The organism is Brevibacillus sp. HD3.3A, from assembly GCF_013284375.2.
Taxonomy (GTDB): Bacteria; Bacillota; Bacilli; order Brevibacillales; family Brevibacillaceae; genus Brevibacillus; species Brevibacillus parabrevis.
Genome location: NZ_CP085874.1, coordinates 4642840 through 4700510, shown reverse-complemented (window position 1 = coordinate 4700510; position 57671 = coordinate 4642840). Strand labels below are relative to the sequence as shown.

The 57671-nt window shown below is 53.4% G+C and carries 48 protein-coding genes and 2 pseudogenes (2 of these 50 only partly in view); 46 read left to right on the top strand and 4 right to left on the bottom strand.

Features of this window, described 5'->3' with window-relative positions:
- From HP435_RS21830 to HP435_RS21775, 12 genes are all read left to right on the top strand, one after another.
- On the top strand, nucleotides 1–174 hold the end of the coding sequence (locus tag HP435_RS21830) for a LysR family transcriptional regulator (protein ID WP_122965968.1). 708 nt of this gene lie to the left of the window's left edge; the window shows 174 of its 882 coding nt (coding positions 709–882); its start codon lies beyond the left edge, outside the window; its stop codon occupies nucleotides 172–174.
- Between the two features lie 150 nt (nucleotides 175–324).
- The gene (locus tag HP435_RS21825; RefSeq protein WP_122965999.1) at nucleotides 325–1485 is read left to right on the top strand and encodes a cytochrome P450; all 1161 of its coding nucleotides are present in this window, start codon (nucleotides 325–327) and stop codon (nucleotides 1483–1485) included.
- Nucleotides 1486–1751: 266 nt separating this feature from the next.
- Entirely contained in the window at nucleotides 1752–2930 is a 1179-nt protein-coding gene (locus tag HP435_RS21820; protein WP_122965967.1) for an ROK family protein, read from the top strand.
- A gap of 22 nt (nucleotides 2931–2952) precedes the next feature.
- On the top strand, nucleotides 2953–4083 hold the full coding sequence (locus HP435_RS21815; RefSeq protein ID WP_122965966.1) for an extracellular solute-binding protein: 1131 nt from the start codon (nucleotides 2953–2955) through the stop codon (nucleotides 4081–4083).
- Between the two features lie 107 nt (nucleotides 4084–4190).
- Complete coding sequence (locus HP435_RS21810; RefSeq protein WP_122965965.1) at nucleotides 4191–5267, top strand: ABC transporter ATP-binding protein; 1077 nt, start codon at nucleotides 4191–4193, stop codon at nucleotides 5265–5267.
- Between the two features lie 14 nt (nucleotides 5268–5281).
- Nucleotides 5282–7009, top strand: a complete 1728-nt coding sequence (locus HP435_RS21805) for an ABC transporter permease (RefSeq protein ID WP_063227864.1) — start codon at nucleotides 5282–5284, stop codon at nucleotides 7007–7009.
- Nucleotides 7010–7100: 91 nt separating this feature from the next.
- Nucleotides 7101–9638 (top strand): NEW3 domain-containing protein, encoded by a 2538-nt coding sequence (locus HP435_RS21800; protein ID WP_173599581.1) that lies wholly within the window; start codon nucleotides 7101–7103, stop codon nucleotides 9636–9638.
- A 134-nt stretch (nucleotides 9639–9772) separates the two neighbouring features.
- Nucleotides 9773–12304, top strand: a complete 2532-nt coding sequence (locus HP435_RS21795; RefSeq protein ID WP_173599580.1) for an NEW3 domain-containing protein — start codon at nucleotides 9773–9775, stop codon at nucleotides 12302–12304.
- Between the two features lie 220 nt (nucleotides 12305–12524).
- The gene (gene argH / locus HP435_RS21790) at nucleotides 12525–14033 is read left to right on the top strand and encodes an argininosuccinate lyase (protein WP_122965962.1); all 1509 of its coding nucleotides are present in this window, start codon (nucleotides 12525–12527) and stop codon (nucleotides 14031–14033) included.
- Nucleotides 14033–15043, top strand: a complete 1011-nt coding sequence (locus HP435_RS21785; RefSeq protein ID WP_122965961.1) for an N-acetylglucosamine kinase — start codon at nucleotides 14033–14035, stop codon at nucleotides 15041–15043. Before argH ends, HP435_RS21785 begins: the two co-directional genes overlap by 1 nt.
- A gap of 10 nt (nucleotides 15044–15053) precedes the next feature.
- Nucleotides 15054–15791 carry a PIG-L deacetylase family protein gene (locus tag HP435_RS21780; protein WP_122965998.1) on the top strand — a complete coding sequence of 246 codons (738 nt, stop codon included), beginning with the start codon at nucleotides 15054–15056 and terminating at the stop codon, nucleotides 15789–15791.
- A 187-nt stretch (nucleotides 15792–15978) separates the two neighbouring features.
- Nucleotides 15979–16719, top strand: coding sequence for a GntR family transcriptional regulator (locus tag HP435_RS21775; RefSeq protein ID WP_122965960.1), 741 nt, complete (start codon nucleotides 15979–15981; stop codon nucleotides 16717–16719).
- Between the two features lie 126 nt (nucleotides 16720–16845).
- Here HP435_RS21775 and HP435_RS21770 read toward each other — a convergent pair whose 3' ends face one another.
- Nucleotides 16846–17784, bottom strand: coding sequence for an alpha/beta hydrolase (locus HP435_RS21770; protein ID WP_167470364.1), 939 nt, complete (start codon nucleotides 17782–17784; stop codon nucleotides 16846–16848).
- A 213-nt stretch (nucleotides 17785–17997) separates the two neighbouring features.
- Here HP435_RS21770 and HP435_RS21765 point away from each other — a divergent pair, with 213 nt between their 5' ends.
- The 3 genes from HP435_RS21765 (at nucleotide 17998) to HP435_RS21755 (ending at nucleotide 19638) form a co-directional block, all read left to right on the top strand.
- Nucleotides 17998–18255, top strand: coding sequence for a hypothetical protein (locus HP435_RS21765; RefSeq protein WP_122965958.1), 258 nt, complete (start codon nucleotides 17998–18000; stop codon nucleotides 18253–18255).
- Nucleotides 18256–18369: 114 nt separating this feature from the next.
- Complete coding sequence (locus HP435_RS21760) at nucleotides 18370–18927, top strand: nitroreductase family protein (protein WP_122965957.1); 558 nt, start codon at nucleotides 18370–18372, stop codon at nucleotides 18925–18927.
- 96 nt (nucleotides 18928–19023) lie between these two features.
- Nucleotides 19024–19638: a PH domain-containing protein gene (locus tag HP435_RS21755; RefSeq protein WP_173598153.1), complete on the top strand. Its 615-nt coding sequence runs from the start codon at nucleotides 19024–19026 to the stop codon at nucleotides 19636–19638.
- A 98-nt stretch (nucleotides 19639–19736) separates the two neighbouring features.
- Here HP435_RS21755 and HP435_RS21750 read toward each other — a convergent pair whose 3' ends face one another.
- Nucleotides 19737–20318 carry a TetR/AcrR family transcriptional regulator gene (locus tag HP435_RS21750; protein WP_173598154.1) on the bottom strand — a complete coding sequence of 194 codons (582 nt, stop codon included), beginning with the start codon at nucleotides 20316–20318 and terminating at the stop codon, nucleotides 19737–19739.
- Nucleotides 20319–20590: 272 nt separating this feature from the next.
- Here HP435_RS21750 and HP435_RS21745 point away from each other — a divergent pair, with 272 nt between their 5' ends.
- From HP435_RS21745 to HP435_RS21725, 6 genes and pseudogenes are all read left to right on the top strand, one after another.
- Nucleotides 20591–21994, top strand: a complete 1404-nt coding sequence (locus tag HP435_RS21745) for an MFS transporter (protein ID WP_229049737.1) — start codon at nucleotides 20591–20593, stop codon at nucleotides 21992–21994.
- Nucleotides 21995–22224: 230 nt separating this feature from the next.
- Nucleotides 22225–22842: a zinc metalloprotease gene (locus HP435_RS21740; RefSeq protein ID WP_173599579.1), complete on the top strand. Its 618-nt coding sequence runs from the start codon at nucleotides 22225–22227 to the stop codon at nucleotides 22840–22842.
- Nucleotides 22843–22889: 47 nt separating this feature from the next.
- Nucleotides 22890–23519, top strand: coding sequence for a hypothetical protein (locus HP435_RS21735; protein WP_063227872.1), 630 nt, complete (start codon nucleotides 22890–22892; stop codon nucleotides 23517–23519).
- 67 nt (nucleotides 23520–23586) lie between these two features.
- Nucleotides 23587–24192 (top strand): stalk domain-containing protein, encoded by a 606-nt coding sequence (locus HP435_RS21730; RefSeq protein ID WP_173599578.1) that lies wholly within the window; start codon nucleotides 23587–23589, stop codon nucleotides 24190–24192.
- 29 nt (nucleotides 24193–24221) lie between these two features.
- Nucleotides 24222–24335: pseudogene (locus tag HP435_RS29150) on the top strand (YvbH-like oligomerization domain-containing protein); the annotation flags it as partial.
- Between the two features lie 258 nt (nucleotides 24336–24593).
- Nucleotides 24594–24839 (top strand): annotated as a pseudogene (locus HP435_RS21725) (alpha/beta hydrolase fold domain-containing protein); the annotation flags it as partial.
- A gap of 103 nt (nucleotides 24840–24942) precedes the next feature.
- Here HP435_RS21725 and HP435_RS21720 read toward each other — a convergent pair.
- Nucleotides 24943–26637: a PucR family transcriptional regulator gene (locus HP435_RS21720; protein ID WP_122965953.1), complete on the bottom strand. Its 1695-nt coding sequence runs from the start codon at nucleotides 26635–26637 to the stop codon at nucleotides 24943–24945.
- Between the two features lie 191 nt (nucleotides 26638–26828).
- Between HP435_RS21720 and HP435_RS21715 the strand changes: the two genes are divergently transcribed.
- The 25 genes from HP435_RS21715 to nagA all read left to right on the top strand — a co-directional run bounded on the left by HP435_RS21715 (nucleotide 26829) and on the right by nagA (nucleotide 56654).
- Nucleotides 26829–27437, top strand: a complete 609-nt coding sequence (locus HP435_RS21715) for an ankyrin repeat domain-containing protein (protein WP_122965952.1) — start codon at nucleotides 26829–26831, stop codon at nucleotides 27435–27437.
- Between the two features lie 8 nt (nucleotides 27438–27445).
- Nucleotides 27446–28348, top strand: coding sequence for an oxamate carbamoyltransferase subunit AllH family protein (locus tag HP435_RS21710; RefSeq protein WP_173598212.1), 903 nt, complete (start codon nucleotides 27446–27448; stop codon nucleotides 28346–28348).
- Nucleotides 28330–29877, top strand: a complete 1548-nt coding sequence (fdrA, locus tag HP435_RS21705) for an acyl-CoA synthetase FdrA (protein WP_173599577.1) — start codon at nucleotides 28330–28332, stop codon at nucleotides 29875–29877. Before HP435_RS21710 ends, fdrA begins: the two co-directional genes overlap by 19 nt.
- A gap of 2 nt (nucleotides 29878–29879) precedes the next feature.
- Nucleotides 29880–31304: a YlbE family protein gene (locus HP435_RS21700; protein WP_122965949.1), complete on the top strand. Its 1425-nt coding sequence runs from the start codon at nucleotides 29880–29882 to the stop codon at nucleotides 31302–31304.
- Nucleotides 31305–31450: 146 nt separating this feature from the next.
- Complete coding sequence (locus HP435_RS21695) at nucleotides 31451–32887, top strand: cytosine permease (protein WP_122965948.1); 1437 nt, start codon at nucleotides 31451–31453, stop codon at nucleotides 32885–32887.
- Nucleotides 32888–32952: 65 nt separating this feature from the next.
- Nucleotides 32953–33906 carry a carbamate kinase gene (gene arcC / locus HP435_RS21690; RefSeq protein WP_173599576.1) on the top strand — a complete coding sequence of 318 codons (954 nt, stop codon included), beginning with the start codon at nucleotides 32953–32955 and terminating at the stop codon, nucleotides 33904–33906.
- A 25-nt stretch (nucleotides 33907–33931) separates the two neighbouring features.
- The gene (locus HP435_RS21685) at nucleotides 33932–34390 is read left to right on the top strand and encodes a nucleoside deaminase (protein WP_173599575.1); all 459 of its coding nucleotides are present in this window, start codon (nucleotides 33932–33934) and stop codon (nucleotides 34388–34390) included.
- 36 nt (nucleotides 34391–34426) lie between these two features.
- Nucleotides 34427–35980 carry a xanthine permease gene (locus HP435_RS21680; protein WP_173598210.1) on the top strand — a complete coding sequence of 518 codons (1554 nt, stop codon included), beginning with the start codon at nucleotides 34427–34429 and terminating at the stop codon, nucleotides 35978–35980.
- Between the two features lie 464 nt (nucleotides 35981–36444).
- A complete protein-coding gene (locus tag HP435_RS21675) occupies nucleotides 36445–37335 on the top strand; it encodes a sugar nucleotide-binding protein (protein ID WP_173599574.1) in 891 nt (296 codons plus the stop codon).
- Nucleotides 37336–37456: 121 nt separating this feature from the next.
- A complete protein-coding gene (locus tag HP435_RS21670) occupies nucleotides 37457–38161 on the top strand; it encodes an aspartate/glutamate racemase family protein (RefSeq protein WP_122965944.1) in 705 nt (234 codons plus the stop codon).
- 2 nt (nucleotides 38162–38163) lie between these two features.
- Nucleotides 38164–38487: an antibiotic biosynthesis monooxygenase family protein gene (locus HP435_RS21665; protein WP_122965943.1), complete on the top strand. Its 324-nt coding sequence runs from the start codon at nucleotides 38164–38166 to the stop codon at nucleotides 38485–38487.
- 400 nt (nucleotides 38488–38887) lie between these two features.
- Nucleotides 38888–39976 (top strand): putative 2-aminoethylphosphonate ABC transporter substrate-binding protein, encoded by a 1089-nt coding sequence (locus HP435_RS21660; RefSeq protein ID WP_122965942.1) that lies wholly within the window; start codon nucleotides 38888–38890, stop codon nucleotides 39974–39976.
- 17 nt (nucleotides 39977–39993) lie between these two features.
- Nucleotides 39994–41043, top strand: a complete 1050-nt coding sequence (locus tag HP435_RS21655; protein ID WP_173599573.1) for an ABC transporter ATP-binding protein — start codon at nucleotides 39994–39996, stop codon at nucleotides 41041–41043.
- 5 nt (nucleotides 41044–41048) lie between these two features.
- Nucleotides 41049–42758, top strand: coding sequence for a putative 2-aminoethylphosphonate ABC transporter permease subunit (locus tag HP435_RS21650; protein ID WP_173599572.1), 1710 nt, complete (start codon nucleotides 41049–41051; stop codon nucleotides 42756–42758).
- Nucleotides 42759–43553, top strand: coding sequence for a phosphonoacetaldehyde hydrolase (phnX, locus tag HP435_RS21645; protein ID WP_173599571.1), 795 nt, complete (start codon nucleotides 42759–42761; stop codon nucleotides 43551–43553).
- Between the two features lie 46 nt (nucleotides 43554–43599).
- The gene (gene phnW, locus HP435_RS21640; protein WP_173599570.1) at nucleotides 43600–44715 is read left to right on the top strand and encodes a 2-aminoethylphosphonate--pyruvate transaminase; all 1116 of its coding nucleotides are present in this window, start codon (nucleotides 43600–43602) and stop codon (nucleotides 44713–44715) included.
- 238 nt (nucleotides 44716–44953) lie between these two features.
- Nucleotides 44954–45745, top strand: a complete 792-nt coding sequence (locus tag HP435_RS21635; RefSeq protein ID WP_122965937.1) for a DeoR/GlpR family DNA-binding transcription regulator — start codon at nucleotides 44954–44956, stop codon at nucleotides 45743–45745.
- A gap of 272 nt (nucleotides 45746–46017) precedes the next feature.
- Nucleotides 46018–46995, top strand: coding sequence for an ABC transporter substrate-binding protein (locus HP435_RS21630; protein WP_229049736.1), 978 nt, complete (start codon nucleotides 46018–46020; stop codon nucleotides 46993–46995).
- A gap of 312 nt (nucleotides 46996–47307) precedes the next feature.
- Nucleotides 47308–48774, top strand: a complete 1467-nt coding sequence (locus tag HP435_RS21625) for an AraC family transcriptional regulator (protein WP_229049735.1) — start codon at nucleotides 47308–47310, stop codon at nucleotides 48772–48774.
- Between the two features lie 179 nt (nucleotides 48775–48953).
- Nucleotides 48954–50009 carry a FecCD family ABC transporter permease gene (locus HP435_RS21620; protein WP_122965934.1) on the top strand — a complete coding sequence of 352 codons (1056 nt, stop codon included), beginning with the start codon at nucleotides 48954–48956 and terminating at the stop codon, nucleotides 50007–50009.
- Nucleotides 50010–50012: 3 nt separating this feature from the next.
- Nucleotides 50013–51044: a FecCD family ABC transporter permease gene (locus HP435_RS21615; protein ID WP_122965933.1), complete on the top strand. Its 1032-nt coding sequence runs from the start codon at nucleotides 50013–50015 to the stop codon at nucleotides 51042–51044.
- Between the two features lie 48 nt (nucleotides 51045–51092).
- Nucleotides 51093–52808 carry an ABC transporter ATP-binding protein gene (locus HP435_RS21610; RefSeq protein ID WP_122965932.1) on the top strand — a complete coding sequence of 572 codons (1716 nt, stop codon included), beginning with the start codon at nucleotides 51093–51095 and terminating at the stop codon, nucleotides 52806–52808.
- Between the two features lie 319 nt (nucleotides 52809–53127).
- Nucleotides 53128–54291 carry a VOC family protein gene (locus HP435_RS21605; RefSeq protein ID WP_229049734.1) on the top strand — a complete coding sequence of 388 codons (1164 nt, stop codon included), beginning with the start codon at nucleotides 53128–53130 and terminating at the stop codon, nucleotides 54289–54291.
- Between the two features lie 53 nt (nucleotides 54292–54344).
- Nucleotides 54345–55421 carry an NAD(P)H-dependent flavin oxidoreductase gene (locus HP435_RS21600; RefSeq protein WP_173599569.1) on the top strand — a complete coding sequence of 359 codons (1077 nt, stop codon included), beginning with the start codon at nucleotides 54345–54347 and terminating at the stop codon, nucleotides 55419–55421.
- 63 nt (nucleotides 55422–55484) lie between these two features.
- The gene (gene nagA / locus HP435_RS21595; RefSeq protein ID WP_173599568.1) at nucleotides 55485–56654 is read left to right on the top strand and encodes an N-acetylglucosamine-6-phosphate deacetylase; all 1170 of its coding nucleotides are present in this window, start codon (nucleotides 55485–55487) and stop codon (nucleotides 56652–56654) included.
- Between the two features lie 125 nt (nucleotides 56655–56779).
- Here the strand turns inward: nagA and HP435_RS21590 are convergent, their stop codons facing one another.
- Nucleotides 56780–57671: the 3' end of an SgrR family transcriptional regulator gene (locus HP435_RS21590; protein ID WP_173599567.1), read on the bottom strand. It continues 965 nt past the right edge of the window; only the last 892 of its 1857 coding nucleotides appear in the window; the start codon falls outside the window, past its right edge — the gene reads right to left on this strand; it ends in the stop codon at nucleotides 56780–56782.

Genomic DNA, 57671 nt, shown 5'->3' with positions numbered 1-57671 from the left:
AGTACGGCGCTGGTGGAGGGGGAGCTGCGAACGGGCGAGCTTGTCGAGTTGTACCGTTTTTCCAAAAAGGCGGAAACTTCGCTCGTCTGTCTGGAGCGGCGGCGCGACGAACCAGCGATTCAAACGTTCATGGAGCTGGTAAAAGACGTGTGGCTTTCGGTGCGGGAAGAGTAGGCCGGATGAGTGGCGGACGCCTTTACATGTTTTGAATTGGCAACGGGCATAATTTCTGGGAGCTTGTGTTGCAGCAGAACCAGAAACAGCAAGGAGCTGATTGTTACGAACAAGGATCAAGCGCCTGTGCGCTATGCCAACAGCATTTACATGAAGGAGCTGGTGCGCGAAGAGGATCGGCTTCATCCGTTCCCGATTTTTCGCCGCCTGCGCGCAGAAACTCCTGTCCGCTACGATGAAAACCGCCAGACGTGGGATGTGTTTCGCTACGACGACATTCAGCGAATTTTGAAGGATCACACGACGTTTTCCTCCAAAAGGATCGCGGATGCGAAAAAAGAAACGGTGCTAACGATGGATCAGCCGAAGCATACCCAGATGCGCAATCTCGTGAACAAGGCGTTTACGCCCAAAGCGATTTCCGATTTGACCCCGCGCATTGACTCGATCGTCACGGAGCTTCTCGACATGGTCAAGGACAAGCGGGAAATGGATTTGGTGCGCGATTTTGCTTATCCGCTGCCTGTAATTGTCATTGCCGAGCTGCTCGGCGTTCCGCCAAAAGACCGCAGATTGTTCAAGGATTGGTCCGATACGATGGTCAAAGGAGCGGAAGCCGATACAGACGAGGCTCTTATCCAGATGCACAAGGACAAGGAAAAAGCGGAAGCAGAGCTGTTCCACTACTTTCGGGCGATATTGGCCGAGCGGCGGGCTGATCCAAAAGATGATCTCATCTCCGCCTTGCTCGCTGCCGAAATCGACGGAGAGCGGCTGAACGAAGAGGAAGTATTGCGCTTCTGTATTTTGCTGCTGGTCGCAGGCAACGAATCTACGACCAATCTGATCACGAACACGATTCGCGTCATGACCGAGCAGCCGGACATCCAGGAGCGAGTGCGCCAAGACAGGGAGCTGGTCAAATCGACGATCGAGGAGACGCTGCGCTACTATCCTCCGTTCGTTGTGGTCGGCCGCCGCGCAGTGGAAGATGTGGAAATCGGCGGACAAAAGATCGCAGCGGGCCAGCAGGTCGTCTCCTGGGTCGTATCGGGCAATCGCGACGAGAGCAAGTTCGAGCAGCCGGATTTGTTTTTGCCTGACCGCAAGCCGAATGCCCATCTCAGCTTTGGCTTCGGCATTCACTTTTGCCTGGGAGCGCCTCTCGCCCGGCTGGAAGGGCAGATTGCCTTGGACAGGATTTTGTCTTCGCTGCACGAGATCGCATCGCCAAAAACAGCGCTGACTCCGATTCCAAGTCCGATTGTTTTTGGCGTGGAGAGTTTTCCCGTGACGTTTCAAACCCGTTGAGGCGCGGGAGACAAGCCGATTTTGCTTGCGGACGGCAGCCGAGAAAACGGGGCAAGAGCAGACACCTCCAGAGCAGAGGTGTCTTTTTTGTGCTTTTTGTTCACTGAAATTGAAGTTACATGTACAAAAGGAGATATAAAGTAAAAAATCCAGAAAATATCTGAGGAACAAATGTAAATTGTTTGACTATTTGAATGGGCGTAGGTATAATTTGGTTATCTTTGTTAGTAAAGTTAACTAACTGCTGTGGTGGTGATTGTAAAGGCGTGCGAGCTCCCAGAAAAACAGGCAACAGTAAACTCGTAAAGAAACTGAACAAGGAAGAAGTTTTGCAACAGGTCATCCAACACGGTCAGATTTCCCGCGCCGATATTTCCAAGCAGACACTGCTCAGCCGTCCGTGCGTCTCCGCTTTGGTCGATGAAATGATTCAGGAAGGATTGCTGCAAGAGGTCGGCATGGGGGATTCCAAAGGCGGCCGCAAGCCGATTCTTTTGGAATACAATTACCAGGCTTATGCGATTGCTGGAGCGATCTTCGAAGGGTCGATACTGGACATGGCGATTGCGGATATGAAGGGGGAGTTTCTCGCCCGTCATCGCAAGCGACTGGCGCAGCCGGCGAACGGGGAGACCGTCATCGAGGATTTGGCAGCAGGTTTGGATCGCTTGCTTGCCGAGAGCGGGATTCCGCGCGAGCGACTGCTTGGCATGGGAGTGGGATTGCAAGGGGTCACGCAGCGGGGAAGCGGTACGGTCAGCTTTTCGCCGAGTACGGGCTGGATGGGGTCGCCGATATTGCAAACCATCGAGTCGCGACTGGGGCTGCCCGTCATCATCGACAACGATGTAAACATGATGACTTTGGGCGAATACGTTCGCGGAGCAGGCACTGGCCATTCCAACGTCGTCTACATGTATGTGGGAACGGGCATTGGTGCGGGGATCATCCTGGATGGACAGTTTTACCGGGGGAGTCGGGAAGCAGCAGGCGAGATCGGCTTCATGATGATCGGTCCGGTACATAACCGCCCGAATGGCGCGTCCGGAGTGTTTGAGACGAATTTTTCCATACCGGGAATCGCGCAGCAGGCAAAGGGATTTCTCTCTGACCTTCAGGAAGGGTCGAGTGTCATAGAACAGCTCATGCTTTGTGCCAAACAAAACAGCGAAGCGAAAGCGCTTTTGCAGGAAGTGTATCGGCATTGGGCTTACGGCATGGCGAATATCATCAGCATTTTGAACCCGGAAATCCTGATTTTGAGCGGAGAGATGGTCCACGTCGATGATGAAGGGGTGAAGCAAATTCACGATTGGCTGACCGAGTGGGTGCCAGAGGTGCCTTGTCTCGAAAAGGCTGCTCTGGGGGAGCGAGCAGGTTTGATTGGTGCCGTCCACAGTGTATTGGAAGCGTTTCCGTTCACACGACTGCTTGACAAAGAGTGAGAAAAAAGAGGGGGAGTCAGTTTTGAAAAAGGTCAATCACAAGCTGAAATCATGGATGAAAGGCGTATTCGCCAGCTCCTTGGCTCTGACTGTGGCCGCGTGCTCAGGTGGAGGACAGGAAGCAAAGCCTGCCGACAACGGCGCAGGCGGCCAAACGGGCTCGCAGCCAGCTGCGCAAACTCCGGCTCCATCCGGTGAACCGCAAAAGCTGGTTATTTACACCGGACGGGATAAAAACATCTTTGAGATCGTGCTGCCAAAGTTCAAGGAAAAGTATCCGAATATTGAAGTGGAAACGCTCGAAATGGGCGCTCAGCAAATTTTGGAGCGCGTACGCGCGGAAAAAGCGAACCCGCAAGCTGACTTCTGGTGGGGCGGCACACAGTCTGCTCTGAGCACAGCGGCCGACGAAGGATTGCTGGAGCCGTACAAGCCGACTTTTGCCGACAAGATTCCTGACCTGTACAAAGACAAGGAAGATCGCTGGTACGGCGAGATGCTTTTGCCAGAGGTCATCATGTACAACTCGCAGGCGCTCAAGCCGGAAGAAGCTCCGCAAGACTGGGATGAGCTGCTCGATCCGAAATTCAAGGACAAAATCGTCATCCGCAACGTTTTGCCATCCGGCACGATGCGGACGATCTACTCCGCGATGATTTTCCGCCAAGGTGCAGATACGCCGGAAAAAGGCTACGAATGGCTGACAAAGCTGGATGCCAACACGAAAGAGTACACGCAAGACCCGACCAACCTCTACCTGAAGCTTGACCGTCAAGAGGGCGTCATTTCCTTGTGGAACCTGCAAGATGTTCTGCTCCAAAGCAAAAAGAACAACCATCCGTACGACTTCATCTATCCAAAGAGCGGAGCGCCGATCCTCGTAGACGGTATCGCTCTCGTCAAAGGCGCGAAAAACCTCGATGCAGCGAAAAACTTTATGGAATTTTTGATGAGTCCTGAGATTGCTTCCCAATTGGCGAAGGAGCGCTTCCAGTTCCCGGCCCGCACGGATATCAGCAAGGATGAATTGCCAGACTTCATGAAAAACCTGGAGCTGAAACCACTCGAACTCGACTGGGCTGTCATGGCTGCCAAAGAGAAAGAATGGATGCAGCACTGGGATGAAAACATCAAGGGCAAAGGCAAGAAGTAACTCGCAACAGACTAGACGGGAAGGAGCGTTCCTTTCCGTCTAGTCGCTTATGCCAACGTCTTAGGCCAAGCAGCCAGGAATGGCCATGAAGGAGGAAACAAAACCTGATGAGCAGCGTAACACTTGATCACGTCCACAAAAAGTTTGGCAATGCAAAAGGGGTAGAAGACGTCCACATTCACATCGAATCAGGTGAATTTTTTACGTTTCTCGGTCCGAGTGGTTGCGGCAAAACGACTACCTTGCGGATGATTGCCGGCTTTTATTACCCGACAGCAGGGCAAATCCGCTTCGGTTCCCAGGAGGTTACCTCCGTTCCGCCCCACAAGCGCAATACAGGCATGGTGTTCCAAAACTATGCGCTTTTCCCGCACATGACCGTTTTTGAAAATATCGCGTTCGGCTTGCAGGTGCGTTCTGTGAACAAGGCAGAAACGAAAGAGCGCGTGGAGCGGATCATGAAGCTGGTTCGACTGGAAGGCTATGGCGAGCGGCGCATCGACCAGCTTTCCGGTGGGCAACAGCAACGGGTGGCGCTGGCACGGGCGCTGGTCATCGAGCCGCAGATTCTGCTGTTGGATGAGCCGCTGTCCAATCTGGACGCCAAGCTGAGAGAAGAGACGCGTTTTGAAATCAAACGGCTTCAGCTGGAGTTGGGGATTACGACGATATACGTGACGCATGACCAGGCTGAAGCGATGTCCATGTCGGACAGAATCATGGTCATGCAGGGCGGAGAAGTGCAGCAGATCGGTACTCCGCACGAGATTTACCATCGTCCGGTGAACCGTTTCGTCGCTTCGTTTATCGGGGAGACGAATTTGTGGGAAGGGACTGTGGTCGGCATCGACCGGGATGAAGTGCAAGTGCGCATCTCCTCGGGACAAGTGCTCAGCGGTTTTGCCAAAAATGCGTCGCCTCGCGCCAAGCTGGCAGTCGGCGAGCAGGTGACCATGTCCATCCGTCCTGAATCCGTCCAGGAGCAGAGCGAAGGAGCAGGAACGAATATCGTCACAGGCAAGGTCGTCATGTCCGAGTTCACTGGCGCATGCGTGAACTACGTGACGGAAGTAGGTCAGGAAAACTTGCGCAGCATGTCCATCAACCTCGGCCGTCCAATCAAGCAACGCGGCGACGCCATCGGACTGCACATACCGAAGGAGAGCATCTATTTCGCCGGATAAGGGGGAAAAAGCTTTTGAGAGCAGAATTGCAGCAAGCGCCGACATCGGCCAGACGAAAGTCCATCACGGCTTCACCCGCCTTCGTCTATGTGCTGGTATCGCCACTCTTTTTGATTTTGTTGGCTTATGTCATTTATCCGTTATTCCAGACGTTCGTCGCCAGCATTAGCGTCGATGAGCAAATTACGTGGAAAAACTACACGCGCTTTTTCAGCCTGGAGCATACGGCCAATCTGGAAGCGCTGTGGACCAGCGTCTATATTTCTGTACTGAGTGTCATCACCTGCGGCATCGTCGGGGTGGCGATGGCCTTTTTGTTGGAACGGTACGAGTTTCCGGGCCGCAAAATTCTTTCTGTACTGGCTCTGGTGCCGATGGCTTTGCCTCCGTTGATCGGCGTTCTGTCGTTTACGTTCCTGTACGGCGAGAGCGGAATTTTTCCGCGGGCGATCAAGGAGTTGCTCGGCTTGGCCCAAGTGCCGTTTTCATTGAAAGGCATCTGGGGCGTCGTGGTCGTCCATACGTTTACGATGTACACCTACTTTTTCATGACGGCGACAGCCGCGATCAAAGGGCTTGATCCTTCTTTGGAAGAAGCGGCAGCAAGCCTCGGGGCAAACCGCTTTACCGTCTGGCGGCGCATCATTTTGCCGATGCTTACGCCAGCGATGGTCGCTTCCTCACTGCTCGTTTTCATGATTTCCATGGCGTCGTACACAGCACCGCTCATCTTCGGTATCGACCGGACGATGACGATGCAAATTTACTTGTCCCGCACGAATGGCGATCTCGACATGGCGGCGGCGCAGTCGACGATTTTGTCCATTGTATCGATCGCGTTTCTGTTGATCATGCGCTGGTATCAAGGCGCCCGCAATTATCAGAACTTGAGCAAAGGCGTGAGCGTACACCGGACGGAAATCAAGAGCAAAGCAGGCCGTTACACAACGATTGTGCTGTCGTTTATCGGCACGGTCATTCTAATGCTGCCTATTCTCGTGCTGGTGCTCATCTCGTTTTCGGTGGATGGGACCTGGACGGTGCAAATATTGCCTCCGCAATACACTTTGGACCATTACATGGACTTATTTACGGACAGCAAAACATGGCGTCCGATTTTGAACAGTTTGCAGTTGTCGGCGATTGCTTCTGTCGGAATTGTCCTGTTCGGGGTAGCGGCGGCCTATGCGATGGTGCGTCTCAAATTCCGCGGGAAGACGCTTCTGGACGTGTTGATCATGCTGCCTTGGGCATTGCCTGGTACGGTTGTGGCGGTAAACCTGATTGCCGCGTTCAGCGAGCCGACGGCGTTCAGCTTCGGGCAAGTGCTGATCGGAACATTCTGGATTATCCCGCTCGCGTATTTTGTGCGCCACCTTCCGCTCGTCTTCCGTTCCACATCGGCAACCTTGCTGCAAATGGACCCGTCTGTGGAGGAAGCCGCGCGCAATCTGGGCGCATCGTGGTGGTACAGCTTCAGGAGAGTGGTGTTCCCGATGGCGCTTGGCGGGATTCTCGCTGGAACGTTGCTGGCGTTTGTACAGTGTATCGGGGAGTTTGTCGCTTCCATCCTGATTTTTACCCCGCGAACGACTCCGCTGTCTGTCGCGGTATTCCAGCGCATGTACAGCTTTGAATTTGGAACTGCTTGCGCCTATGGCGTCTTGCAAATCGTGGTCATCATCCTCGTGTTGTTCATCTCTAGCAAACTGACCAAGGACAAAGCCGGAACGGCCATCTAGCAGACGACCAATCGGTTAGATCGCTTCGGAAAACGGCTTTTGCGCAAGCCCTGCGGCAGCATACGGGAATTGGCAAAAGGAGGAGCTTCACGTGGAAAGCAGTGAATCGATAGACAAAAATGCTTCGGTGGTGCAGCCGACCAGGCTGCCCTGCCCACCTATCCCCGCCTCTGCGCGGACGATGCAGGGGGAACACGGGCTGTTGGATTTGTGGAAAGCGATCAAGCCACTGGCGACGATCGCCAGCGCGATGAATACGGGAGCGCATCCTGACGATGAACATAGCGCGATGCTCGCCTACTTGGCGATGGGACGGGGCGTTTACACGTCCAGCATAATCGCGACAAGGGGAGAGGGCGGCCAAAATGAAATCGGCTGCGAGCAAGGGATTGCGCTCGGCATCATTCGCACGCGGGAGCTGGAAGAGGCGTCTGCGCTCGGCAATGTGACGCTTGGCATCCTGAGTGAAGAGCTGGACGATCCGATCAACGACTTCGGCTTCTCCAAATGCGCGGAGGAAACGTTTCGCAAATGGGGCGAGGAAGTCGTCTACGAGCGACTTGTCCGCAAAATCAGGGAGCTTCGCCCGGATGTCGTCATCGCCTGCTTTGAAAATGAGCCGACTACGCACGGACACCATCGGGCGATTACGTTGCTGACACAGCGAGCTTTTCACGGTGCGGCAGACCCTGAGACGTTTCCTGCTCACATTCAGGAGGGCTTGTTGCCCTGGCAGATGAAAAAGCTGTATGTGCCCGTCATGGACAACGAAGACTATCATGTGGCTGTTCCTGTCGGGGAGTACGATCAAAACTACGGCTCCTCTTATGTCCAGCTTGGCGAGCGATCGAGATTCATGCACAAGACCCAAGGGATGGGTGTCCACTACGATGAAGGCCCGACCTACAATTACTATCGTCTCGATGCGTCCGTCGTTCCGGCGGCGGAAAAAGAGAGAGACTTTTTTGCCGGATTGCCGTTCACGTTTGCCGATCTGGCCCGAAGCGTCGCCCAAAAAGGGGAATCCGAGCTGGCTCGCATCCTCGATACGATGCACGATGCGGCGAATGAAGTGCTGTCGGCGTATCCGCGCTTTGCGGAGGTGGCAAGCCGCGTCCACCGGATGAAGGCGTTGCTGCATGCCGTTCAGCTGGCGGTGCCCGGCTCTTCGCTCGACGAGGAGACGAAGACCGATTTGCTGTTCCGTCTGGGGATCAAGGAAGCGCAGCTCAACCGCGCCAGTGCCGAAGCGCTGTCGCTTGTGGTCAAAATCAAGCCGGAGACGGGCGAGTGGGTTCCCGGGCAGACGACGACAGTCACGGTGACGGCCTACAATGGCGGAGCAATCGAGGTCGAACATGTGCAGCTGCGCCTGCGAGTTCCGCCCGGCTGGACAGCCAAGCCGCTTACGCCGACCACTTTTCCGCGGCTTCCTTACAACCAGACCGTTTGCACCGTATACGAAGTGTCCGTCCCGGCCGAAGCTGCCTTTTTTCACCCGTACCGGCCGCCGATTTTGGAAGTCGAGGCATTGTACTTCGCCTTTGATATAGCAAGCACCATCCGGGTAGTGCCGGATGACAGCGTCGCTGTGCTGCCGCCTTATTCATTGACCTTGACGCCGTCTGCCGTTGTGCGGAACACGCTGCATACAGAGCAGCCCATCCCGGTAAAAGTAACATTGAAGCAATATCGGCCGGGCAGCACGACAGCAAGAGTGTCCCTCGCCGTGCCCGAAGGCTGGACGGCGGAACCTGCGTTTATCGATGTGCCGTTTGCTTTTCGCGGAGAGACGAGAACGATTGCCTTCACGGTGCATACAGGGCCGCAGGTGGAAAACGGGAAGTACGAGGTCAAGGCGCAAGTAACCCGCGCCGATGGAGTGGCCGAGAGCGGCCAGGATGTGCAGGTGATCGAGTATCCGCACGTCGGACGGACGTATTTCATCCGCCCTGCCAAGCTCACTGTTCAGGCATTCGATTTGGCGATTCCCGAAAATCGGCGAATCGGCTACGTCGCCAGCGGCTTTGACAGCCTGGACAAATATTTGCGCGCGGTAGGCGTGCATTGCCTCAACCTCGATGCAGACGAGATCCAGTCAGGCGATTTGTCCCGCTACGATACGATCGTGCTCGGCATCCGCGCATACGGGTTCCGCAGAGAGCTGATCGAGTGCAACCAGCGTCTGCTGCAATACGTGGAAAACGGCGGCAATCTCGTCGTTCAGTACCACAAACCGGAGGACAAGTGGAAGCCGCAGCTCGCGCCGTACCCGATCTTCATCGGCGAGTCGCTGATTGACTGGCGCGTTACGAATGAGCAGTCAGACGTGCGCATGCTCGCACCCGAGCATCCGATGTTTTCCGAGCCTAACCCGATCACCCAGGCAGACTGGGACGGTTGGGTGCAGGAGCGCTCGATCTACAACCCTTCACGCTGGGGCAGCGAATATACCGAGCTGATTGCCACCAGTGATCCGGGGGAGCCGGAGTTTCGCGGAATTTTTCTGACGGCCCGTTATGGCAAAGGGACGTACACGTACAGCTCGCTCGCCTGGTTCCGCGAGATTCCGCAGCTTGTGCCCGGGGCCTTCCGCCTGTTTGTCAACATGATCAGCCAGAAACAGTAACGATCAAGACCATTCACTTGAAAAAGCTCTGATCTAACGTGGGTCGATCCATGGCAGCAGCAACGAAACACTCGCATACATAGCGCCATGATTGATATAGACATCAATCGTAAAAGCGAATGGAGGAGAGTTCATTGAGGAAGGGGAAACTTGCCAAGCTTTACACCATTGCGGCCGCGGCCGCGCTTGCCACGACTCTGGTCATCCCGTTGGCGCCACAAACGGCGCACGCCGATCGGGGAGTCGTCGATTTGTGGAAAGCGATCAAGCCGCTCACGACGATTGCCAGCGCGATGAATACCGGAGCCCATCCGGATGACGAGCACAGTTCCATGCTCGCCTATTTGTCGCTCGGCAGAGGGGTAGACACGTCCAGCGTCATTGCCAATCGCGGCGAGGGAGGACAAAACGAGATTGGCAGCGAGCTGGGCAACGCGCTGGGCATTATCCGTACCCGCGAATTGCAGGAGGCTTCCAAGATCACGAACATCCATCTGGAGAATCTCAGCCAGAAGATTGATGACCCCATTTTCGACTTCGGCTTTTCCAAAAGTCCGGACGAAACTTTGCATAAGTGGGGCGAGGATATTGCCTACGAAAGGCTGATCCGCAAAATCCGCACAATCAGACCGGATGTAGTGATTCCCGCATTTTTGAACGAACCTTCGACTCACGGCCATCATCGCGCTATTAATGTCATTACTGTCCGGGCATTCAAGGATGCCGCTGATCCAAACGTTTTCCCCGAGCAGCTGAAAGAAGGGCTGTCCCCGTGGCAGGTGAAAAAGCTGTATTTGCCTGCCCAGGAAAAAGATTACTCCGTCAGTGTTCCTGTCGGAGCGTATGACGAGATTTACGGCGCTTCGTATGTGCAACTGGGAGAAGAATCCCGCTTCATGCACAAAAGCCAAGGGATGGGCCGCCACTATGACGAAGGGCCGAGCTTTGGCTACTACAAGCTCGATCAGTCGATCGTCCAGACGAAAGCCAAGGAAGCTGACTTTTTTGAAGGCATCGCCTTCACTTTTGACGACCTGGCCAAAGAAACGGCAAGCCAGTCTGGCGGCGAAAAAGTAGCAAGCGAATTGAAGAAGCTGCAAAAGGATGCGGAAGAAGTGGTTGCCGCCTATCCGAGCTTTGCCGCTGTAGCCAAGGAAGCGCACGAGATGCTCGCTGACGTGCAGAAAGCGCAAAAAGACGTCCAATCGTCTTCGCTTCCCGAAGCAAGCAAAACCGATTTGCTCCATCGCCTGGATGTGAAGCAAGCGCAGTTGAACAAAGCCAGCGCGGAGGCATTGTCTCTGGTGACGAAAGTCAAACCGGAAACAAACGAGCTGGTCGCAGGCCAAACGACGAAGGTCACCGTGAGCGCGTACAACGGCGGTCAAGCCAAGGTGAGCGGCGTGAATCTGGCGCTGAACGTTCCGAAAGGCTGGCAGGCCAAAGCCCTGTCCACGACGAGCTTCTCTTCCCTGTCCTACAATCAGACAGTCAAGACTACTTTTGAAGTAACGGTTCCGTCTGATGCAAGTCTGTTCCAACCGTATGCTGCTCCGGCGATCACGGCTGACGTCAGCTACAGTTTTGCCGGATCAAAAGCAACCAGCCATGTCACGCCGGCAGATGCTGTTGCGGTGCTTCCGGCGTTCTCGATGTCGCTTGCTCCAAGCGCAACGGTGTTGAACACGCTGAAGTCGCAAGAACCGATCCCTGTCAAAGTCACTGTGAAAAACTACAATCCGGGTGCAGCGAAGACAAACGTGTCCTTGCAGGTGCCGGAAGGCTGGTCGGTGGAGCCGAAAGCAGCGCCGCTTGCTTTTGCCGCCAAGGGAGAAACGAAGTCGGTAGCCTTTACGGTGAAAGCGTCGGCTTCCGTCAAGCCTGCACCGTACACGATTACGGCAGTGGCGTCCGGTGACGGAAAAGAAAGCCGCCATGGCGCGCAAGTCATTCGCTATCCGCACATCGGCACAACGTATTTCGTGCAGCCTGCAAGTCTTGCTGTCCAGGCGTTTGACCTGAAGGTGCCGGAAGGTTTGAAGGTGGGCTACGTGTCCAGCGGCTTTGACAACATCGATCAATATTTGACCCAGCTTGGCGTCAATGTGACCAACCTGACGGCAAAAGACATCGAGTCGGGCGATCTCGGCCAGTACGACACGATTGTTCTCGGCATTCGCGCCTACGGTTTCCGGCCAGAGCTTACCCAAAGCAATGCCCGTCTGCTGAAATACGTGGAGAACGGCGGCAATCTCGTCGTGCAATACCACAAACCGGAGGATAACTGGAAGAGCGAGCTGGCTCCTTATCCGATCAAAATCGGCACGCCGCTGATCCAATGGCGCGTCACCGATGAAGATTCGAAAGTGACCATGCTCGCACCGGATCACCCTCTGTTCAACGCACCGAACAAAATTACCGAGGAAGACTGGAACAACTGGATTCAGGACCGCTCCGCCTACAATCCGGCAGAGTGGGGCAAAGAGTATACCACACTGATTTCCAATGGCGATCCGGGTGAAAAAGAGTTCACAGGTACATTCCTCTCCGCCAAGTATGGAAAAGGAACGTACACGTACAGCTCGCTGGTCTGGTACCGGGAAATTCCGGCGCTCGTGCCTGGCGCGATCAGAATGTTCGTCAACATGGTCAGCTTGAAGCAGTAGAAAAGCCGGACAGGGCGCAGGGCTTGCCCGACGCGACGGCTCACGTTTTGCCTGGGAGCGAAGCGAGGCGATCTTTGTTCGTTTGGGTCGCCTCCTTTGTCCCGGGAGTTATTTTGACTCTGCCAACGCCTGGACGAAAACAAACGAAGCAAACAATCACGAAACCATCGCTGAAACATGTGTAGCTGACGATTCGGCGTAAAAAGGAGATGCGAGTAGGATGGACTACAGGGAACGCATATTTTCGCAGGAGGGAGCCAGTTTCCCGGGAAAGACATACGTAGAGGCTGTGCTGGAGCCGGCATTTAATGAGGCGAAGCACCACCTGCTAAAGCCGATGATGGCAATCAACAAAGCGCATTTGATCATGCTGCGCGAACAGGAATTGATTACGGACGGCGAAGCCAAAGAGATTGCCCGCGCCCTTTGCGGGATCGAGATGGAAGAGCTGCGCCGCGCTACTTACACCGGGCAGTTTGAAGATTTGTTCTTTCAGGTAGAGAGCCGTTTGCTGGAATTGGCGCCAGATGTTGCAGGCAATTTGCACTTGGCACGCAGCCGCAATGACATGGGAATCACCATCTATCGCATGGTGCTGCGCGAAAAATTGCTGGTGACGATCGCATCTGCCCTCTATCTGAAAGAGCAATTGCTCCTCTTTGCGCAAGAGCACGCCGAGACAGTCATGATCGGCTATACGCATACCCAGCAGGCGCAGCCAACGACGATGGCCCATTACATGATGGCAGCAGCTGATCTTTTGAGCCGCGACATCAAGCGACTCATCCAGGCGTATCAGACGTGCAACCGTTCCCCGATGGGAGCAGCAGCTCTGACTACATCCGGTTTTGGCATCAGCCGGGAGCGGATGCGCGAATTGCTCGGATTTGACGAACTGGTGGAAAATTCATACGACGCCGTCTGCGGTGCCGACTATTTGGGCGAGGTAGCGACTGCCGTACAACTGGCCGCGATCGATTTGGGGCGCACGGTACAAGATATGCTGTTGTGGTGCACGCAGGAATTTGGCGCCCTGAAAGTCGCCAGTCCCTACGTTCAGATCAGCTCGATCATGCCGCAAAAGCGCAATCCGGTATCGTTCGAACACATGCGCTCGCTTTTGTCCAGCAGCGCTGGAAATGCCACGACTGTTTTGACGATGATGCACAATACGCCGTTTGGTGATATTGTCGATACAGAAGATGACATGCAGCCTTACGCTTGGAAGAGCATGGCTGTGCTGGAGCAGATGTACCGCCTGATGGCTTGCGTCGTCGGGACGATGGATGTCAACAAGGACGTCTTGCTGGAGCGGGCAAAAGCGAGCTTCGCTACGGTAACAGAGCTTGCCGATACGCTGGTGCGCACGGATCGCCTCTCGTTCCGCAAATCGCACCACATCGTAAGCCGGGTCGTAAAAGAAGCGATGAGCGCCGAGCTGGCGGCTAACCAGATCAGTCTGGAGCTGGTCAATCGCGCCGCAGTCGAAGTGATCGGCCGCGAATTGTCGATCACGGAAGAAGAGCTGCGCTTGGCGCTTGATCCTGTGCATTTTGTCATGATCCGCAAGCTGCCAGGCGGACCGAATCCGCAAGAAATCAACCGGATGATCACCGAGCGCCGGGCTGTTCTCGGGCAGGAAAGTGCGTGGGTCGCAAAGAAACAACAAGCCATTGCAGTTGGCATGAACAGGCTGGATCAGATGATAGCTGAATGGAGCGTGGGGTAATGGCAGTGGTGCGGATACCTCTTCTGGCAGTGGACGGAGGGGGCACCAAATGCTTGGCGGTGCTCGTGGACCGAGCCGCAAGAGAAGTCGGCCAAGGCCGTTCCGGCTCTTGCAACTATCAAGGAATCGGCGAGGAAGCGGCCGCCCGCGAATTGATCGCAGCCATTCGGCAAGCGATGGCCGATGCGGTCAGCCGTGGAGCAGGGAAAGAGCTTGGCCTGGAACAGGCAGCGGGCGAGCTGGAATGGGAAATCGAATGCGCCGTGATCGGGATTGCAGGTCTGGATACAGAGCATGATCGGCGGGTGATCTCGCGGATGGTGAGCAAGGTGCTGTATCAGCTTGGCATCCGCGTCCAGCATTTGATCGTGGAAAACGACGGGTTTGCCGCCTTGCTCGGAGCGACGGGCGGCAAGCCGGGCATTCTCGTCATCGCCGGGACCGGCTCCATCGCCTTCGGAGTAAACGACGCGCAAGAAACAGCGCGTTCTGGAGGCTGGGGCCATCGGGTCGGTGACGAGGGGAGCGGATACTGGATCGGCAAGCAGGCGATCATGGCTGTCCTGCGGGCGGCAGACGGTCGCGGCGAGCCGACGCTTTTGCAAAATTTGCTGCTTCCGCATGCCGGACTGGAGCGTGTCGATGAACTGTTCAACTGGACGTACAGCGACTTTTATTCCGTGGAAAAAGTTGGGGAGCTGTCTCCGCTGGTCAGCCAGGCCGCACTGGCGGGCGATCAGGTAGCGACCCGGATTTTGCAAGTTGCCGGAGAAGAGCTGTTTGCGGCCGTTCGTGCCGTGATCGACGCTCTGGATATGAAGGAAAAACCGTTTCAAATGATCATGCAGGGCGGCGTCTTGCAAAACGACGATCGGGTGCGAACAATCGTCGTCGAGCGTGTCCAGCAGTATGCTGCCCAGGTGGTCATCGAGAAGGCGCAAAACGACCCGATCTACGGTGTCATAGCAAAAGGACTGGCGTATTTGGAGCGGCAGTCAGGCGGCAAGTGAGGTGCCCGAGATGAAAAAACTGATGGTAGTATTCCCCCACCCGGATGACGAGTCCTTCGCTTGCGGCGGCACCCTGGCCAAATGCAAGGCAGAGGGCAAAGAGACTTGCTACTTGTGCATCACATCTGGTTGCAAAGGGCGATCCGGACCATTTGAGATCGATTGCCGGGAAAAGCTGGCTCGCCACAGGGAGCAGGAGCTGACAAAAGCCGCGGAAGTGCTCGGCATCAAGCGGCTGGATTTGTTCCGCTATGCGGACGGATCTTTGCAGCATGCCGATCTGGCTGAGTTGACAGCCAAAATACGCGAGGCGATCGTGGAGTGGAAGCCGGATGTCGTCATCACGTTTCCGCCAGACGGCGTGACCGGACACCCCGATCATATCGTCACCTGCAAAGCGACCACGCTTGCGGTCGAGCAAGCAGAAGCGCAGCTTGCGGCGGATGAATATCCGGATTTGTACTACGTGTCGATCCCGCATTACTACGACCATTGCCCGGACAGTGGCCCGCAGCCTGCGGTTCCGATTACAGGCAAGGTAGACATCACAGACTACCGGACACAAAAAGGCGAAGCGCTGCGCGCCCACCAGAGCCAGGTGTATTCCGTCAACCGCGCTTATCCGGGCGTCATTGATGGCGACTTTACCGTGATTGGCTGCTATGAATACTACACGCTGGTGCGATCGGCGGGCAAGCCGATTGAGCCGCTGCGAGCGCCGAAAGGGATTCCGGTGATGGAGTTGTAGGGTGTCTTTGGCCCGTTCAGTAGCAATGAAAATATGCCTGTTATTTGGCGTGGCGGCTGCGATCCGGCGTTTTTGCGCGGAGAGCAGCCGCTTTTTTCAACCATGTCTGCCACGGTGCATACATCGTCTGTTTGATAGACCGCTTCCGGCGGGCATATAATGAGAGGAAGGGGAAGAGAAGAGGTGAGTGTTTATCACAAATCCGAAAAAAGGGCAAAACGATAGCAAAGTTCTGAGATATATTAAGGCGTACAACGAAATTTTGCACATGATCCAGAGCGGTCTGTATCCCGAAAATAGCAAACTTCCATCCGAGACAGACTTGTCCCAGATGCTCGGGATCAGCCGGATGACTTTGCGGCAGGCGCTTTTACTGCTCCAGGAAGACGGATTTATCGTCATGCGTCACGGCTCAGGCAGCTATGTCAGCAAGACACCTAACGTGAACCATGCCGGGTTGGAAAAAAAGACGAATCCCGTTTATAAGTGCTCACAGTACGAGATTGAGCTGGCAACGATCAGCTATCGGATCGATGTGCCGAATGATTATGTGATCAATACGCTTGGAAAAATCGTCCCTTGGGTTATGGGCGTTGATCGGCTCTATGAACATGAAAAACGGGCGAGAGCTTACGGATTCACGATGATTCCCTACGACACTTTTGAGGCATACTCAATCAACTACGCCGAAGAAGCGCAGCTCGCGGCGTTTGTAGACGAGCAAATCTATGAATACGCGCACAGCACGAAGCTCGAAATCAAGTTTGTCAAAGGCAACGACCTCATTAAAACGCATAAAATGCCTTCCCAAAACAATTGGTTCGTCTTGATTCTGGAAGTGATTTACGATAAGACGGGGAACATCCTGATGCACAATAAATTTTTTGTTCCGGAAGAGGACGCGCAGCTAACGATCTGCACGTATTAGGAAAGCGGTAAACAGCAGCCAGCGAATGTGTTTCGCCTGCCTGTCTGCCCTATACTTGCGGCATATGACAGAAATCCCATCAGAAGGTGCGCTGATGGGATTTTCGCTATCGTTAGAGAGAGGTTGCTATAATTTTTCGGCAAGCCAATCGACCGTTATTTTGAGCAGTTCTTCCGGTGTGGACTGGTCAGGATTGAGGCTGTCGCCTTTGACAAGGAGAAATCCGTGATCTGCCTTGTCCAAAATGCGCAAAGTCGCATCGTTGCTGCCTGCGTTTTTCAGCAATTCGCGTGACTTGGCAGGAGCCACAATGACATCCAAAGAGCCGTGAATGGCTAACAGCGGGCCTGTGTACTGTTTGATTTCTTCCATTGCTTTTGAATTTTTCATCGCCACAAACCACTGCTTGCCAAGGCGAAGCTTGCTGCCCCATGGCAATACGAAATCGTAGTAGCCATTTTTTATTGCCTGCTCCTCATACTTGAACATATCTTCGAAGTCTGTCGCGCCGTTGGAAGAAGCAGATGCCCACGTCACGAGCGCTTTGACCGATTCGTTTCTCGCTGCCACTACTTGCGCAATCCGGCCACCTTGACTCCAGCCGAGAACGCCGATTCTTGTTTTGTCGACCAGCGGGTTGTTTGCGAGAAAAGCGATAGCTTGATTGGCATCGAGCACGGAATCGTCAAAGTTGTTGTAGACATAAGGGACCTTGCTGTCGCCACCGCCGACAAAATCGATGCGCAAAGATGCGTACCCGTTTGCGGCCAGCTTGGCTGCCAGTTTTTTGTAAATATCCCCCAGCTCGTTTTTGTTTCCGCCCGTGCCATGCAAGAGCAGCACAGCAGGAGCTGGATGTTCTTTTGTTGCTGTGGAAGGCACTGTCAAAATTCCGGGAACGACGTACGACTTGTTGGCGATGGAGACGGGACTTTCTGTTGCTGTAATCGCAGCTGTTTGGTTTGCAGAAATCTTGTCCTGGGCGAATGTACTTTGCTGGAAGCCCGCAAAAAGCAGAATGAGAGCGAGTAGGATGTTGGCAGAGACATATTTTGGCTTGTTCATAAGTCCTCCTTGGATTTGACGTTTTGACGTGTTGACGGCTTGTGCATCGCAACCTCCTTTTCCAAAGTTCATACAACAAGAAGACTAATACACGTATAGTTGTATGGTTAGTTGTATAATTCATAGTAACGAGTGGATAATTTTCTGTCAATTATTAATTTTGATTCAGCCATTGTTTGGCATGTGCCAGATGAAAGGGAGGGAGGTGCGTTCATGAACTTTTTTCTCACGCTCTTTTCCAAATACAAGTGCCTAGTTTATACGGCGTTCGGTCACGAGCGATATTTGCAAATCGTCCACAAGTTGTCCGCCCACGGGGTGAAGTTTCGGACTCGTTCGTACTCATATGGTCGGAGTCACTTGGGAGCAGACAGCGCAGGGATGTTTCCGCGCGAGGATCGTACCCAGTACGATATTTACGTGAAAAAAGAAGACGAGCACACGGCGCATATGGCGATTCATTCTAAATGAAAAAAAACGGGGTTCGGAGCGTAATCTTCCGGCCGCTCTATACGAACCGATTTGCCATTCGATATAATGAAATGGGAAATTTATGAATGGAAAGAAAGCGAGGAGGTAACAGTCGTGTCCGTAGTCGAAACATTGAAAGAGAGAAGAGCCGTCCGCAACTATATTCCGAAAGAAGTCGAAACAGAGAAAATCCAGGCGCTGCTCGATTGCGCCGTTTTGGCCCCGAATGACCGTTTGCGCCAGCCGTGGCATTTTTACGTTATCAGAGGAGAGGCAAAGCAACGGTTTGAGGAAATCGCCAAGGCGTTTTTGCTGGAGCGTTTTCCGACCAAGCCGAATCTCGTCCAGGACTCTTTGGCTGTTTTGGAAAAAACACCGCTGGTCATCGTCGTCACATCGGATGTAATTCCGGGCGACGAGGCTTCATCGGAAGACAACGAATACGCTGTATGCTGCGCGATTCACTCCATGTGGCTCGCGGCGAAGGAGCTTGGACTTGGCATGGTTTGGCGCACGAGAGGAATCGGCTTGGTGCGCGACGAGCGCTTGCTGGAATTTCTCGGCTCGCCGGAAAACAAAAAGGTTGTAGGCACGCTGTTCATCGGCTACCCGGAAGCGGATGCGCCTGTGACAAACCGTGTGGCTGCGGAAGAGAAGACGACCTGGCTGTAACGCTGACTGGCTGAAATAAATAACAACCCGGGATTGTTTGGCACGTACAATAATGGGGGATAGGCATAAGCCCAAAATACAAGGGAGGTTTTGCGCATGTTCGGAAAATTGGCCGCAGACGCGCTCGGATTGAGCAATGTAGGGATAGTGGTAAAGCCAGCCGACTTTGACAAAGTCGATGCAGACGATTACGTCATGCATGAAGACAACGAAAAAATCTACTTTTTGATCAAATCCAAAGCAGACGAATATTGCTTTACGAACCTGGCGCTGATTCACCTGGACGGAACGAGTGCAACCAGCAAAAAGCGCACGCTGCGCCGCTTTTCTTACGGCACGCACAAAATCGCAAACGTCGCTTTGGAAACAGCAGGCACCGTCGACCTGGATGTGGAAATCAAATTTTCCATCGGCGACGTGCATTACTCGATTGACGTGAATAAAAAGCATTTGGAAGAGCTGAAAGATTTGTACAAGGCGCTGCTGAAGATCGCCTCGATCACGCGCGAGAACGAAATAGCGCTCCAGATTGCCCAAGAAAGTCTGAGCATTGCGCAAAGCACACTGAGCAGAGTCACAGGTCATCAGGCAGATGTATCGTCCCAGTTCAGGTCGATCAATCAGTACTCTTTCGACTGGCTCATGGACGCCAGGGAGAAATTCGCCGTCAAAGATTTCGGCAAAGTGTTTGAAAAGTACATTCAAAACTAGAAACGATCGAGGGAGTGCCCCATGCAGAGCTTTCAAGAGCGCCGTTTTACGGATGCTTGCTCAGGCATGGATGGCACTCTTTTTTTAGTTCCGTTCCGTTAACCAAGTGATTGAAGGATGACGCGAATCGTATTTTCTACGAAGGAGCGTTGTGGACGGGCTTTCAACAGGACAGTCAGCCCGATCAACGAGACGATCAGCGACTGCGAGACGGCCTTGGCATCTATTCCGGGGTCGATTTCGCCTGATTTGATTCCGCGCTCGATCGTTTCCTGAAAGATGACCGCCAAATACATCTGATGCTCTCTGGTCAAAATCTCGAATTTTTCATCGTGCGGAGCAAGCTCGACCATCGTATTGATGCAAAAGCAGCCCCGACTGAGATCACCTGCATATTCCTCTTCCACCACTTGTTCAAAAAAAGCGCGAAACGCCTCTTTGACAGATGGCTTGCTCTGCAGCCGATTCCGCACTTCGGATGCGTGCGACATCGTGTATTTGCGCAAGGCGGTTTCAAACAGTTCCTTTTTGTCGCCAAAAGCCGAATAGATGCTGGGGCGCTGGATTCCCATCCTGGCTGTCAGATCGCTTAAAGAAGTCGCTTCGTACCCTTTCTCCCAAAAAAGCTGCATGGCAGCATCCAATACTTTTTCTTCGTCAAACTCGCGTGTTCTCGCCATTTTTGTTTTTGTCCCTTTCGATATGGGTGAATGTATTCATTACTTATCGGTATGATATATTTTATGGTTTTTGGCTAGTGTTGTCAAATGAGAGTATCCTGGCTTCGAGGGAGAAGCGGTGTTGGTGCGGGGTTTTGCGTTGGCGGATGTTTTTGTTGACTGCGAAAGAAGAGGTGGGATATATTTACTGGGCATGATAATGTACCGAATGGTAAGTTATTGTGGTTGGTGGTTGGATTTTTTATTAAGCATAGAATCGAGGTGAGTTCAAAATGAAAGAGGCTATGGAGAATGAGGTGGTTCGGGTAGACGGGGCGGTGGATTTGGTGGAGCTGGGACAGTCGGCGGATTTGGAAAAGCCGATGCAGTTGGAAAAGGTGGAACAGCCAGGTCGGTCGGTGAAGCTGGAACAGTCAGCGCATCTAGAACAATCGGCGCAACTGGAACAGCCAGTACAGCCGACGCTGTGCGATTCCGATGCTGTTCAAGGCTCTGGCATTTCCAGGCTGGTTACGTGGCTGTTTGCCGTGGCATGCGGGATGTCGGTAGCTACGATCTACTTCGCCCAGCCATTGCTCGATCATCTGTCGAGGGAGTTTGGCATCGACTACTCTGTTATCGGGAGCGTGATTACGGTCACGCAAGTGTGTTACGGAGCGGGATTGTTGCTGCTTGTGCCGTTAGGCGATTTGTTGAACCAGCGGCGATTGATCATCACACAGATGCTGTTATCTGTTTTGGCGCTTGTGCTGGTAGGAACGGCTTCCAGCAGCGCGATTCTGTACGCGGGTATCGCACTCGTGGGATTGTTGGCGGTCGTGACGCAAACGCTCGTGGCGTTCGCAGCGACCATGGCGTCGTCTGCCGAACGCGGTCGAGTCGTTGGGGTGATCACAAGCGGAATCGTCATTGGTATTTTGCTCGCCAGAACCGTTGCCGGATCGCTTACTGATTTGGCTGGATGGCGCGCCGTTTATCTCGTCTTCGCGGCATTGATGCTGCTGGTCGTTGGCGTGTTGTGGAAGGTGTTGCCGAATATCGAGCGAACGGTAAAGCCGCTATCCTACTCCCAGTTGCTGAAGTCCGTGTTCGTCTTGTTCGCCGAGGTGCGGATCCTGCGGGTACGTGCGATTTTGGCCCTGCTGATTTTTGCCGCGTTCAGCATTTTATGGACACCGCTGGCATTGCCGCTCAGTGCGCCGCCGTTGTCTCTCTCGCACACGGCCATCGGGGCGTTCGGACTGGCCGGAGTTGCTGGCGCCTTGGCGGCAGCGCGGGCAGGGAAGTTGGCTGATCTGGGTTACGGGCAAAAAACGACTGGCGTTGCTCTCAGCCTCTTGTTGCTGTCTTGGTTTTTCATCCGCTATACAGAGCAGTCGCTGTTGGTGCTCGTTATTGGCATCGTTCTGCTGGACTTGGCGGTACAGGCCGTCCACGTCACGAATCAAAGCATGATTTTGCCGATCCGCCCAGAAGCACGCAGTCGGCTGACGGCGGGATACATGGTCTTTTATTCCATCGGAAGCGCTGTTGGCTCGATCAGCTCTACTTATGTATATACGCATTACGGTTGGGACGGAGTGTGCTTGCTTGGAGCTTCGGTGAGCGCGGTGGCACTTTTGTTTTGGAGCATGACAAGAGGGGCGAGGGGGATGGAAAGGGGGGAGAGTAAGTAGTCAGGGCGAGGTAAGAGCAAAAGCCAAGGGCAAGAGCGAAGGGCAAAAACCAAGGGCAAAAACCAAGGGCAAAAACCAAGGGCAAAAACCAAGGGCAAGAGCCAAGGCAAATTAATTGATTTAATGGAGAAGGTTATCGAAATGAGGATAAAAGCTTGTGTATAGGTAAGGAATAATGTCGAGTTTTGTAAATCTGTAGTAATTGCAGAAAGTGAATATAGTTGGTTATAATGAAAGTGAAATTTACAAATATTGGGGTGTTTGTTTTTATGAGGAAAATATCATCGTTAGTTGCCATTCTTTTTGTGGTAAGTGCCTTCTCAATCCCAGCGTCTGGATCTCAGGGAAAAACAAATGCGAACGCTTTTTGGCCAGGAGGTGGATTTTCTAATAGTAAATATTCCAAATTAACATATTCAACTAGTAACGCTGTAGATAGACTTGGGTACTCTAGATATGTCGATGATGCTGTAAATGAATTTGATTCAATCAGTGATGCAAATATTGGATTTAGGAAATTATCAAGTGGTGACGGTGAAATGTTAAGTATAGTGATGGATGAAAAAAATTCTAGTGAGTATGCAAGAGATGCATTCGGGATTATGATCCCGTTTAAAATTGATCCCAAAACTACTAGCTATGAGCGCGCATCTAATTATGAAACATGGGCTTATGCAAAAATTTGGTTGAATGATTATATGATGAAACAGCACAAATTTACTTCGGATGAGCGCAATAAAACTACTATTCATGAAATTGGTCATGCCTTTGCTATGGAGCATCAGTATGATGGTGTGAAATCAGTCATGGTTTCAGGACAAATCAGCTATCCTGACTTCAGCAATTAGATATATCGAACCTTCAATGGAAGTATTAATGAGGAGGATATAATAAAATGAATAAAAGGACTAAACTAACTATTGGAATAATTGCAATGGCTGCAGCAATTGTCGGAATTAATTACACATCTGGTACGCTTATGGCGAAAACGGAAGGAATGAAAGTATTTTCTTACCATGCCGATTATAAAGTTTATGAAGATATGGAAGAATTAGAGAGTCAATCCCCAATAATTGTAAATGCTAAATTTACCGGAGAAAGAGAAACAATTCTCGGAGATTCTGTCACCGATTTCATACCTTTTTCGAAATCAAAAGTTAAGATTAAAAAGGTTATGAAAGGCGATCTTGAGGAAGAGGACAATGTGCTGGTCTTCGAGCCAGCTGCAATAGATAGCGAGAAAAATGAGTTTGTTACGGTTGAAGGGTATAATTTAATGAATGAAGAAGGAGAGTACACGTTGTTCTTACGAGATACTCCAAAAGAAAACTCCTACCAAATTGTCGGAATGTACCAAGGAAAGTACGATCACTCAATTAACGATAATGTTAAAAATCGTACGTTTATAACAGATTTTGAAGATGCAATATATGATGATGTAGCAAATGAAGAAATTATTGGGGATAATTTGAATCATTTTCAAAAATTAAAAGATAAAGTAGTTCAGAAGTATAATTGGGAATAAATAAAAAATAATCCGTTGGCTATGTACTCCAACGGATTTTGATTATCGTGAAGAGGTGAAATATTACATGAAAAAATTTTTATCAGGCTTTATTGTCGGAGGTGTGCTATTTACTTCCATAAGTGTTTTTGCTGAACCTCTGCATCAAATTGCTGTTAGTTTTAATATTAAGGATGTAATAGTTGACGGTCAAAAGCTTCCTCTTGCAAAGCAAGCATTAAATTATAATGGGACAACTTATGTTCCATTGAGGCCACTCGCTGAAAGTTTAGGCTACACAACGAAATGGAATCCCGAAAAGCAAAATGTAGAAGTAATGAAAGCAAAGATTACAAGGTTGCTTAGTTCAGAGGAAATTAAAAAGGCATTTAAAGACAACGGGTTACCGTTAAATCCTGCAAAACTATCGTACTTTCCATTGAATAAAAAAACACCGGAAAGTTATCAAATTGGTGAGATGGAGCATCTTCATATATACGTTTATGAATCTTATGAAGAGCGAGTAAGAGGGCGGTTGGAATTTGAAGTAATAAGAGAGAGAACAGATATGATCGTTCCGTTTATTTATGAGGTTGATAATGCCTTGATTTTTTATGTGCCTTTTAACACAGAATTAAATTTGCATAAAAAAGTAGACGCCGCAATAGCAAAGCTAAGAGATAAGAAAAGTTAACTACTTCGTTATATGAAACAACTGCGTCCCAGCTCAGGCCGCTCAATCAGTACGCTTTCGACTGGCTGGTGGGTGCCAGGGAAAAGTACGTCGTCAAAGACTTCGGGAAAGTGCTTGAAACATATATTCAAAACTGGAAATGACAGAGGGAGTGTCCCGTGCAGAGCTTTCAAGAGCGGCGTTTTGCCAACGCAACGCTCACCCTGCATGGATGGCGCTCTTTTTTCCTTTCGTTAACCAAGTGTTTGAAGAATGACTTGTATCGTATTTTCCGCGAAAGAGCGTTGTGGACGAGCGTTCAAAAGGACGGTCAACCCGATCAACGAGACGATCAGCGATTGGGACACAGCGTTGGCGTCTATTGGCGGGGCGATTTCGCCTGATTTGATTCCGCGCTCGATCTGCCAGCGCGTGCGGAAAGCTTGGCCGGGCTGCCGCCTGCCTATACATGCGTCGGTCAGCTCGACGTATTCCGTGATGAGACGATTGACTACGTGACGCGTCTCGCGCAAGCGGGCGTAGACGTCGAATTTCAGTTGTATCCCGGCTGCTTCCACGTTTTTGAAGGGTTCGTCCCGCAGGCAGAAGTAAGCCAGCGTGCTGTTGAAAACTATGTGAATGCGATGGCAAGGGCGCTTAATCCGTAAGCGATAATCGACAGGATAGGGCTATCTGCTCCAGGTAATCTGACTTGGGGAGATGGCCTTTTCCCGTTGCTTTTCCGGCTACTACGTCCGAACAGCGCCTTTTTCAGTCTTTATGCAGCAGCTTCCCGATTTTCAAAGCAAGCTGAATTTGCAACAGCTCCTCCGAATTTTTTAAATCCATGTTCAGCAGTTCCTTAATCTTTTCAATCCGGTAAATAAACGTGTTGCGATGGATAAACATCGCTTTTGCCGCTTCGCTGACATTTTGGTTATGTAAAAAGTATTGGTCCAGCGTCACCATGAAGCTCGTGCCGAACTGTTGATCGTGCTCGTACAACTTGCCGAGCCGCTTGAGGAAAAAGTCTTCCAGCTCGCTGTCCTTGATGTTGGAATCGAGAAAATGATAGACCGAGTAGTCTTCAAAATGCGAGACATCGCCTTTGCTGTTGAAGCGCTGCATGAGCCGGATCGCTTCGTGCGCTTCGGAAAAGCTTTTGTGCAAGGAAGCAATCGTCTTGTAGGATCGGCCGATGCCGATGAAAAACAAGGTCTTCTTGATTTTCTCCGCAAGAGCGCTGTACAGCTCGCCAGCAAACTGCTTGGCCTCGCTGACGGAAATCAGCGGGCGATGCTCATGCTGCCCGAGCAAAATGATGATCCGGTTGTTGCGGTAAAAGCAAGTGACCTCTCCAGGCGCTTTGCTTGAGTAGTCGTAGACCAGATCCACGCATTTTTTGGCGATCCGGTCCAGCTCGTATTTGCGATCGACCATATCGGCCATCTCTTCCAGCTCGACAGGCTCGATGTTGATGACCATGCAGAAGTACGTGTAAGCCGAATTGAGTCCGTGCAGATCGCACAATGTCTGGATCGATTCAGCCGAGGTGATTTTGCCCGTCAAAAGATCGTCGAAAAAGTCCTGCCTGATCTTCAGCTTCACTTCCTCGATTTCCCGCGCCTTGATCCGCTCCAGCGCTACGATGGTAGAAGCTTGCTCCAGCACGATGTAGTCAAATTCGTTCAGCTCGCGAACCGTTTGCCAGACAACGATGTAGCCATAAATGTAGTTGGCGACGGCGACAGGCAAGATTCGGCATTTGACGTCCTGGTTTTTCGCGTGGTAAATCCGCTTGATCGATTTTTTGATTTGGCTGATATTTTTCGGGACAGAATCGGTAAACTCGCGGGTAAAAACGGGCCTGTTCTTGTTCAGCGTAAGGCAGGAGGCGAGCGGTATCGGATTCTCGGCGACTTCTGTCGCTTGCAGCAGATGCCAGTCCCGATCCAGGAACAGAACCGGATTGTTGATCGTCTCGGACAGCTCGGAGGAGATGCGGTCCAGGCCGCCGCCTTCCAGCGCGATCCGAAACAGCGCGTTGTGCATGTCCAGCGTCTTGCGGTTCAGCAAATCGTAACGTCCCGATGCTTTCTCGTTGATGATGGCGATTACTTTGGACAGCGTGTATTCAAAAGGCAGCGCCAAAAGCGGCAGGCCGTATTGGTTGGCGAGGTCGATCATGTTTTGCGGGATTTGATCAAAGTAACGCTGCATTTTGATGCACAGCCCCGAGCAGTTGATTTCTGCCAGTTCCTTGATGATTTTGTTTTGCAGTTCGGGATTGTCCTTGAAAATGTACCCGGTAGACAGCAAAAGCTCGTTGGAAGACAGCCAGTCGAAGGCATCCGGGTTCTCTATGATGTTGACGATGGATATGACATTGTCGATGCCTTGTTCTCCGGCAATGATCTTGATGCCTTCGATGGATTTGATCTGGAGCAAATCTTTTATGGTCAACATCGGGGATCACTCCTTCGTGTCGGACAGAAGCTATTTATGCAATGTGCACAATGACCTTCGCGTTTTTTTAGTTTCGATACACAATGACGTTTTCATGCCCCCTGTCTAAAATAATGCTGTAAGACAGAAGGCTTGTCCAATTTTTTTGCGAGAAAAAACGGTGAACACCACGAGAAAATGGGAGGGCGACCATGACAGACCAAAGCGTAGTGCAGGCTTTTCTCGAAGCTGCCGCAGAGGGAAACATCGAGGCGCTGAAACAGCACCTGGAGCAAGGCGTTGACATCAATGCGCGAAACAGACAGAAGCGTACCGCTATTTTGACGGCTGCGATGCACGATCATTTGGATGCGGTTTCATTTTTGATCGAAGCTGGTGCGGATATCGATTTGCAGGATGAAACATGCTTCAACCCGTTTTTGTACGCTTGCATTCACAACAAGCTGGAGCTTGTGCAAATGATGGTAAAAGCGGGCACAAACTTGGAACTTTTGACGCGTTTTGGCGGTGTCGGCCTGACGCCAGCTTGCGAAAAAGGCCATGTAGACATCGTGCGCGAGCTGCTTACCACGACAGATATCAATGTAAACCATACGAACTTCGTCGGCTGGACACCGCTCATCGAAGCGATCATTTTGGGCGATGGCGGCGAAAAACAGCAGACGATCATCAAGCTCTTGATCGAGCATGGCGTCAACGTGCAAATGGTGGATAAATACGGGGTCACACCGCTTGAGCTTGCCAGAAGAAAAGGCTACACCGAAATCGAACAAATTTTGCTCGCAGCAGGAGCGAAGTAACACAAGCTATGCGCATTCAGGCATTGTCTGGCGATGCGGATTTTTGCAAGAAGCTGGCAAGCTCCTCGTTTCACGGGTTCGTGCACAGTGTTTTTGAGCGAACGATCAATCTGAAATGTCTCGACGACAATGAGCTGTACACGATTGCCTGCAACAAGCTGGACAACGGTCCTAACACACTGGTGATCGATCTGCCTTCCCTCTCTGGCATGGAGGTGGCGGAAGGCGATCCTGTTTACGGGAAAGGCGACGAGCTGATTGTCGGATCGGGCGTCTTCATCTGCATAAGGCAAGCAACAAAGTGGGAAGCGCACTTGCCTTCCTATCCTTGTGACATAGACGTTTTGCGCGAAAATGTAGCGTTCATGAAGCAGTATGTGGACGCGAAGGGAAAAACGGGAGGCATGAAAATGTCTTCCCGCCCTGCCAGTTTGTTCGAAAGGGAGACGTCCCGCATGCTGAATGAGCGTGCCGAGGCGCTGTCAATCGAGCTGGCGAAGGGCAACAGCGAGTCAGCCAGCGAGCAGGCTGTCCGGCTTGTCGGACTGGGGCCGGGGCTGACGCCATCGGGAGACGATTTTTTGGTGGGATTGTGCATTGTATACAAGATGCAGAACATTCCCTGCTGTTTGTCATGCCGTTTTTTTGAAAAAGTGGTCGAGTCGTCCAGAGAGCTGACGAATGAAATCAGTTCCATCACGCTAAAAAAGGCAGCGAGCGGAAAAGTGAGGGAGTCGCTGGTCGACTTGCTTCGCTGCTTGACGCAAGGTTCGCGCGAAGAGCTGCTGCCAGCTTTGGAAAAAGTCGTGGGCATCGGTTCTTCTTCAGGCACCGATATGGCCCTGGGACTGATTTGCGGTTTGGAACGAAATCTAGAAGCCGGAGGGAATGTATGTCTACCAAAGTTGTAATCAAGCAAAGCACGTATTTTGATTCCGTGTCGCTGATGTCTTTGTCCACCAAAGCGAATCAGATTGAGGGCGTGGAACAGGCAGTGATTGCCATGGGTACGGAGATGAACAAGGAAGTGCTGAAAAACGTCGGCTTGCTCACGCCGGAGCTGGAAGCGGCGAAAAGCAGCGACCTGATGATCGTCGTCAAGGCGGCGACAGAAGAGCTGGCCGAGAGCGCGTATGTGCAAATCGAAGAGCTGTTCACCAAGAAAAAAGGCGGCAGCAAAGGCGCGAGCGAGATCAAGTACCCGACTATCGATTCTGCTGCGGCGAGCATCCCCGAAGCGAATCTCGCCATCATTTCCGTCAATGGCGCTTTCGCGGCGAGAGAAGCGAGAAAAGCGTTGGAAAACGATCTGCACGTCATGCTGTTCAGCGACAACGTGAGCATCGAGGACGAGATTGCCCTGAAGCAATACGCGCATGAAAAAGGCTTGCTGATGATGGGGCCAGACTGCGGTACGGCGATCATCAACGGAGTTGCCCTGTGCTTTGGAAACGCGGTGCGCAAAGGCAGCATCGGCATCGTGGGCGCGTCGGGAACAGGCAGCCAGGAAGTGAGCGTGCGCATCCACGACTTCGGCGGCGGGATCACACAGCTGATCGGCACGGGCGGCCGCGATCTGAGCGAGCAAGTCGGCGGCATCATGATGATCGACGGCATCAAGGCGCTGGAAGCGGACGCGGCGACGAAAGTGATTGTGCTCATCTCCAAGCCGCCAGCCGCATCGGTTCAGGAAAAAGTGCTGGCGCAGGTGAAAAACTGCACGAAGCCAGTAGTCGTCTACTTCATCGGCGGAGACGAAGAAGCCGTGGTGGCGGCAGGCGGCCATTTTGCCAAAACAACCAAAGAAGCGGCGCTCAAAGCAGTCGTGCTCGCAGGGGCCAATGAAGACGAGATCAACAAACGCGCCCTCAACTGGCCGCTGATCGAAGAAGTGCGCGCGAAGCTTGCGCCTGAGCAAAAATACGTTCGCGGCCTGTTCTGCGGCGGCACTCTTTGCGATGAAGCGATGTATCTCGCCATGGAAACGTTCGCGGACGTCTACAGCAACATCCAGAAAAATCCCGACTACAAGCTGAAAAACATTCATGAAAGCAAAGCGCACACGTACCTCGACATGGGCGATGACGACTTCACAAACGGCAAGCCGCACCCGATGATCGACCCGTCCTTGCGCATCGCCAGATTTTTGCAGGAAGCGAAAGATCCGTCTGTCGGCGTCATCCTGATGGACTTCATTCTCGGCTTCGGCTCGCACGAAGACCCTGTCGGCGTAATGCTGCCAGCGATTGTGGAGGCAAAAACGCAAGCGGCAAAAGCAGGCAGACATCTGGAGATTCTCGGCTACGTAATGGGAACCGACCTGGATACGCCGAACTTCGACGAGCAAGTGAAAAAGCTGATGGACGCAGGCGTGACGATTGCCAGCAGCAGCACAAACGCTGGACTTCTGGCCAGAGAATTTGTAGTGAAAGGGGCATAAACATGAGCAAAATCAACGAGCTGTTCGCCGGGAACATCCATGCGATCAACGTAGGGATCGAATTTTTCAAAGACGATATCATCAAGCAAAATGCGAATGCCACGCACCTGGAGTGGAAACCGCCAGGCGGCGGCAAGCCTGAACTGATCCGTGCGCTCGACAGACTGGAGAACGCGGCGCTGGCAGACAAAATCGCGGCGGCCAACAAGCTGGCAGTGGAGCGCATTATCAACTCGCAGCCGATGCTCGTCGGGTTTGACCAGGCCATCAACGTCGTGCCGGGCATGACCAAAACGACGATTTTGCACGCAGGACCTCCGATCACTTGGGACAAAATGTGCGGTGCGATGAAAGGTGCCGTAACCGGGGCGATCGTTTTCGAAGGTTTGGCAAAAGACATCGAGGAAGCAGAGCAAGTAGCCGCTTCCGGCGCAATTACTTTCTCTCCTTGCCACGAGCACAATTGCGTAGGCTCCATGGCTGGTGTCACTTCTGCTTCGATGTTCATGCACGTAGTGAAAAACAAAACGTACGGCAATGTCGCTTACACAAACATGAGCGAGCAAATGGCAAAAATTTTGCGCATGGGTGCCAATGACGAGAGCGTCATCACGCGCCTGAACTGGATGCGCGACGTACTCGGGCCGATGCTGCGCGACGCGATGAAGATCGCAGGCGAAATCGATTTGCGCCTCATGCTGGCACAGGCTCTCCATATGGGCGACGAGTGCCACAACCGCAACAACGCCGGGACAAGCCTGCTGATTCAAGCGCTGACCCCGCATATTTTGCAGACTGACTTCACGACCGAGCAAAAACGCGAAGTATTTGAATTTGTGGCAAGCAGCGACTATTTCTCCGGCCCGACCTGGATGGCTTTGTGCAAATGCGCGCTGGATGCGGCGCACGGAATCGAAAACAGCACGATTGTCACGACAATGGCGCGCAATGGTGTCGAGTTTGGCATTCGCGTGAGCGGCATGGCGGGCAACACCTGGTTTACTGGTCCTGCCCAAAAAGTGATCGGTCCGATGTTCGCAGGCTACAAGCCGGAAGACTCCGGTCTCGATATCGGAGACAGCGCGATTACGGAGACATACGGAATCGGCGGCTTCGCCATGGCTGCTGCTCCCGCAATCGTAGCGCTCGTAGGGGGAACGGTTGAGGAAGCGATCGGTTTTTCTACCACGATGAAAGAAATCACGACAGCGGAAAATCCGAATGTGACGATCCCGCTGCTGGACTTCCAAGGGGTAGCTACCGGAATCGACATTCGCCAAGTCATCCAAACAGGCATCCTGCCAGTCATCAATACGGCGATTGCCCACAAAGACGCCGGCATCGGCATGATCGGCGCGGGTATCACGTATCCGCCGATGGAAGCTTTTGAAAAAGCTCTCCTGGCTTTGACGGAGAGCATCAGCTAAAAACGTTTTGGACCAACAAGGCGCAGGAAGGCGGTTTGCGCTCGCGGCGCGACAGCAAGAAGTTAGCGCCGCGAGCAGGCTTTCCCGCGTGAGACTCTTTTCTTCCATGGATGGGAGTCTCCTATAGTGCGAGGAAGGTGAAAGTCATGGGACAACCCGCAGAGCAGATTTCGCCGGAGCAGCTGAAATCGTACGGGTATTCGGACGATATTTTGCCCAAGACGTCTGAACAAAGAGATTGGGGCGTGTTTCACTACATTACCGTTTGGATGGGCGCTGTTCACAACATCATGTCGTACATGACAGTCGCCGGATTTTTTGCGCTGGGACTAAGTGTTCCGCAAGTATTTTGGGCCGTCATGCTGTCTGCCGTGATCGTCTCGGCCGGCTATGTGCTGAACGGTCATTCGGCAGCGAAGTACGGCGTGCCTTTTGCCATGCTGCTCCGCGACTCCTTTGGCGTGAAAGGCTCGATTATTCCTGCCTTGTGCCGCGGACTGATTGCCGGAGTTGTGTTTTTCGGTGCGACAACGGTCGTTGGCGCCCAATCGTTGAACGTCATTTTTGCGAGAATTTTTCCTGATTACATGACGTGGGGAGCCGGATTCGATCTGTTCGGACTCAATTTCCCGACGATGCTCTCCTATCTTTTCTTGTGGATCATCACTGTGGCCCTGTTTTTGGGCGGAATGAACATTCTCAGCGTTTTCAGCAAATACTCGTCACCCGTCGTCTACATCTTCATTATCGGGGCGGCGATCTGGGCGATTACGATCGCAGGCGGAATCGGTCCGATCATGGAGTACGTTCCTGCCCAACCGATGGAAAATGGGCTAGTCTTCATCGCATGCGTAAGTGCGCTTGTATCGAACTGGGCTGGGCCGATTGTCAACATCTCTGACCTGACCCAGCGGGCAAAATCGCCGAAGGCTCCGCTTTATGGCTTGCCGATCGGAATGATCGTTTCCTACCTCCTGTTTGCCGTTACGTGCATCGGGTTGATCGTCGGAACGCAGATTGCCTTTGGAGAACCTATTTTCAATATCGTCGACGCAATTGGCAAAATTGACAATCCGTTTGCTGTCATCGTGCTGATCCTGGCTTTGAACGTCGGGGCGACCGGCTTTGTTGTTTTTGGAAATTTGTTGCCGGCAGGTCTGCAAATGACAGCGCTTTTACCTAAATGGTTTACCGTCAAGTCGGCCGGAATCTGGACGGCAGTCATCGGCACGCTCATCCTGCCCTGGAAGCTCGTCGAGAGCACGGCTACCTTGTACTTGTTTTACAGCTTTATCGGTTCCATGTACGGCCCGATCGCCGGAATCATGCTGTCGAGCTTTTACATCGAGCGCAGGCGCAAGCTCAACCTGGATACGATCTACGTGAAGCCGGGAGATAACGGCGAGCATGCCAGCGGCTACAACAAAGTGGCTTGCCTGGTCATGGCTATCAGCTTCCTGCTCCCGATGTCCGGGGCGTTCTTGCCCCAGGTGGCGATTTTGTCCATGTTGAACCAATTTGCTTTCTTCAGCGGGCTGATTTTGTCGTTCGTGCTCTACACGCTTTTTTACAAAAAGCAGTAAAGAAAGCGGACGACCTTGGCAAGCAAACAGCATGACTTTTTGCAAAAAGAAAAGGAGGTTTACCAATGGGAGAACTCGTTATTGTTGCTATCGGTGGCAACTCATTGGTGAGAGATAACGGTCGCGATTCGATCGCGGATCAATACGAAGCGGTGTGCGAAACCGCGATCAACATTGCCGACATGGTCGAGCAAGGCTTCCAGGTTGTCGTTACACACGGCAACGGCCCGCAGGTCGGCTTCGCGATGCGACGCTGCGAGATTGCCCATGAAGTGTCGGGAATGACGACGATTCCGCTCGTCAACTGCGTGGCAGACACGCAAGGGGGCATCGGCTACCAAATCCAGCAGGCGCTCACCAACGAGTTCGCCAAACGCGGGATTGCCAAAAAAGTGGCGAGCATCATTACGCAGGTGGAAGTCAGCAAAGAAGACCCGAACTTCCAAAATCCGACGAAGCCAGTCGGCTCCTTCTTTACGCTGGAGCAGGCGGAAGCGATGAAAGCCGAGCATCCGGACTGGGTGTTCATCGAGGACTCCGGGCGCGGCTACAGAAGAGTGGTTCCATCGCCGAAGCCCATCGACATCGTGGAAAAAGAAGCGATCCGCTCGCTGATCGAAGCCGGATACGTGGTGATCGCGGCTGGCGGTGGCGGCATTCCGGTCGTCAAGACGGGGGAAAATACGTACGACGGCATCGACGCCGTGATCGACAAAGATTTTGCCACAAGCCTGCTGGCTGAACAAATCGACGCGCAGACGCTGATTATTACGACGGGCGTTCCGCAAGTGTGCATCCATTTTGGCAAGCCGGAGCAAAAGGCGCTTGAGCAAATCACGATAGAAGAAACGAAGCAGTATGTGCAGGAAGAACATTTTGCCAAAGGCAGCATGCTGCCGAAAATCGAGGCGAGCCTGAGCTTTTTGGAGCATCGCGGGTCGCGGGTCATCATCACCAACCCGGAGAGCTTGAAAGACGCGATCGTCGGCAAAGCAGGCACGCACATCGTCAAACAATAACCCGATGCAAGGAGGACGCATGATCGTGGATTACATGAAACTGGCTGTAGAGAAAACTATCGAAGGGATGGAAAACAAAATCGGCGGGCCGTTCGGAGCGGCTGTCGTGCGCGGCGATGAAATTATCGCGGTGTGCAGCAACCGGATGATGGCGGATATGGACCCGTCCCAGCATGCCGAGATGGTGGCGATCCGCGAAGCGTGCAAAACGCTTGGCACGCTGAATTTGGAAGGTTGCGAGATTTACGCCACGTGCGAGCCTTGCCCGATGTGCGTAGGCGCGATCATCTGGTCCGGCATCAAGGTCGTCCACTATTGCTCGACTTCTCACGATGCGCATGAGCACGGCTTTTCCGATATGCACTTGCGCGACTACTTGACTGGCAAGGACAAGAGCGTCCTGAACATGATCAAGGTGGAGAAGCGCGAGGATTGCGATCACCTGTTTACGTACTTCCACGAGCTGAACAAAACGCAAAAGTAATCGCCATTTCAAAGAAAACAGTTGGGGTGAGGCAGCATGGATAAATCATTGCAAGGATTGCTGTGGAAAAAGGGTGACTGGGCCGCGTACTTCGGCCTGCTTGCCAACAACTTGACAAACCTTCTGACCATGATCGCTTTGTTGCTGTTTGTTGTCGGCTTTCCGGAAGAGATCGTGTACGGCCGCGTCGTTCCTGCGTTCGGCCTCGGAATCTTTCTCGCCAGCATCTGCTACTTTGTGTTCGGTTATTTTCTCGCCAAAACGACCGGGAGAAAAGATGTGACGGCACTGCCGTCCGGCCCGAGCGCTCCTTCGATTTTTACCGTGACGTTTCTCGTAATTTTGCCCGTCTATCTGTCTACCAAAAATGCGGAGTTTGCCTTTCAGATTGCCCTGGTCTGGTGCTTTTTTGAAGCGATGATTCTCGTCGTCGGTTCCTTTTTGGGCGATACGATTCGCCGCATGATTCCGAGAACGGTGCTGCTCTCTTGCTTGTCCGGGCTTGGCCTGCTTTTGCTCGCGATGAATCCGATGCTGCAATCGTTCGAGACGCCCGTTGTCGCGTTTGCTGTCCTCATCATCATTTTCTTGAACTGGTTCGGGAAAAAGCCGATTTTGGCGAAAATTCCTACAGGCTTTTTGCTGCTGGCGACTGGAACGATTCTCGCCTGGGCATTTGGCTTGCAAGATCCGGCAGCGATTGCTGCATCGATGCAATCGTTTGGCTTCAATCCGCCGACCGTGCATGTCGACTCGCTGATCCAAGGCATCCCGCACGCTCTGCCTTACTTGGCGTCTGCGGTGCCGCTGGGCTTGGCCAACTACATCTTTGACCTGGAAAACATCGAAAGCGCGCACGCTGCCGGCGACGAGTACAAAACAAGACAAGTGATGCTTGCCAACGGACTGTCTTCGATCATCGGCTGCTTCTGCGGCAATCCGTACCCGGTCACTGTGTACGTTGGACATGCCGGCTGGAAATCTCTCGGCGCCGGAATTGGCTATACCGTCGCGACTGGCCTGTCGATGTTCATCATCTCGCTGTTCGGAATCGGGGCGTTCTTGCTTGCGGTCATTCCGGTTGCGGCGATTGTGCCGATTCTCGTCTATATCGGGATCGTCACAGCCAACCAGGTCGTGCGGGAGACGCCGAAGCTGGAAGTCCCGGTCATCTTCATCTGCATGTTCCCGTGGATTGCCAACTGGGCGTTGACTTTGACCAATAACGTGCTGTCCGCTGCCGGAACGACCGGGGCCAAGGTAGGGGTGGACGTGATGGCGAACAAAGGCGTCTACTACAACGGTTTGATGCATCTTGGCAACGGGGCGCCGATCAGCAGCATGGTCTGGGGGTGCATCGCGATCTTTGCGATTACAGACAAGCCGTTGCGGGGCGCAATCGCTGGTGCGGCGGGGGCCGTTCTGTCCTTGTTTGGCATCATCCACTCGCCAACGGTCGGCTTTGCCCTAGATTCGTCCATGCAGTTCGTCTACTCGTACTTGATGGTCGCAGCGATTTTTGTCGGCAAATACATGATGGACAAAAACGCACCGCTGGCTAAACTGCAAGAAAAAGACGCGAAGGCATAAGCTGGCTGCGGCTGCGTTGCGAAAAAGAAAAGCTGTGATCCGAAACGGGGTCACAGCTTTTTGTTGTTTGTCTGGACACTCTTTATTTGCAACCTTTCTATATGGGAAAACGTAAAATACTTGTGCCTTGGATAAAAAAGGAAGTAGGAGGCTCAAGTGACTATAACAAAGGAAAATGATTCCTTGAAAATCAGTCGGCACTGGGAGTCCCTTAATGCGGGAGATTTAGGATTATAAAATCAGGGAGGGGGTTCCCCGATTCGACCGCGAATCCCTGGATACCTTGCTAAAGCTCCTGTCGCAAAAGAGCCGAGTCATCTGCATATCCACTGACGGCATTTTCGGGCAAGCAACTGGTGCTTTTGCAGTTTGTTCGGAAAAAGCCGACTTTCCCATTTCCGCAAACTGCGTTTCTATAGTAGACTTGGAGCATATTGGAAACCGCGAGTAGAGGGGAGGCTGGCATGAAAAAACGGCGTATGTTGCTGCTGGGAGCCAGTGGATATTTGGGAGCGCAAATTTTCCATGAGCTACAGCAGGATGCAGATAACGAGATTGTCGGCACGTGTTATTCTGCTCCGCCAACAGGAGAGCAGCTCGTGCAGGTCGACGTCACTCATCCCGCAGCGTTTGCCGCATTGCTTGCGGACTTTGCGCCGGAGGTCGTCATCTGGGCGTTGATGAGCGCGACCGATGAGCATGCTCTGATTACAGAAGGTTTGGACATTTTGCAGGCGCATCTGCCGCCAAAGAGCCGAGTCATTTTCATTTCCTCTGACGGCATTTTCGGACAAGGGACGGGTGCTTTTGCGGAGGAAGACCAGCCGCTGATGCTCTCTGAACGCAATCCGCTGGCCCGTTACTCGCGGGCAAAATGGCTGGGGGAAGAGCTTGTCCGGCAGCGCCGCGAACAGCATGTCATCGTTCGCATCGGCCCGCTCTACGGCTGCAATTCCCTGGGCAAATGGGACAAAAGAGCGGCGACGATTCGCCAGGAGCTTGCCGCTGGCCGACCGATCACCCGTACGAGCAATTTGTTCAAAACGTTTTTGCATGTACAGGATGCCGCTCAAGCGATCAAGGAATTGGCCGACAGCTCTTTCGTCGGGACGCTGCACCTCGGTCCCGCGCAAAAAGAAAGCTATTATTCTTTTGCTGTCACGCTGGCAAAAGCGCTCGGACTTGACTCTCGCCTAGTGACAGAGGATCGCCTGGATGCAGAAGAAGCCAGGGAAAAAGGGATTCCGCTGGATACCTCGCTGAACACAGGCAGGGCAAATGCGTTGTTGCGCACGCGTTTTCGCCAAGTGGGGGAAGCAGCGTGCAGCGCGGCAAAGGAAACAGAACGGCATTAGAAAAGAGGCAGGATGTGCGCCTGCGCTTGCACTGGCGAAACGATTCTGACCTTTTGCCACACTTGGAATGAATTTTCCGGAAAAGCGATCAAAACGGATGGCAGACAAAGGAGCGAAAAACATGAAAAAGATCGGATTAATCGGCGGCATGAGCTGGGAGTCTTCTCACGTGTACTATCGACTGATCAACGAAGCTGTAAAAGAACGACTGGGTGGGCTGCATTCCGCCAAAAGCATCATGTATTCCGTTGATTTTGCCGAAATCGCAGACATGCAGAGCGATGGTCGCTGGGACGAGGCGGGAGAGCAGATGGCAGAAGCAGCGCGGAGTTTGGAGGCGGCAGGTGCCGATCTGATCGTTCTGTGCACCAATACGATGCACAAGCTGGCGTCTTATATCGAGGACGCGACGAAGCTGCCCTTTTTGCACATTGCCGATGCGGCGGGAAAAGCGATAACCGTGCAAGGAATCAAGCGGGTCGCCCTGCTTGCTACCCGCTTTACGATGGAAGAATCCTTTTACACGGATCGTCTGCGCGAGCTTCACGGCATTGAAGTGCTCATACCTGATGAGCAGGAACGCAAAATCGTGCATGACGTCATTTACCAAGAGCTGTGCCGGGGAATCATTCGTGAGGAATCAAAGAGCGAGTATATGAAAATCATCAACCGTCTCATCAGCGAAGGAGCAGAAGGTGTCATTCTCGGCTGTACAGAGGTCGGCTTGCTGATTTCGGCCAACGATTGCGAGGTTCCCGTTTTTGATACATCGCTCATTCATGCGCAGGCAGCGGTAGAAGCGGCTTTGCTGAAAGCGGGAGAGTAAGCATGAATCCTTTTGCACAGACCCCGAAACCGCCTTACTACGCCGTCATCTTTTCCTCCCAGCGAACAGCGGGAGATCAAGGGTACGGGGAGATGGCGGACCGGATGGTGGAGCTGGCTGCGGAGCAACCCGGGTACCTGGGGGTAGAGAGCGTCCGCGACGAATCCGGCTTCGGGATTACTGTTTCCTACTGGGCCTCGCTGGAAGCGATTCGCGAATGGAAGCGGAACGAGGAGCACCGGGTGGCACAGGAAAAAGGAAGACAGATGTGGTACGGCCATTACATCACGCGCATTTGCAAGGTAGAGCGCGACTACACCTTGTAAGTGCAAACAAAACGGTCATGACCGTTTGATTGACCGCAAGCGCAAGCGGCCACAGCCCATGTCATGAAAAACAGCGAGACATTTTTCACAGAAAAAAGAAGGCTCCGTTTCTCTTTGCCTGGTGGCATGGAGGAGCGGGGCTATTTATTTTGCAGCCAGCGTTTTTAGGGGGACCTCTCTTTTGAGCAACCGGAAGATGTGTTGAAAATCCAGCTCGCTGCCATCTGTGCGAGACATTCGTCAACCAGGCGAGGGCAGGAAAAGAATGACACAACTAAAACAAACAAAAACCACTTAAAAACAATTCCTTTACGCTGGATTCACATCCACTTAATATTAGGCCCGTAAGATGGGACGTGAGGTCAGGAAATGAATATTCCACACAGGGGAGAGATTCTCAATGAGAAAGTGGCATTATCCTTTACTTGCGTCCTTTTTGTCGATCGCCTTTTTGGCTGGATGCGGACAAGCTCCACAGTCCCAAGCAAACACACAAGGAGCGGGGGCAAGTCAGGCGGGCCAACAGCAAGCTGCTTCGGGAGCGATTACCGTTTATACCGCGCTGGAGGACGACCAGATCAAGACGTACCTGGAATCGTTCAAAGCGAAGTACCCGGATGTGAAGGTCAACATCGTGCGTGATTCGACCGGAATCATCACGGCAAAGCTGTTGGCGGAAAAAGACAATCCGCAAGCAGACGTCGTCTGGGGTACAGCGGCGACAAGCCTTTTGGTACTGGAACAGCAAGGAATGCTGGAAGGCTATTCGCCAAAAGGAATCGAGCGTGTCTCCCCTGAGTTCAAAGATACGAAAGAGCCTGCCAGCTGGGTAGGGATTGACGCCTGGGAAACGGCGATTGCCGTCAACACCAAAGAGCTGGAAAAGCGCAACTTGCCGATCCCCCGCACTTATGAAGATTTGATCAAACCGGAGTACAAAGGCTTGATCGTCATGCCGAACCCGGCTTCGTCCGGCACAGGACTGTTGACCGTCAACGGGATCATGCAGCTCAAAGGCGAGCAGGAAGGCTGGGCTTACCTCGACAAGCTGCACGAGAACATGGCGATTTACACGCATTCCGGCTCGAAGCCAGCGAAAATGGCGGCGTCGGGTGAGTATCCGATCGGCATTTCCTTCGGCTACCGTTCCATTACCGAGAAGAAAAAAGGCGCTCCCGTGGAAGTCGTTTTCCCGACAGAAGGCTCCGGCTGGGACGTGGAAGCGAACGGCTTGATCAAAAAAGCGCAAATCAAACCAGAGGCCAAACTGTTCCTCGACTGGGCAATCACGGATGAAGCGATGAAAGCCTACAACCAGAACTATGCCATCGTCAGCGTGAAGCAGGACGGCGCGCCACTGCCAGAAGGCTATTCCGTAGACCCGATCTCGCAGCTGGTCAAGCTCGACCTGAAAAAAGCGGCGGAAAACCGCGACAAAGTTTTGGCTGAGTGGGAAAAACGCTACGCGACCAAAAGCGAACCCAAGTAAGCAGCGAGGAGAACAGCATGACACCATCCTATCTATCCATTCAAGGGGTCAGTAAACGTTTCGGTTTGTTTGCCGCTCTGGAGCACATCTCCATCGATATCGACAAAAATGAATTTGTCTGTCTGCTCGGCCCCAGCGGCTGCGGCAAAACGACATTACTGAGAATGCTGGCAGGATTGGAGCAACCGACAACAGGCCGGATGATCGTGGACGGCAGGGAGATTACCTCTCTGCCTCCGGCCAAACGCAACATCGCGATGATGTTCCAGTCTTATGCGTTGTTTCCCAATTTGACTGCGGCGCAAAATATCGCCTTTGGGCTAGAGGAGAAAAAGCTGGGCAAAAAAGCGATTGCCGCCAAAGTAGAAGAGGCGCTGGACATGGTGGATTTGTCTCATGCCGCCGCCAAATATCCCGGACAGCTCTCGGGCGGCCAACAACAGCGGATTGCCTTGGCGCGGGCTATTGCGCTGTCGCCTGATGTGCTGCTGCTGGACGAGCCGTTGTCCGCGCTGGACGCAAAAGTAAGGCAAAAGCTGCGTCGGGAGATTCGCCGTTTGCATGAACAATACGGAATGACTACGGTCATGGTCACGCACGATCAGGAGGAAGCGCTGACCATGGCAGACAAGATCGTCGTGATGAATCACGGCGAGGTCGTGCAGGTGGGTACGCCGGAAGAAGTGTACAACAAGCCTGCCAACCCGTTCGTCGCCGATTTTATCGGAGCGATCAACTTTTTTGCTCCCGATCGCTTTGAGCACAAGCAAGCAGACAACCAGCGATTGTTCGCCATCCGTCCCGAGCATGTGCGGCTTTTGCCGGACGAATCGGAGTGCGGCATCCCGGCAGTCATTTCCGAGATGGAGTTTCGCGGTTCCTTTTACCGGATGTTTCTCGCCTGGGAAGAGAGCGGTCAGAGCGCGACTGACGTGCTGACGCTCGATCTGTTGGCGACCCAGGCCCGCAAGCTGGGGCTTGTGCGCGGGCAAAAAGTGTGGCTGGAGTTCCCGCTGGAAAATCTGCTTTCTTTTGAGCAGGCAGACGTCAGCGCAGGACGGGGGTGAGCGCAATGAACGGAGTTGTTACCGCGCCAAAAGGCAAGGCGGGGCAAAAGTGGCTGATGGTGCTCGTCGTGGCCGGGCTGTCTGCCAGCGTGCTGCTGCCGCTCATCCAATTGTTTTCCAAAGCGTTTTACGACAAAAATGGCCTGTTCGTCGGTCTGGATAACTTCATCACCTACTTTTCCACTCCGGCCCTGTCGCAGTCGCTTCACAACACGCTGTATATTTCTGCCATGACTACGGCAATCGCCGTTTCACTCGCCTTTTTGTTCGCCTATGCCCTGACGCGCAGCGGCATCCGGGGAAAAGGCTTCTACCGGGCGGTCGCGCTGCTTCCGCTGTTCGCACCGACGATGATGCACGGGATTGCCTTGACGTATTTGTTCGGCAATCAGGGACTGGTGACGACGGGGATTTTCGGCTTGCTGCCGTTTCAGTGGGACGTGGATCTGTACGGGCCAGTCGGGATCGTTTTGACGGAAATCGTCTACGTGTTTCCGCAGGCGTACCTGATTTTGGCTGTCTCGCTCGCCTTTGCCGACTACCAGCTATACGAAGCGGCGGATACGCTCGGCGCCGGACATGTGCGCAAATTGATGACGGTCACGCTTCCCGGCGTCAAATACGGGATCGTCAGCGCCTGCTTCGTCTGCTTCACGCTTTCGTTTACCGACTTCGGGGCGCCAAAAGTAGTGGGCGGACAGTTTTCCGTGCTGGCCACCGATATTTACAAGCAAGTCATCGGGCAGCAAAACATGACGATGGGAGCTACCGTGGGACTGCTGCTGATCATCCCGGCGCTCGTGGCGTTTATCGTGGACAGAATCGTGGAGCGCAAGCAGCATGCAGCCGTCACAGCCAAGTCCAAAGAGTACCGGATCAAGGCAAATGGCTGGCGCGACCTGTTTTATACGGTTGTTTGCCTGGGCGTCAGCGGATTTTTGCTCTTGCTGATGGCGACAGTGGTGTTGGCTTCCTTCATTCAGGTGTGGCCGTACAATCTCGACTTCAGTATGGTTCACTACGATTTTTCCAATGTCGCAGGCGAAGGCATCGAACCGTTGTGGAACAGCATTGTCGTCGCTGTATTGACGGCGGTGATCGGTACATGCGTGACGTTTGTCGCCGCGTATGCGATTGAAAAGTCGCAGGTGTGGAAGGGGCTGCGCCAGGCAGGGTATTTCCTGTCGATTCTTCCTTTGGCGCTTCCCGGACTTGTGATCGGCCTGGCCTACATTTTCTTTTTCAACAATCCGGCCAACCCGCTGCACGGTCTGTACGGCTCGCTCTGGATTTTGATTTTGGCCAACGTCATTCACTTTTTCGCGGTAGGCTTCATCACGGCAACAACCGCGCTGAAAAAGCTCGATCCCGAGTTCGAGCAGGCAGCCGAGTCGATGGGCATCGGGCAAATGAAGCTGTTTTGGCGGGTGACCGTTCCGGTTTGCATGCCTGCGATCATCGAAATGCTCGTGTACTTTTTCATCAACGCGATGGTGACGATCTCGGCGGTCGTGTTTTTGTACGCAGCGGATTTCAAGCTGGCGTCCGTCTCCATCGTCAATATGGATGACGCGGGCGATATTGCCCCGGCGGCAGCCATGTCGGTATTGATTGTCGTCCTCAACATCATCGCCCGTGCAGGCGCGGAGTGGATCAGCGCGAGACTGCGCAAGCGCACGGCAAGAACAGAGCAGGAGAAAGGACAGGTGGCATAAATGAAAGCAGTCATTTTCGATTGGGCAGGCACGATGGTGGATTACGGGTGCTTTGCGCCGTTGGCAGTGTTTTTGCAAGTGTTTGAGAAAAGAGGGATTGAACTGACGGCAGCAGAGGCACGCGAGCCGATGGGGATGCTGAAGCGCGATCATATTGCGGCGCTGTGCCGGATGGAGAGGGTCGCTGAATTGTGGAAAGAAAAATTCGGCCGCTATCCGAACGAGGCAGATGTAGACGACTTGTACGCTGATTTCGAGCCGATGCTGATGGCGACGCTGCACGATTACGCGACTCCTGTGCCGGGAGCGCTTGCGCTGGTGGCGCGGCTGCGCGAGCGGGGAATCAAGATCGGCTCGACTACAGGCTATACGCGGGAAATGATGAACGTCGTCGCCGCAGCGGCGAAAGAGCAAGGCTACGAGCCGGATTGCCTCGTGACGCCAAGCGAAGTGCCCGCAGGCAGACCGTATCCGTGGATGTGCTATCAAAATGCGATCCAGCTCGATGTGTATCCGTTTGGCGAAATGGTCAAAGTAGGCGACACGACGAGCGATATGCGGGAAGGCAGAAATGCGGGCATGTGGACCGTAGGCGTCCTCAAGGGCGGAAGCGAGCTTGGCTTGTCGCAGCAGGAAGTAGCGAACATGCCAGCGGACGAGCTGGAAGAGCGGCTTGCAAGCGCTGCCGCCAGATTGCAGGCAGCAGGAGCGCACTATGTAATCGAAGAAATCGGACGGCTGGATGAAGTGTTAGCGAAAATCGAGCTGCGCCTGAAGGCGGGAGAGCGTCCGTAACGGCAAAAGGTTCCAGCAGGCACGAAAGACAGAAAGGATGAGAAGCATGACGCAAACAACGACAACCGATAACCCGTATTTGCTGTTGACGCCAGGGCCATTGTCTACCTCGCGAACCGTGCGGGAAGCGATGATGCGCGACTGGTGCACATGGGATCGCGACTACAACGAGCTTGTGCAGTCTACGCGTCAAAAGCTGGTCGGATTGGCAACCACGCAGACGGATGATTATACAAGTGTACTTATGCAAGGCAGCGGCAGCTTTTGTGTCGAGGCGGTCATCAGCAGCGTGATTCCAAAAGCGGGCAAGCTGCTGGTGCTGACAAACGGAGCGTACGGCGACCGGATCGTCCAGATGGCGCAAGTGCATGGCATTCATACAACGGTGATCGATTTTGGCGAGCTGGCCCAGGTGGAGGCTCGCGCAGTCGAACAGACGCTGGCAGCAGATGGCGCGATTACGCATGTGGCTGTCGTTCACTCGGAGACGACGACAGGCATGCTCAATCCGATTGCCGAGATTGGAGCGGCGGTTAAAAAATACGGCAAGGTGTACATCGTCGACGCCATGAGCAGCTTTGGCGGCATTCCGCTCGACGTGGCAGAGCTGTCGATCGACTTTTTGATTTCCAGCGCCAACAAGTGCATTCAAGGCGTACCGGGCTTCGGCTTCGTCATCGCGAAGACGTCCGAGCTGCACAAATGCGCTGGCGTGGCCCGCACGCTGTCCCTCGATCTGTACGACCAGTGGAAAACGATGGAGGAGCAAAACGGCAAGTGGCGCTATACTTCCCCTACGCACGTAGTCCGGGCCTTTTACCAGGCGTTGCTTGAGCTGGAGCAAGAAGGCGGAGTAGCGAAAAGATACGAGCGCTACAAGCAAAATCAGGCGATTCTCTCAGAGGGCATGGAGCGTCTCGGGCTGCGCGTTCTGTTGCCAAAAGAATCCCAGTCTCCGTTCATCACTTCCTTTTACTATCCGGAGGTGGAGTCGTTCTCTTTTGCAGAGCTGTACGAGCGATTGAAGCAGGCGGGCTTCGTCATCTATCCGGGAAAGATATCGCAAGCAAATACGTTTCGCATCGGCAATATCGGCGAAGTGTACCCGGCGGATATGGAGCGGTTGCTGACAGCAGTGGAAGCAAACCGATTTTGGCTGTAGACGATTTTTTTTGACCCGAAAACCAACGAAATCAACAATAATCCAACAGGACAATCCTTGATTGTCGCGGCAAATACCACTACAATTCAAGAGAGGGGAAAAAACGGAATAAAATGGTTGTTGTTTCCTTCTCAAGCTGACAGCAGGTGCAAACGGCAAGATTCACGTCAGGAATGGGACGGCAGCGATGGTCAGCCGCCCATCTGGCTTCAAGTACGTAAATAGGGGGACAAGACCGGTGTCGTTGTTCGGGGAAGAGCGTAAGCAGATCATATTGCAGTTGGTCAATTCGAATGGCAAGGTAAGGACAAACGAGCTGGTAGAAAAGCTGCAAGTATCTTCAGAATCGATTCGCCGCTATCTGGAAGAGCTGGAAGCGGAGAAAAAGCTGAAGCGCGTCTATGGAGGAGCAATCAAGCTGAACGTAGATCGCACAGAACCATCCCACCTCAGCCGCGAAGTCATGAAGGCAGAAGAAAAGCGGAGAATCGGGCGGGTAGCGGCCGAACTGGTGCAGGACAGCGATACGATCGTGATCGATGAAGGCACGACGCCTCTCCAGATGATCAGCTTTTTGCTCAACAAAAAGGATTTGACCGTCTTGACCAGCTCGATCACGGCGCTCAATCTGCTCATCGAGTACCAAAACAACGGCTTGCTCAACGCAGAGGTCTACTTCCTGGGCGGCCGAGTGAACGCGAAGCATTACCGTGTGGGCGGTCCGTTTGCTGAAAAAATGATGAAGTCCTTCTACGTGGATAAAGCGTTTCTGTCCATGGACGGTCTTTTGCTGCACAAGGGCTTGACCTGTTATGACCCGGAGCGTGCAGAGCTGGCGAAGCATTACATTGAAAATGCGAACGAGAACATCGTCCTCGCCGATCATTCCAAAATCGGGATCAGCACGTTGTGCAAGGTTGCCGACCTCAAGGAAATCGACATGGTCATCAGCGATACGGCGGCTCCCGAGGAATGGAGCGACGATTTGCAAGCCAAAGGCGTTACCTGGCTGGTAGCCAAAGAACTGTAAATAACGACAAGCGAGACAGGCCGGATTTCTTTGCGCGAGAAATCCGGCTTTTTGGCGTGCAGCGCCTGACTTGTCCAAACAGAAGCGGCAAAAACATTTTGATCGTGCGGATCGTGAGTTTGGACAAAAAAAACTGGAGAACGTGCATTGTTTGTCGGCATGGAACCACATATGATCATGATGAAAAAAGTTGTGAGAATGATAATCATCATAAGCTCATCAGCAGAAGAGAGAGGGTCGAAAAAATGGGGAGAAATAGTCGGAAGATCGTCATGACATGGTTGGCTATCTTGCTGATCGCGATGGCAGGACTGGCAGCGTGCGGCGAGAAAGCAGCGGAGCCGCAGGCGACAGGCACGACACAGCAGCAGCCAGCTGAGCAAAAACCAGCCGCTGACGACAAGGCAGCAGCGGCAGAAACAAGAGTTGTCCGCGATGCGTACGGGGAAGTAACCATCCCGGCCCATCCGCAAAGAGTCGCAGCCATCTACCAGGAAGACTACTTGCTCGCGCTCGGTGTGACGCCGATCGTGCAATGGTACCATCCGGCGTGGGGCAAGCAAGATTACCTCAACCTGGACGTCCCGCAGTTTGACATTACAGGCAGCATGGAAGCTTTGATCGCGGCAAACCCTGATCTGATTATTGTAGACGGGGGCGCGGATGCGCAAAAATACGAGCAATACAGCAAAGTCGCGCCTACGTATAAAATCCCGGACGAACTGCGCAATGACACCATTGGTCGGCTGAAAAACATCGCGGACGTATTGGGCATCCCGGAAAAAGCCGATGAGGCTGTGAAAAAGTACGAGGCAAAAATGTCCGATGCCCGCGCGAAGCTGGAAAAAGCAATCGGCAAGGAAAGCGTAGCCGTCATCCGTCTGAACGTGGGAGACAAGCCGACACTTGCCCTGTTCGGAGAAGGCAATGCGTACACTGGCATCATTTACAAGGAGCTTGGACTTACCCCGTATGAAGCGGCGAAAAATCAGGACACGCACGTCGTCTTGAGCGAAGAGGCGATTCCGACAATCAATGCCGATCACATCATCATCTTCCCGTCGAACGGCGGCTGGGATTCTGCGGAAAACAAAGAGGCGCTGAAAATTCTTCAAGACCCGCTGTGGCAATCCGTCCCTGCCGTGAAAAAAGGCCACGTCTATCAGATGAACCGGACGCATTGGCAGTCTGGCGCCATGCTGGCCAATATGATGAAAGCCGACGATCTGGTGAAGACATTCGTCAAATAAACCGAGCTGTACAGGCGAGCAGAACAAAGACAGGGTGTCCCGAAAGGCAGGTGAAGCTGCGCGGGGCACCTTCTTTTTTCACGGGAAGCGCACATTTGAAAAGGTTCGGACCCGCTCTTTTGCTTGGCAAACCCGGCTTATCCCCGTATAATATACAATGATAATCATTCTCATATAATAGGTGAGGATATGTATACAAACGGGACAGAGAATCAGTTGTATCCGTCGTCCATATACGTGCTGACGGGGATAGAGCGAGGGGTTCTTGCATCGCATGCTTGCCAAGACAGCCATGAACAGAATGATTATGCTATGTTCGTCACGACAGACGGTTCAGGTGTCCTGCAAATCGATCAAACCAGCTATCGGCTGGGGGGAGAGAGCTGCTGGATCACGGAGCCTGGTCAGCATGTGCGCATCTGCACAGCCGAGCGGGATTTGGAATACTATCGCTTGACCTTTCGGATGGTGCCATTGCAGCCGCAGGGAGAAGAGGAGCTTTGGTTTCGCACAGGAGAGATGGTCTGCACTCCTTTTTCCAAATTAGTCGAGGGCATTGAGGAAATATACGCCGTGCGGGAGGAGACGGATCGGCTGGTGCGTTACAGCAGTCACGTACGCTTCGAGACGGTTCTGTCTGACCTTTTCCAGCAAAATGCAACCGGAGGGCCGATGCAGGACCCGCTTCGCGCCGTGGAGCGCTCGATTGAATATGTGAAGCAGCATTACCAGGAGGCGCTGACGGTCGAGCAGCTTGCTCATGAGGCAGCGGTTCCGCGCTGGCGCTATACGCAGCTGTTCAAGGAGCTGACCGGACAAATTCCGCTCGATTATATCAACGGCTTGCGGATCAACCGGGCCAAACAGCTGTTGCTTCTGACAGCGGATCGGGTGCATGAGATCGCGCAAAATGTCGGGTTCAACAGCGAGTATTACTTCAATCGCCGCTTCAAGCAAATGGTCGGGCTGGCTCCCGGCAAGTACCGGAATGTCCACCGCGACGATCTGCGCGTCGTCTCTTTGTTTATGGAAGACTACTTGTGCTCGCTGGGCATTACGCCGATTGTGCAATGGGCGCATTCGTACTGGGGCAAGCAGGACTATCTCGGCTTGCAAGACGTCCCGACGTTTGACGTGCTGAAGGATGAAGTGCACGCTTTGTCCAACAGCAACCCGGACGTGATCATGCTGCGTTCCTGCACAGGCTGGGAGTCGGCTCACTACGAGCAATGTGCCAAGATCGCGCGGACATGCATGGTGCGCGAGCTCGGGTCAGACTGGCGATCGACGATGCGGATTTTGGGCGATTGGCTGAATCGGCGAGACACAGCCGACAAGGCGATCGAGCATTATGAAAAAAAAGCCGCCGCTGCCCGCAGTAAGCTGTCAAGCAGCATGAAAGGGCAGACCGTCGCCTTTTTGCGCGTATCGGCAGACATGATCAGCGTGGAAAAGTCGTACTCGGCCCCTGTCATGTTCGACGATTTGGGCATGCAGCCACATCCGCTGGTCAGGTCGCTCTCTGTGCAGGAGGCAAGAGCCGGGGTGTCGTGGGAATGGCTCTCTGCGCTTGACGCCGACCATATTTTTTACGCTTTTGACAAATGGCATGGAGAAGGAACCGATGCGGAAAAGCTCCAGGTGCACCATCCCGTCTGGCAATCGCTGCGGGCTGTGCGTGACAAGCGGGCGTACGAAGTCGATTTCATGACGTGGATGAATCACGGAATCATCGCCAACCAGAAAAAAATCGAGCACATTTTGCACGTGCTGGCCTAGCATGGACCACGATTGTTGCAAACATACAAAAAAGACCACTCTTTTGTCCATTGACACTCTTTTTGTCAATCGCCTAAAATCCTACTATGATAATAAGAATCAATTTCATGAATTTAGCGAAAGGGAAGGGGAAAGCAACATTTCGTGCATGTACATAATGAATGGAAAAGGTGGCTAGCATGGGTCAACAGACACACACCCTGAAGCAGGGGAGTACATCAAAACAGGAACAGTTTCGCTCGCGGCCATGGGCAGCAACGCTGATCCTCACGGGCGGAGTTTTTGCCTTGATTCTCGGAATGTTTCTGTCTGTCTCATTCGGGGCAGCAGATATTCAGTTTTCTGTCGTTTGGGACGCTATTTTTCATTTTAATCCAGATATTACGCAGCATCAGATCATCCAGGAAATACGCCTTCCCCGCTTGCTCGGTGGAGCGATGGTCGGGGCCAGCTTTGCTGTGGCAGGGGCGATCATGCAAGGGATGACTCGCAACCCGCTTGCCGATTCCGGTTTGCTCGGGCTGAATGCGGGAGCAGGCTTTGTCATTGCTCTCTGCTTTGCCTTTTTCCCGGGGCTGCCTTTCATGTACTTGATCTTGTACGGGTTTTTGGGCGCAGGTGTAGGCGCAGGACTTGTTTACGGAATTGGCTCGATGGCAAAAGGCGGGCTTACTCCGGTGCGGCTCGTGCTTGCAGGGGCAGCGCTCAGCGCCCTGTTGTCTGCTCTTAGCGAAGGGATTGCGCTTTACTTCAAAATTGGACAGGATTTGGCTTTCTGGTACGCAGGCGGGGTAGCCGGGACAAAATGGTTCCAGCTTAAAGTGATGTTCCCGTGGATTGCCGCCGCGATCCTCGGGGCGATTGTGTTGTCGCGTTCCATCACGATGCTCAGTCTCGGCGAGGACATTGCCAAAGGCTTGGGCCAGCGAACAGCGCTCGTCAAACTGGCGGGTACGGTCATCGTCCTGATTTTGGCAGGTTCGGCTGTCGCTGTCGTCGGTGCGGTTGGCTTCGTCGGACTGATTATCCCGCACTTGACGCGTTATTTGGTCGGGGTCGACTATCGGTGGATTATTCCTTGCTCTGCCATTATGGGCAGCTTGCTCGTCGTTTTTGCCGATTTGGCAGCCAGAATGGTGAATCCGCCTTACGAAACACCTTTGGGAGCCCTGATTGCGCTGATTGGCGTTCCGTTCTTCCTTTACTTGGCTCGTAAAGAAAGAAGGGAGATGTAAATCATGCAACCAGCTACTGCGCAAATCGATGCCCGCAAACGCAGCAGGGGCATCCTCGTCATGATGATTTTGTCTGTGCTCATTTTGATTGCGTTCATCATCAGCATGAACACAGGATATATTCGCTTGTCGCCAATGGATTTGCTCATGACCTTGTTCGGGTCTGGCACCGAGAAGCAAAGCTTGATTTTGTTCGACTTCCGCTTGCCGCGCATCGTCATTTCGCTTTTGATCGGAGCAGGTTTGGCGGTTTCCGGCTGCATCATTCAAGGGATTTCCCGCAACGCGCTGGCTGACCCCGGCATTTTGGGGATCAACGCAGGTGCGGGTTTGATGGTTATGCTGTTCATTTCCTTTTATCCGTCGACGGCTGCCGCTCCTGTTTTCCTGTTGCCTGTCCTGGCGCTGGTCGGAGCAAGCTTGACCGCAGCCCTGATTTTTGTGCTGTCTTACAAGAGACATAAAGGCTTGTCGCCAATTCGCATCTTGCTGACCGGGATCGCGGTCGCAGCGGGGATGAGCGCTGCGATGATCGTGCTGACGCTCAAGCTGAGCCCTGACAAGTACCAGTTTGTCGCAACCTGGCTTGCCGGAAGCATTTGGGGAACCAACTGGAAATTCGTTCTGTCGCTGCTCCCGTGGATTGTCGTCCTGCTGCCGTTTGTCTTTTACAAAGCGCGTGTGATGAACGTCCTGAATTTGGGAGAAGAGCTGTCCATCGGTCTTGGTGCTCCAGTCGCAAGAGAACAGTTGAAGCTGTTGGCCGCATCGGTCGGACTGGCGGCATCTTGCGTGGCTGTCAGCGGCGGGATCGGCTTCGTCGGTCTGATTGGCCCGCATTTGGCGCGCAGACTTGTCGGACCGAAACACGAAATGCTGCTGCCGACATCGGCCTTGGCAGGCGCGCTCCTGGTTATTGTTGCTGATACGATCGGACGCTGGATTTTGCAGCCGTCTGAAATTCCAACAGGCATTGTGGTTGCTGTCATCGGAGCCCCGTACTTCTTGTACTTGCTTGCCCGTTCGAAGTCGTAGAGAAAAAGAAAGGCTTTCATCGTGCGGTGAAGAGGAGGAGGATTCGGTATGCTGCGTCGCTTTTTTGCGTACTACAAGCCGTATATGGGGCTGTTTATAGCAGATTTTTCTTGCGCGATTTTGGCCGCGCTGCTTGAACTGGCGTTTCCGCTTGCTGTCAACCGGGTTGTGGACGATTTGCTTCCGAGCGGAAACTGGCTGCTGATCCTGTACGCGTGCCTGGGGCTTTTGGGCATTTACGTGGTCAGTGCGGCCTTGCACTACGTCGTTACCTATTACGGACACAAGCTCGGCATCAATATTGAATCGGACATGCGCAAAAAGCTGTTTGATCGGGTGCAAAAGCTCTCGTTCCGCTTTTTCGACAACAACAAGACCGGACATCTCGTATCTCGCATGACGAACGACCTGATGGATATCGGGGAGATCGCTCACCATGGCCCGGAAGATTTGTTCATCGCGGTCATGACACTGCTGGGCGCCTTCGGTATCATGCTCAGCATCAACTGGCAATTGGCGGTGCTGACTTTTATCATCGTGCCTTTAATGATTTATTTGTCGATGTATTTCAGCCGCAAAATGTCCCGCGCTTTTGACCGGATGTTTGCCGATGTCGCAGACTACAATGCGCGCGTGGAAAACAACATCAGCGGCATTCGCGTCGTACAGGCGTTTGCTAACGAAAAGCATGAAATCGCACGCTTTGCAGAGAACAACGGGCGCTTCCGCCTGACCAAGCTGCTCACGTACCGCATCATGGCGTGGAACTCGTCGTTGAGCTTTATTTTGATGAAGCTGGTATCGCTGTTTGTCCTCGTGTGCGGAACGTATTACGTCATCCAAGGAAAGATGACGTACGGGGAGTTTATCGCTTTCGTGATGCTGTCGAACGTCTTTTTGAACCCGATTCAGCAGATCAACAACGTCATCGAGACGTTTCCAAAAGGTGTTGCCGGATTCAAGCGTTACCTGGAGTTGCTGGAGACAGAGCCTGACGTCGACGATGCGCCAGACGCGAAGCCTGTCAGCAATCTTCGCGGCGACATCCGCTTCGAGAACGTAACGTTTGGCTATGAAAACAAGGAAAAAGTGCTCCAGGGATTGTCGCTGTCCATTCGCGCTGGCGAGACGGTCGCGCTCGTGGGACCTTCCGGCGCGGGAAAAACGACACTGTGCAGCTTGCTTCCCCGTTTTTACGATGTGGACAGCGGCTCGATCATGATTGACGGCATCGACATTCGTTCCATGACGCTGGAATCGCTTCGTTCGCATATCGGAATCGTGCAGCAGGACGTCTTCCTGTTTGACGGATCGATCCGGGAAAACATTGCCTACGGGAAGCTTGGCGCGACCGATGAAGAGTTGTGGGACGCAGCCAGACGGGCACAACTGGAAGACGTGATCCGCGCCTTGCCAGAAGGACTGGATACGCTGATCGGGGAGCGGGGCGTCAAGCTTTCCGGCGGTCAAAAGCAGCGGTTGTCGATCGCCCGGATGTTCCTGAAAAACCCGCCGATCCTCATTTTGGATGAAGCGACTTCTGCTCTCGACACCGAGACGGAAGCGGCGATTCAGCAGGCGCTTGCAGAGCTGTCCCACGGACGCACGACGCTCGTGATCGCCCACCGCCTGGCGACGATCAAGAACGCAGACCGAATCATTGTCGTCGCCGAACAAGGCATCGCCGAGCAAGGACATCACGACGAGCTTTTACAAACGCAAGGCGTATACAGCAGACTGCATCAAGCGCAGTTCAGTTCATAGACGATGAAACGGCTGTGATTGTCCGTGGCGTTTCTTCCACAAAAAAGCGAGCGTTCTTCCGCATGAGGGCGGGGGACGCTCGTTTTGCTGTGCTATATGCTAAGTTATGCGCCTTGTACAAGCGGGGCAAAAAGCAGCTGTAAACAAGGAAATCATTGTATAATGTACGGGTAGACATGTTCGTGAAAAGAAAAGCGTATCCTCCAGTTGGTGAGGAACAGGCTGGAGGGTGTTTTGCAGTCGAATCAAACGATAGAAGCTCCCTGTTTGCTATAATACATAGCAAGAGCATGTAGCGGGACAGGAAGGAATGGTAAGCATGATCGACCGATTGGACCATCTGGTGTTGACCGTCCGCGACCTGGAAGCGACTTGCCAGTTTTACGAGCGCGCGCTTGGCATGCAGGTTGTCACCTTCGGCAATGGCAGAAAAGCTTTGCATTTTGGCGCACAAAAAATCAACCTGCATGTGGCGGGACACGAGTTTGAGCCGAAAGCGGGACAGCCGTTGCCAGGCTCTGCTGATTTGTGCTTGATCGCTTCTGTGCCGCTTGCGGCAGTCATCGCCAGGTTTGCAAGCTGCGGGGTGGACATCGAGGAAGGGCCAGTGCACAGGACAGGTGCAGCGGGACTGATCCGTTCGGTTTACGTGCGCGACCCCGACCGGAATTTAATCGAAGTGGCGGAATATGTGGACACACGCGAAGCTGAGCCAATTGAGCGAGGGACGGATGTGGACACACGCGAAGCTGAGTCAATTGAGCGAGGGGCGGATGTGGGCACACGCGAAGCTGAACCGATCGAGCGAGGGGCGGATGTGGACACACGCGTAGCAGCCGACCCAATTAAGCAAGAGCCGGGCGTTCACCGTATTTTGCAAGTGCTGAACGAGCGCGAGCCGGGGTTTATGGGAGCGAAGCAAACGGGTGTGTTTGGCATTTTGCTTCCTTTGGTCAAGATGGAGGACGGCAAGCTGGGGGTTTTGTTCGAAAAGCGGGCAAGCACGATGCGCAGGCAGGCCAATGAAATTTGTTTCCCCGGTGGACGGGCGGAAGAGGGCGACGAATCGCGCTGGGCGACAGCCCGCAGGGAAACGAGCGAGGAGCTGGGAGTGCCGCTCACAAGCATTCACTACGTCGGCGAGCTGGATCGGTTGATCGGTCCGGGCCATTCTGCGATTTACCCGTTTGTCGGCTACGTGGAGGACATAGCGAAGATGAAGCCGAATCCCGATGAAGTGGGAGAAGTGTTTATCATCTCGCTGGAACGACTGGCTGCCGCTGAGCCTGCGACATACACTTCAGCGCTTGTGAACGAGCCGGAGGATGACTTCCCTTATCACCTGATTCCGGGCGGCAAAAAGTATCCGTGGCGCACAGGCACAGTCGAGCATCTGTTTTACGAGCTGGACGGACGAGTCATCTGGGGGCTTACTGCGCGAGTTTTGGCCCATTTTCTTGAATTGATTCGCCACGAGCCATGACCCTGCCCTCGTGCGTGAATGGAACGAAATAGACAAAAGGGAGTGGAAGAAGCATGTGGAAAGCGAATCCGATTACGTCACGCCTGAAAATCAAATGGCCGATTATCCAGGCACCGATGGCGGGCGGTGCGACAACTCCTGCGCTGGTCGCGGCCGTCTCGGAAGCAGGGGGATTGGGAACGCTGGGAGCTGCCTATATGACTCCACAGCAAATCCGTGAAGCGATACATGCGATCCGCGATTTGACCGACAAACCTTTTGGCGTCAATTTGTTCATCCCGGAAGACTTTGACGCGACCCAGCCGATCGCAGACACGGTTGCTTCCGCGCTCAATGAGGTGCGCCTTGAGCTGGACATTCCCGAAAGCCCGCAAGTCACGCGCTTTCAGGAGTCGTTTGCGGAACAGCTGCAAGTCGTACTGGAGGAAGTGCCTGCGGTTTTCAGCTTTACGTTTGGCATGCTCGACGCGCGTTCACTGCAAGCGCTCAAGCAAAAAGGCGTGACGGTGATCGGGACTGCGACGACGGTTCGCGAGGCAGTCGTGCTGGAAGCGGGCGGCGTGGACATGATCGCAGCGCAGGGCAGTGAAGCAGGCGGGCATCGCGGTTCGTTTTTGCCGGATTCCCCGAGCAATCTGATCGGAACGATGGCATTGGTGCCACAGATCGTGGATCGCGTCAAAATTCCGGTGATCGCAGCGGGCGGGATGATGGACGGGCGAGGCATTGCAGCCGCGCTCGCACTGGGAGCGCAGGCGGCCCAGCTCGGAACGGCATTTTTAACGTGTGCGGAAAGCGGCGCGCATGCTTTGCACAAGCAAGCCATCCGGGAGTCGAGCGAAGAGGGCATCGTCATGACACGGGCTTTTTCCGGCAAATGGGCGAGAGGCATCGAGAACGAGTTCATGCGAAAGCTGGCGCCACTGGATCAGGAATTGCCCGCCTACCCGGTGCAAAATGCCCTCACCAAAGACATTCGCGCCGCTGCGGGCAAGCAGCAGAAATCCGCGTATATGTCGATGTGGGCGGGACAGGCGGCACCGCTTGGCAGGGAGCTTGGCGCAGGCGAACTGGTCTTGCAGCTCGTAGAGGAAACGAAGCGTGCATGCGCAGGACTTGTGCAGGAATAGCAAGGAAACAGGTGCGGCATCATTACGGACAGACTACGGCAGTGCGTTGACGGAGGAATGGAGATGGAACAGGAATACGCTCTTCGAGGAACAATCATTGCAGACGGACAGGAAATCAGGGACGGGCTTGTCGTAGTGGCGGCAGCGAAGATCGTGTACGCAGGGGAAGCCGAAGCTTATGCGGGCGAATGCCCTGCACAGCTGCTGACGGTGGAAAACGGGCGGATTTGCCCAGGACTGGTAGACATGCACATGCACGGGATCGACGGCCACGACACGATGGACGGGACGCCGGAATCTTTGCAGGCCATTTCCGGCGCGCTTGCCCGATATGGCGTCACTTCTTTTTTGGCGACGACGATGACGGCTCCTTACGCCGAGCTTGAGCCTGTGCTGGAAAACATTGCGCGCGCAAGCCAGGCTGGCTTGCCGGGGGCAGAGGCAATCGGGATTCACCTGGAAGGACCGTGGATCAACCCGCGTTACAAAGGGGCGCAAAAGGAAGAAAACATTTCTTTGCCCAAGCTGGATGCGGTGAAGCGAATGTACGAGCTGGCCCAAGGGCTGATCAAGGTCGTGACGATTGCTCCCGAGCAGCCGGAAGCGCTCGAAGCGATTGCCTGGCTCAAGGAGCGCGGCGTGATCGTCTCGGCAGGCCATACAGGGGCGACGTTTGTCCAGGCGGCTGAAGCTGTGGATGCGGGCGTGCGCCACTTCACGCATTGCTTTAACGCCATGACCGGATTGCATCACAGAGAGCCGGGAGTGGTCGGTGCTGCGATGTACCACGAGCATTTGAGCACCGAGTTGATTGCCGATGGCATCCACGTCCATCCTGCGGTCATGCGAATTTTGTATCGGGTGAAAACGCCGGAGCGGCTCGCGCTGGTCAGCGACTCGATGCGCGCTGCTGCGCTCGGCGAAGGCACTTACGACTTGGGCGGGCAAGAGGTTCGCGTCCGCGACAATCAGGCGCAGTTGGCGGACGGGACATTGGCTGGCAGCATTTTGACCTTGAACAAAGCCGTAGCAAACATGGTGACGCTGAGCGGTGTACCACTGGCGGAAGCGGTAGAGATGGCATCGCATACGCCAGCCGCTATCCTCGGATACGGGGAGCGAAAAGGTCGGCTGGCAGCCGGATACGATGCCGACATGATCGTGTTGGATGACGATTTTGAAGTGGCGATGACCTTCGTTGCCGGAAAACGCGTATACGAACGCGCTCAGTAATCCAATCCATAGGCGTAAAAAAGCAGCCCAGATGCGCTGGGGCTGCTTTTTTTTGTCGTATACTGCTGCACGGGCAGGGCGGCGCGTGGATGAAACAATGCGCCGGGGCTGTTTTTTTGTACCCCCTACTGCTGCACGGGCTGCGAAGCATGCGGGTGAAACCAGACTTTTTGAAAGTCCAGCCAGCCGGACGGATTGATCGTGACGCCGCGAACCGACTTGTGAAAAGAAGCTTGCGATTTCTTTTGCACAAGGTACAAAACGGCATGGTTTTCTTGGATCAGCGTTTCTATGTGCGCGAGCTTTTGTTGCCGGACGGATTCATCTGCTTCCCGGAAAAGGGCAGCGGTCTCTTGATGAACCGCTTCGGCTAACGGTGCGTCAAAGCTGGGCAGGAAGTAGTTCTTTTGCAAGTACATTTCCAGTTCACTGATTTCATCATGGCTAAAAACGTTTCCGAACAGTTGGCAGTCGTGCTCCGGCAGCAAGTCGTGATTCGCAAACTCAAACGGCTCGCGAACGTCGATTTCCAGGTGAATGCCGTAGTCTTTGCAGCGGGCTTGAATCCACAAGGCGTCCGGCTCGTGATAGGACGTCATGACCATGCGCAGCGTCTCTCCCTGGTAGCCGCTTTCCGCAAGCAGGGCGGCAATTTGCGCAGCGCTTGGGCGGGGCGTTCGTTCCGCTGACCAAGTCGCAAGCTGCGGAGAGAAGGGGCGGAAGCCTTTTGCTGGAAAGACGCGATCTCCTCCAAGCTCGGCAATCATCTGCTCGCGATCGATGAGCAAGTCGAGCGCCTGGCGGAATTTCGGATGGTTTTGCGGCCCGGTTTTCCATTGGTTAAAGACGAGCAGGTTGCAGCAGGAAAACAGCGTCTCCAGATCGCACCAATCGCGGCTGTCGCGGATGATTGCTTCCCTTAATGCTTCGGCTTTTGTGGCCACACCGTGGGACATCATGACAGACGTCCAGTCCGGTTCATGGAGAATGCCTGTTTCCAGATCGGGGAACAGGAGG

Bases quoted from the DNA above. Each gene is read 5' to 3' on its own strand.
- HP435_RS21675 (WP_173599574.1), top strand. From the start codon at position 36,445: ATGAAAAAACGGCGTATGTTGCTGCTGGGAGCCAGTGGATATTTGGGA.
- HP435_RS21680 (WP_173598210.1), top strand. From the start codon at position 34,427: ATGGATAAATCATTGCAAGGATTGCTGTGGAAAAAGGGTGACTGGGCC.
- HP435_RS21615 (WP_122965933.1), top strand. From the start codon at position 50,013: ATGCAACCAGCTACTGCGCAAATCGATGCCCGCAAACGCAGCAGGGGC.
- HP435_RS21600 (WP_173599569.1), top strand. From the start codon at position 54,345: ATGTGGAAAGCGAATCCGATTACGTCACGCCTGAAAATCAAATGGCCG.
- phnX (WP_173599571.1), top strand. From the start codon at position 42,759: ATGAAAGCAGTCATTTTCGATTGGGCAGGCACGATGGTGGATTACGGG.
- HP435_RS21660 (WP_122965942.1), top strand. From the start codon at position 38,888: ATGAGAAAGTGGCATTATCCTTTACTTGCGTCCTTTTTGTCGATCGCC.
- arcC (WP_173599576.1), top strand. From the start codon at position 32,953: ATGGGAGAACTCGTTATTGTTGCTATCGGTGGCAACTCATTGGTGAGA.
- fdrA (WP_173599577.1), top strand. From the start codon at position 28,330: ATGTCTACCAAAGTTGTAATCAAGCAAAGCACGTATTTTGATTCCGTG.
- HP435_RS21715 (WP_122965952.1), top strand. From the start codon at position 26,829: ATGACAGACCAAAGCGTAGTGCAGGCTTTTCTCGAAGCTGCCGCAGAG.
- HP435_RS21780 (WP_122965998.1), top strand. From the start codon at position 15,054: ATGAAAAAACTGATGGTAGTATTCCCCCACCCGGATGACGAGTCCTTC.
- HP435_RS21735 (WP_063227872.1), top strand. From the start codon at position 22,890: ATGAATAAAAGGACTAAACTAACTATTGGAATAATTGCAATGGCTGCA.
- HP435_RS21750 (WP_173598154.1), bottom strand. From the start codon at position 20,318: ATGGCGAGAACACGCGAGTTTGACGAAGAAAAAGTATTGGATGCTGCC.
- HP435_RS21620 (WP_122965934.1), top strand. From the start codon at position 48,954: ATGGGTCAACAGACACACACCCTGAAGCAGGGGAGTACATCAAAACAG.
- HP435_RS21625 (WP_229049735.1), top strand. From the start codon at position 47,308: ATGTTCGTCACGACAGACGGTTCAGGTGTCCTGCAAATCGATCAAACC.
- HP435_RS21810 (WP_122965965.1), top strand. From the start codon at position 4,191: ATGAGCAGCGTAACACTTGATCACGTCCACAAAAAGTTTGGCAATGCA.
- HP435_RS21710 (WP_173598212.1), top strand. From the start codon at position 27,446: ATGCGCATTCAGGCATTGTCTGGCGATGCGGATTTTTGCAAGAAGCTG.
- HP435_RS21665 (WP_122965943.1), top strand. From the start codon at position 38,164: ATGAATCCTTTTGCACAGACCCCGAAACCGCCTTACTACGCCGTCATC.
- HP435_RS21730 (WP_173599578.1), top strand. From the start codon at position 23,587: ATGAAAAAATTTTTATCAGGCTTTATTGTCGGAGGTGTGCTATTTACT.
- HP435_RS21825 (WP_122965999.1), top strand. From the start codon at position 325: ATGAAGGAGCTGGTGCGCGAAGAGGATCGGCTTCATCCGTTCCCGATT.
- argH (WP_122965962.1), top strand. From the start codon at position 12,525: ATGGACTACAGGGAACGCATATTTTCGCAGGAGGGAGCCAGTTTCCCG.
- HP435_RS21650 (WP_173599572.1), top strand. From the start codon at position 41,049: ATGAACGGAGTTGTTACCGCGCCAAAAGGCAAGGCGGGGCAAAAGTGG.
- HP435_RS21670 (WP_122965944.1), top strand. From the start codon at position 37,457: ATGAAAAAGATCGGATTAATCGGCGGCATGAGCTGGGAGTCTTCTCAC.
- HP435_RS21770 (WP_167470364.1), bottom strand. From the start codon at position 17,784: ATGAACAAGCCAAAATATGTCTCTGCCAACATCCTACTCGCTCTCATT.
- HP435_RS21785 (WP_122965961.1), top strand. From the start codon at position 14,033: ATGGCAGTGGTGCGGATACCTCTTCTGGCAGTGGACGGAGGGGGCACC.
- HP435_RS21740 (WP_173599579.1), top strand. From the start codon at position 22,225: ATGAAAGTGAAATTTACAAATATTGGGGTGTTTGTTTTTATGAGGAAA.
- nagA (WP_173599568.1), top strand. From the start codon at position 55,485: ATGGAACAGGAATACGCTCTTCGAGGAACAATCATTGCAGACGGACAG.
- HP435_RS21755 (WP_173598153.1), top strand. From the start codon at position 19,024: ATGTTCGGAAAATTGGCCGCAGACGCGCTCGGATTGAGCAATGTAGGG.
- HP435_RS21700 (WP_122965949.1), top strand. From the start codon at position 29,880: ATGAGCAAAATCAACGAGCTGTTCGCCGGGAACATCCATGCGATCAAC.
- HP435_RS21720 (WP_122965953.1), bottom strand. From the start codon at position 26,637: ATGTTGACCATAAAAGATTTGCTCCAGATCAAATCCATCGAAGGCATC.
- HP435_RS21695 (WP_122965948.1), top strand. From the start codon at position 31,451: ATGGGACAACCCGCAGAGCAGATTTCGCCGGAGCAGCTGAAATCGTAC.
- phnW (WP_173599570.1), top strand. From the start codon at position 43,600: ATGACGCAAACAACGACAACCGATAACCCGTATTTGCTGTTGACGCCA.
- HP435_RS21630 (WP_229049736.1), top strand. From the start codon at position 46,018: ATGACATGGTTGGCTATCTTGCTGATCGCGATGGCAGGACTGGCAGCG.
- HP435_RS21605 (WP_229049734.1), top strand. From the start codon at position 53,128: ATGATCGACCGATTGGACCATCTGGTGTTGACCGTCCGCGACCTGGAA.
- HP435_RS21655 (WP_173599573.1), top strand. From the start codon at position 39,994: ATGACACCATCCTATCTATCCATTCAAGGGGTCAGTAAACGTTTCGGT.
- HP435_RS21745 (WP_229049737.1), top strand. From the start codon at position 20,591: ATGAAAGAGGCTATGGAGAATGAGGTGGTTCGGGTAGACGGGGCGGTG.
- HP435_RS21610 (WP_122965932.1), top strand. From the start codon at position 51,093: ATGCTGCGTCGCTTTTTTGCGTACTACAAGCCGTATATGGGGCTGTTT.
- HP435_RS21765 (WP_122965958.1), top strand. From the start codon at position 17,998: ATGAACTTTTTTCTCACGCTCTTTTCCAAATACAAGTGCCTAGTTTAT.